This window comes from Bacillus sp. FSL K6-0069, from assembly GCF_038007785.1.
Taxonomy (GTDB): domain Bacteria; phylum Bacillota; class Bacilli; order Bacillales; family Bacillaceae_G; genus Bacillus_A; species Bacillus_A mobilis.
On sequence record NZ_JBBOXN010000001.1, the window covers coordinates 938,015 to 995,685 of the forward strand.

Consider the following 57,671-nt stretch of genomic DNA (forward strand, 5'->3'; position numbering starts at 1 on the left):
AGGATTGAATATGGATTGGACGGGGCCTATTCAAAAAATTACAGAAGATAGAGCTCGTGAAGTTGAAAGGTTAAATAAGGATTCTGAATCTGGTGAAGTAGATAAAAAAGATTCATTTTTAGGTATGACTGGCTTTGATCCAATGGTACCATTGGATGGAGTGGGGAATACATTTGGAACACTTACAGGTGCAGCTGCAGTAGGGAATACAGTTTATAAAGTAAGGAATGGTTATGAGGTAAAAAAAGAATTTGATAGAAAAAACAAACGAGTTCTTATAAGAGAGAGTTATGATTCTGTTAAAGATAATAAAAAAGTTAATGGGCGGCATAGAGATCATAAGATTTACTATGTAAATGATATCGAAAAGAAAATCGAAAATGGAACAGCTACTCCTAAGATAAAAGAAATAGAAGCTATGATAAAAAAAGGAAGCGCAGCCAAAATGGCCTTAAAGGATAAGCTTGGATGGGCTAGTGTAGCTATAGATTCATATACGGATACGAGTGAGAATATCAAAAATAATGCCTCGAATGATAAAATTGCAGGAGATATTATTGGTAATGTTGTAGTGGGAGGAGCAACAACTGTAGGGGCTGCGGTTCTGACTGTTGCAGTTCTTCCTGCTGCTGCGCCAGTTTTGGCAGTTGCAGCAGCAGGATTCGGTATTTCAGTAGGATTAACATACTTAACAGAAGGTGTAAAATGGGATGTTGATGTAGATGGTGATGGTGAAGATGATAGTATTAAGGATATGGTGAAAACTGGTGCGAAAAAAACTTGGTCAACAGTAGCAGGGTGGTTTAATTAACATGAAAAGAAATACAGATTTTAATAAAAAAGTTTTTGAATATTATATGGCTCTTTATGCTGTAAATGATATAAGGTCGACTATAATTACTCTTGTGATTGGGATAGCAGATATATTTGTGCTTTTACCTGCTTTTGCGAATCCTGTTCAACCGATATATATGTACATAATAGTTCCACCAGTTGCTTTTTTAAATGTATGGGCAATATGGATTGTTATAAATCCTAGGAAACGGCAATTACAATACACTCTATTTCGTGGGGTATTTGGCATCGTATGTTCAGTAGGATTATTAGTTATAACCCAAAAGTTTGCATATGGAATGTTAGGATTACAAACTCCTATCTATTTTATTTTTTCGGTTGGTTTGTATATTTTTGCTTTGAATTATTATTATAAAAATCATATAACAAAACTTCAGGAGCCAATCAAAAAATCAAAATCATCGAAAAAAAACTCTGGTTTTGGAGTAGTGGCTTTTATAGGATTGGGTCAACTCGTTGCTAATATCAGCCTTGGTTTTGCAACACAAAAGATGGTAGCAATTGTATTAATTTGTGTATACTCCATGCTTTCGTTTATTTTGTTTCATTTCATTATGGAACTCCATAGGTATTATTATTTAAGGAAGCATATAGAAGATGGAGGTAGAACACATGAAACCTTTTAAAGAGTCTGTATTGAATATTAAGTATATAATCGCGGTTCTCCTATAGTCAGTAAAGACTATGGAAAAGGGAGAAGTAAGATCATGAATATAGAATTACATTTAGATAAAGGAAGGATGGGGGATTATGCCATTTTCTAAAGAAAAGTTTTTACCAAATGGTTCTATTGTTCTATTAAAAGGTGGGACGAAGAAAATTGTGATTTATGGAAGAAAACAAAAACTTATGGTTAAAGAACCTGTGATGTATGACTATATTGGCTGTTTTTATCCAGAAGGATACATTAATCCTGAGTATACATTTGTATTTAATCATGAGGATATCGAAGAAATTATATTTGTAGGTTTTATAGATGAGGAAGAAGAGGCATTTGTAGGATTGCTTAATTGAATGTGATTTAGAAACAGGTGACCTTCAAATTCCGATAAAACTAGCAATCTCCACGCCGAACTTGGACAAATCATAAGCGGGGAAAAAACCGGACGCGAAAACGACGAAGAGATTACTATTTTCAAATCAGTTGGTTTGGCAGTAGTAGACATTATCGTTGCGAAGTATTTGTATGAAAAAGCGGTGGAGAGTGGAGTTGGGAATAGGATTGAGTTTTGAGAGACTGCCTTTTGGTGGTCTTTTTTTGTTTGGTTTGTCGGTCCATATATTTTGGCACATGAAAGTATATTGAGATTGTGGCGTTCTTTTTGTTTATAATGCCTGTATGCATCTCAAATGTGATGTATCATATATTCTGTTGAAATTAAACAAAAATGCAGGTGAGAAACTTTGGATTTAGTTCGAAAATTAACTCATATTTATGGCTTAGGACTTTGCTGTGGGTTGTGGAGTAAAGCTGAAGTAACACTAAAAGAAGCAGACTTCAAAAAATCTAGACCAACACATGATAGAATATGCAGTAAGGCATTATATGAACAAATAATGAAAGATCCTAAATTGGCTTCAAAATTCACAGAAGAAGAAATAGAATTATTTAAACATGGGGAGGTACCTGATGCATTTACATGGCATCACTACCAAGACACAGGACGAATGCAACTCGTAGATTATGAGTTGCGTAGAAAAACTGGTCATACTAGCGGATATAAAATTTGGGGCAAAGATAGTGATAAATAAGGGGACTATATATGAATAATGTTACTTGGATTGGGGTAAATAAAAAAGAAATTACAGATGAACATATTCAACAAGTAGAACAATATTTGGGTGTTAAATTTCCTATTGATTTTATTGAATGTGTGAAAAAATATGATGGTGGTTATCCACGCCCTAAAATATTTGATATACCTAATCAAGATGAAAATGTGTTTAGTAAACTTTTAACTTTTGATTTAGAAAGTAGAAATTCCATTATTCAAGTATATGAAGATATAAAAGATAGATTAGTAGATAAGGTATATCCTTTTGGCAAAGATTCGTTTGGAAATCACTTATGCTTTGATTATCGGAATAATTCTCAATCACCAACTATTGTATTTTGGGAACATGAGGAAGAAGAGATAGAAAAAGAAATTTATCCTGTTTGTTCATCTTTTACGGAATTGCTTAATAGCTTACGTGATTATGAAGACGAGGACGAATAATTAATTATGAGTAACATAAGTCTTTTTAATATTAAACCAAAGTTAAGAAGAAGTTTTTACTGTTTTTATAGTAATTAATATGTACTCTGATTCGTATACAGCATCTAAAAGATTACGTGAAGAACTTAAGGATGCAGGGATTGAACCACCCCCATATTCTAATGCAGCACATCACCTAACACCTTGGAACGATAGTAGGGCAGAAAAGGCACAAAAATTATTAAAGGAATTTGGGATAGACCATGATTCGGCGGCTAATGGAGTATTTTTACCTTATAAGGTTAATGAATACGTGACTACTGAAGTCTTACACATAGGAAGGCATAGTTCAGAGTACATACTTGAAGTAGAGAGAGTATTTAAGTCTTGTTAAGAAACGGGGCGGTACTCAAGAAGATGCTGTTGACGCCTTACATGATATAAGAGAACGTTTATTGAATGGTGAATTAAAATTAAATAAACCGAAGAAAGAGTAATCTTATAATAGAAAAATAACAAAGGAGAGTAAAAATGAAAATTTGGGAATTAAAGAGTTCATTTGATGACTATGAATCCTTTCAACTATTGAATTTAGAAGAAGATTCTAAAAAGTATTTTGAAGGAAAAATTGACTCGGCAGTAAAAGCATCTGATTCATGGGGGAAAATACGTATTAAATGTGTAGAAGAAGGAAATCAAAGTGATTTTCCTCATTTTTGGGGAGAAGTTGGTACACCAATGGTTAGTGGGAAAGCTAAAAAATTTTTAGAGTCTATACTTGGTGATAATGTAGAATTTCTTCCCCTAATTCATGATGTGACGGGAGAAGTGTATTATATAATTAACGTTTTAAATGCACTAGATGCTATTGACTATGAGAAAGCTATACTAAAAAAACTACGTTCTGGCTTAGTAATAGATTTCAAAAAATACGCATTCTTACCTAATATGGTTAAGAACCAAACAATATTTAAAGTTTACTTAAATGAAATATTACATATTCCTTCCGTTTTTGTATCAGATGAATTTAGAAATACAGTGTTAGAAAGTGATTTAAAAGGTTTTGAATTTATAGAGGTATGGGATTCAGAAGCAAACATGTAAAAGAAAGTCCTAAAATAATTGATAGGAGTTAGTGACATGGATGCAAAGGTTTTAGAAATTCTAAGAATGTTAAACAATTATGAGGGAAATGAAAAAGAAATTTTTGAACTGATTCAAGCTGAAGCGATGGTGAAATTTATATGTGGAAAAATATGATTTTGGAAATTGAAAAAATAGAGAAAAGTTTTAATGATAAACTGAATACACCAGCAACAGATAGTGAAGTTAAGAAATTAAGAGAACGCATGAAAGAGAGTTTTAATGTTGACCTACCGAGTGAATATGAGGAGTTTCTTAAAAGTGTAAATGGATTAGATTTTAACGGGCTAGTACTTTATGGAGTCGACTCTTATTTGTTAGATACAGAAAGGGACGAATCAATTTGCGGGCTTATAGAAACCAATGAGATTTGGTATGAAAATGAATTTCAAAAAGAGTATCTTTTCTTTGGCGATTCAAATATTGCGTGGTTTTGTAAGAGTTTATCAGACGGTACTTATTTAGAACTTGATAAACCATCAGGTACGGTAATGAACACATATAATGATTTTAATACAATGCTTGAGGAAGCGTTAAAAATAACCCTTCTTTAATAGGAGGTATTAAAAATTATGTTTAACTTTTTGAAAGAATATGTTGTAGTAGACAGAAGTGTCCGTTCTAAACAAAAACCGATTTTTTATCCTTTACGAAAAGAAGAGATAGCAGAAGCAGAAGATTTGTTGAAAATGAAGTTTCTAAAAGAACTAAAGCGTTTTCACGAGGAAATTGGCTATGGATTTTTAAAGACTAATAAGACTCTTATTAACAGATTTATGGACCCATTTTCTGTTGTAGATTTTCGTTTAAGACAAGATATTTATGAATATAATCCTAATTTGGACGATGTCGATGATGAAGAATCACTAGTATTTTTTGAAGTATCAGAGATTAGCTTTTTAACAATTAAATTTAAGCAGGAAAATGAATTAGGTCAATGTCCTATATATTATGGTTCAACGAAAATAGCGGATTCTTTAGAAGAATTTTTAATAAAAATGGAAGGAAATCCTGATTATTATATTTAATACATATCAATTCTCTTTTTTAGAGTGGTGCATTATTGGTTCGTCCTTTTAAGAAGTGTTTTCTAGCTTATGTGATTGCAAAGACAAGTAATAATTAATTATGAGTAACAAAAGTAAGACTTATGTGAATTACGCATAAGTCTTTTTAATATTAAACCAAAGTTAAGAAGAAGTTTTTACTGTTTTTATAGTAATTAAAATGTACTGTATGAAATGTAAGGCACCATTAGTATGACTTTCTTTATGAAACAATTAAGCTTTTGGCGCAGGCGGTCTTCCGTGGTCGTAAGCAGGTGCACCAGTATTACCATCAGCTATACCCCAAGGCTCCCCGTGTGTGTAAGATGAAGACCACCCTTCTCCATGTGTATATTCTGGAGAAGTACCAATATGCCCAGCACTAAATGCTAAATCAGGTCTTTGTGGTGCAGGTGTGTCACCTTTGTTTAATGCAGAAAATTCTAAGTTGTTACTTATACCAAAAGTCATAATTCCAGCTAACGTTAAACCTGCTATTGTTAATCTAAACTTTTTCATTACTTTAACGCCCCTTTAGCTAATAGTTTTTTCTTTGCTTCATTACTCATATAAAAATATTTACTAGCCTTCACATGATGTTCCTCTGCATAAAATTTATTCGCTAATCGTTCTGCATATTCTTCAATGCAATCCCATAACTCTTCTGTTTTAAAGTATGAAACTCCTGCTAATAAAACAGTTTCTAATTCTGTAGTGTTAGACGTGTTGTTCAATTTTTCTAAGATTTTAAAGCGATATTGATATTCTTTATTTGCTAATTCATTGCAAATGTTTAAGCCTTTTTCGATGAGTTGAGATGCTACTGCCGTTTCGCCTAATTTTAAATTTTCATCTGCTTGTAAATATAGGGCTTTAAAGTGATTTGGTATATTTTCTGTAACCTCTGATAAGTGACGAATTGCTAAAGAGGATAGATTTTGATTTGCATATAATAGTCCGATGTTATTTCTAACACGTAGTAACAATGTTCTTTCATTTTTACTTTTTAGAATATCTATGGCAGTGTTAAAACTTTCTTCGGCTTGTTCAAATTGCCTTAAATCTATACAAGCTAATCCAAAAACATTGTCACATAATGCTACATTAATTTTATAGCCTGTGTGTTTAGAGAAAATATCTTTAGCTATTCGTATGTAATCAATAGCTAAAAGCGGTTTATAGATTTGATAATAAAATGAAGCTAAACGGTAATTAAATTCAGCTTCTTCTACTTCATTCATTGCGTACATTAAAAGTTTTTTCGCCTTCTCAAAATATTCTTTTGCTTCATTATAGTCTGCAAGAATTGTGCTGTGAATAGCTTTGAAGAAGTGATAATAATAGGATAAAAAACTACTGTCAGGTATATCAAAGGAGTTAATTTCATTAAAGCTATCTTTTGTAATGTTAAGTCCATCGGTTAGTACTTTATATCTAAAATCTAATAATGAATAGTATAATAATAAATTTTTATCTTCTTTTATACTGGAAAGCTTATCTTCAACTTTTTGTTTTAAGTTTGTTGCTTGTACATTTTGATGTTGTAGTATAGCTTGATACCAGTCATTAAATAATTTTGAAATCTGTTCATTCTCCTTCACTGGAACACGCATATAATCCCTTCCTTTTCTGAATAGTCTTACATTAGATGATAGCAAGAATAGAATATAATGGAAATTGAATTTTGATATTTCTCAACATTTGTTTAACAATTTTATTTTAAAAGAAGAAATTCATTAATGCATTGTGTTTAGTAAATTCAAACATTCGGCACAGTGGGGATGAAGAACCCCCCCACTGATTAAAGTTTCACTTTAGCCAATGTATTAAAGAATGTGGGGTACTCAAAAATGAAAGTAACTACTCAGCCCATAGTTAAAAATGCAAGAAAATATAAAGGTAATTGCTAAGAAGCACTCCCCCTAAGTTTCAGATGAAATTAAATAATTGAATATTTATATTTAAATAATCGACTATTTATGCTTTAATATTTCTATGTACATAATTGGGATAATTAGGAATTTGTATTTGATATGTTTTAAGAAAGGGGAATGTTTTTTATATGGAAACTCCAGAAAATCAATTTAAACGTGCACTTAATCCTTGGTTCTCCATTTGGACAAAACCACGTGATACAATGAAAGAAATTTTTATAACCAAACCTAAGAATGTGTTTTTACTCATTTTATTAGGCTCATTCGTACAGACTTTAGATCGAGCATCTTCTAAAAATGTGGGGGATTCAATAAGTAGTCCAGTTTCAATAATCTCAATGGTTATATTTGGTACCTTCGTTGCTTTCTTAATTTATTATTTTTTGCTACCAGCGTTATTTAATTGGGTGGCAAAAAAACTTGGTGGACAAGGTACATTTGAAAAAACACGTTACGCAGTTGCCTATTCTTATATCCCTTACGTTTATTCTCTTATATTAGTTTGGGTGCCTTCATTTTTCTTGTTTGGGATAGAAAACTTTACGAGTGAGACACCGAAAATGGAGAGTAGCATAACTTTAACGATTTTGTTTCTTATTTTTGCCATAATTGATATAGTTATTGGAATTTGGACAATCATTATTTCCTTAAAATGTTTAGGAGAAGCACACCAATTTTCAGCATGGAAAGCATTATTAACAATAATAGTGTCCTTTATGATTATCATTCTTCCTTTAGTAATAATAGTATTTCTTATAGTAGGGGTTACAATCTTTTAATAATTGATTTGCTTCTTATTTATCCAAACGTTTTCTACTTGCTGTTAGTAATTGTTACAGGGTGAACAACCACATGATTCGGATGTTCCACTTGGCGAAGCGTATGACCTTTATGATCAAATTGATCGCCCGTTAAGGCCTGTTTTTCTTATTATCAGTGCTAACAGGAATTTGTAAAGGCAAACTTGAAAATCAAAATATTAAACCATTAAAATCTTAGGGTAGCTAAGTAGATTGTCTTTGTTTGTCCCTTATTTTCCAATTGGAGGCTTAATTATTACCAATTGGTTCTGTAGCTCTTATAGAAGAAATTAATCAACCTCTTATGATTTATGGAAGAAAGCAACAACAAGCTGATAATAAATTATGCGATTATGTTTCTTGTCCATATCCTCATGGTAATTTATCAAAAGAATATAATTTGTTTTTTAATCATAATCAAATAATTCATTTATTATTTAAGGGTTTCGAAACAGAGGATGAATTAGAATTAAGAAGTAAATTATCTGAGTTTTGGTGGAAATGGAGAAAATATAATATGGTTTTAGGAATTTCATATTCTGATATTTTTCGTATTATAATTATTGTTTTGGTTTTTTTCATTTTTTGGAGATTGAATACTTGGTATAATAAAAAATATAATGTTCCTAAGGTTTTTCAATGGTTTCCTAGAAGATGGGGAAAAAGAAAAGTTTCAGAGCATTTGTCTCAACTAGATAAAAAGTTAGAAGCTGAAGGTAAAGGTATCTGGGTTACAATCTATGCTATTGATTTGTACATTGTAACTATTCCTTGTACAGTAAAAAAATATAAATCTTAATACATATATGTTTATAAAAAAGACCTCTTATTTTAAAATAAAAGGTCTTTTTTATGATGATTGAAATAGTAATTTTAAGTGAATTAAATTTGAAATGTATCAAGAATATTATCTTTTTCTTCTTTATTAATTCCAATACATTTCAGGGGGATGTGTGGTGTGCTATGGTTAAGAATTTCTTGTAACATAGCAACATCTTTTGTTTGTTTATAGAACCAATAGCCAAAGGTTTTTCGCATGGTGTGAGTACCAATGGATTCTACATTGGCAAAATCTCCGGCTTTTTGCAATTGTCGATAAGCCTGGATCTTACTAATGGGTTGGACATCAATAATATGTGGTTTTTTATTCATAGATTTTCGACTTCTTTGTTTATAGGATTTTGAATGTATACTTTTGTTATGTGAATTGAGGATATTAAGGGAATTGGTGAAAAGTCAATGTTTAAGGGGAAATGAAAGTAAACTAATATTTAAAAAGTTTACTTCCAAATTAGAAATACACTTATTAGACACTCTAAGTAATAAATTTGTTCCACTTTAATGAGGAGGGAGAATTTGGGGCTTGTAAAATAACAATGGAACTACGTGTTTTTTCGTCATACAAAAACCTCTACATATATGAAGTGACCCCCGAAAACGGGACACCAATCAAAACACCTAAACCACTTGTTCCCTAAATTCTTTAGGGGATAGGTGGTTTAATTTTTCTTGAATTCGCACACAATTGTAGTAATGAATGTATTCTAGCACAATCTTTCGCACAGTTGTGTTGGATACTTTTGTTATCTCTTGTGAATAGAAAGCTTCACTTTTCAAATGACCAAAGAAGCTTTCCATGACGGCATTATCATGGCAATTTCCTCTCCGGGACATGCTGGTGATAATGCCGTTTTCTTTGGCATACGCTTGAAATTCTTTTGCTGTATAAATACTTCCTTGATCCGAGTGAAGAAGGACATCTTTTACTCTTCGCCCTCTCATTGCTTGTTTCAATGTCTTCATCGCTAATGTCAGTGTTTGTGATTCGCTGATGACACAACTAATAATTTCACGATTAAAGGCATCCATGATCGTTGATAAATACAAGGTACGCTCTCCAAATAAGAGATACGTCACATCTGTAAACCACTTTTCATTTGGTCTGGATGCATCGAATTCACGCTCCAATCGATGAGGGGCTACCATTGGTTCCGTACCATTGATATATTTCTTTTTCTTTCGACGTACTTTTGAAAGAATGTGATTTTGTCTCATGATTCGTAATACTTTTTTATGATTAACACACAGTCCCATTTTTTGAAGAGTAGCGGTCACTCTTCGATATCCATACCGAAATTTATGCCTAAGACAGACGTCCTTTACTTTCTCTTCTATATCATCTTTCCGATCTTCCGTTCGTTGTAACCAGCGATAAAATGTGGAACGGGGTAATTCTAATACGTTACACAATTCTTTTATCGTTATTTTTGTTTTTACATTTTTCCATAAAGTAACTACAGTTTCTGGTTTCAGCCCCTTTCGATTTCCAGATACTTTCCCCATACAAGTAATTTTGTTTTTAGATGCTTATTTTCTAGACGTAGTTGTTCTAATTCACTGAGCTCTTTTGGTCCTTTTCCATAAGAATATTGTTTTCCTACAGGTTGTTGAAAACGATACGTTTGATCTGTACGATACCATTTCATCCATGTCTTAATTTGGGAAACATTTTTAATTCCGAGTTTCTCCATAATTGTACGATTTGAATAACCATCTTTCTTCATTTCAATTACTTTCCACTTTGTTTCTTCTGGGTAATGAACTCTTGTCGTCATACGAAAAAAACACCTCCATTGAATTTGCATACTTAGTATGCGAATTCAGGAGGTGTTTTTTTCATGTACCACTATTCGGGTTCACTTCAATATAAGTAGAGGTTTTTAAATTATATATGAATGAATTATGCTTTTTTAGATAAAGCAAATCGAGTTCAGGTAAACGAAGAACATAGAATACATAATTTTAACTAGACTTATTATTAGCCAGTTTATCCCCACCACCAAGCTCCGCCTCAATCTGCGAAGTCTTCGATGACTCATCCATACGCCAATACGTAATGAAGCTGATCGCGATACATCCAGCTACGTAGAAGTAGAATAGTGATTCCATACCGATACTTTTTAGCCACAATGCGATGAACTCGGCTGTTCCACCGAATATCGCAACGGTTAGTGCATATGGTAAGCCTACGCCAAGTGCGCGAATTTCAGTTGGGAATAGTTCGGCTTTTACAATGGCGTTAATCGATGTGTAACCGGTAACGATAATAAGGCCGACCATCATAAGTAAGAATGCTACGATTGGTTCTGTCGTTTTTTCCATAAAGAAGAAGATCGGTGCTGTTAGTAATGTTCCGAGAATACCGAATGCCATTAATAGTGGGCGGCGTCCAATTTTATCGGATAGTAGCCCCGCAATTGGTTGAAGTACGACGAAAATAAGTAGTGCGGCAAAGTTAATCCAGCTTACAACTTCTTTCGGCAGACCGACTGTGTTTACCATGAACTTTTGTAAATATGTTGTGTACGTATAGAATGCAACAGTGCCTCCTAGTGTTAGGCCGACTACTGTTAATACTGCTTTCGGATGTTTCATAAGAGCGCGAACGGTTCCTGCATTTTCGCGTTTTTGTGATTTTATGTTTGAGAATTGCTCCGATTCATCCATTGTACGGCGAAGCCATAATACAGCTACTGCGCCCATCGCTCCAATAATGAACGGAATGCGCCAGCCCCAAGCTTTCATATCTGGTTCGCTTAGTAATTGCTGAAGAACAATTTGAACGCCTAAAGCGACCATTTGTCCAGCAACGAGCGTTACATATTGGAAGCTTGAATAAAAGCCTCGGCGTCCACTACTAGCCATTTCAGATAAATACGTTGCGGATGTTCCGTACTCTCCGCCAAGTGATAAGCCTTGTAGTAAACGGGCAAGAACTAAAATAATTGGCGCCATAATACCGATGCTTTCGTAACTAGGTGTACAGGCGATAATTAAAGAACCACCGGCCATAACCGTAATCGAAAGCGTTAATGCTGCCCGGCGTCCGTGCCGATCCGCATAGCGTCCCATTAATAAACTTCCGATAGGGCGCATTAAAAACCCAACTGCGAAAATAGCTGCTGTGTTCAATAATTGGCTTGTTGGATCTCCTTTAGGAAAGAACTCTGCTGAGAAGTAAACAGCGAAGGCAGAGTAAACGTACCAGTCGTACCATTCAATTAAATTGCCGACTGAACCTTTGAAAATATTGCCGGCGACTCGGTTAGATTTTGCTTGAGCCATAATGATTCCTCCTCTTGCTTATAAATAGAATGATAATTATGAAAGCGTTTTATCTTAGTTGAATTGTACTGTCTACGGAATAAAATCTCAATATTATGACAATTTTATTCTTTTTGTACTTTATGTACATGGAGAGTTTTAATAGTTGCTTCATTATTCGTTTTGTCATAATAATAGAAAAAGGAGATTGATAGTTTTGAATATTTTATCAAAGGATATGAAGTATGAAGAAATCACGCAAAGTGTCATTACAAACGAAAATAGTAAGCTTAATTATCGCGTTAATTTTATTTGTTGTTCTCCTATTAGCAGGAATATTTGTTTACATTCAGTCCGTTGATACGAAGCGCCAAGTGGAGCAGTTAGCACTGCAAACAGCTAAATCTCTTTCTTTTATGCCAGCTATAAAAGATGCCTTCCAAAATAATGAGCATAAAAGTACGATTCAATCCATTGCGGAACAAGTTCGTGAGCAAGCTGGTGCAGATTATGTCATTATAGAAGATCGCTTTGGGGTGATGTATTCCCATTCTAATTCGGAGTTAATTGGCACAAAGAGTAACAATCCATATAACTATGAAGCACTCACTTTTGGCGGCTATTATACGCTCGAAGGAAATGGGGAAAGTGGTCCGGCTTTAATGGCAAAGGCACCCATTATTGTTCATAACGGAGACTACGATCAAGTCGTAGGTGTTGTGACGGTAGAGTTTTTAATAAAAGGTATCGAATCTAACATACTGAGCAGAACGAAAGAAATTATACTCTTTTCCTTAGCTGTATTACTAGTTGGAATTATTGGCGGCATTCTTTTAGCACGTAGCATTCGTAAAGATACACTCGGTTTAGAGCCGAATGAAATCGCAGCGCTATACCGGGAACGAAGCGCGATACTACTATCTATAAAAGAAGGGATTATCGCCATTGATCAAAACGGTTTTATTACGATGATGAACACGTCGGCAGAAGAGATGCTACATGTAAATGATGATTATATGCAGCAACACATTTCAAAAGTTTTACCGGAATTTAATATGGAGAGTGTGTTAGAAAACGATCAAGAAATCGCGTTTCAAGATAAGGTGTTTATTTTAAATAGGACACCAATACTCGAAAATAATAGTACGGTAGGAGTTGTATGTAGTTTTAGAGATAAAACAGAACTGCAAAACTTAGTGAACACAATATCTGAGGTGAGAAAGTATTCAGAGGACTTACGTGCTCAAACGCATGAATTTACAAATAAGCTCTTCGTCTTATCTGGCTTATTGCAGTTAGGGCATTACAAAGAAGCAATTGAATTTATCCAGCAAGAATCTAATATTCATCAAAGTCAAAACCATATTTTATTCCATCAAATTCATGATGCGAAAGTACAGGCTATTTTATTAGGAAAACTCGCAACAGCATCGGAGAAGAAAATTGATTTTCATATTGAAGGAGATAGTGCGCTTCATCCGTTACCAGACCATATAAAAGTATCGCACCTTATTACGATCCTTGGAAATATAATCGACAATGCGTTTGATGCGGTGAGTGAGCAAGAGGAAAAGAATGTTTCCTTCTTCGTTACGGATATTGGACACGATATTGTGTTTGAAGTAATAGATAGTGGAGCAGGAATACCGGCAGAAAAAATCACGACTATTTTTCAAAAAGGATTTTCAACGAAAGGAAACAATCGTGGTTACGGACTAGCAAACGTAAAAGAAATGGTAGATCTACTAGAGGGAACAATTGAAATTCAAAACGAGAAAAATGGGGGAGCTATTTTTACAATTTACCTTCCGAAAACATTGAGAGAAAGTACATGACAAACAGGGGGATGGACATATGTTGAAGGTTGCAATTGCAGAAGATGATTTCCGCGTCGCGCAAATTCAGGAAGAGTTTTTATCAAAAATAAAGGACGTAAAAGTGATTGGAAAAGCATTGAACGCGAAAGAAACGATGGAACTACTACAAAGGGAAGAAACCGATTTACTTCTATTAGATAACTATTTACCAGACGGAATCGGAACAGACTTATTGCCCAAAATTCATGCTGACTTTCCAGACGTTGACGTCATTATGGTTACTGCGGCAAATGAAAACCATATGCTAGAGAAAGCAATTCGAAACGGCGTAAGCAACTACCTTATAAAACCGGTCACGTTAGAAAAATTCGTTCACACAATTGAAGACTATAAAAGAAAGAAGCAATTATTACATAGTAACAATGAAGTGAATCAAGCACTCATCGATAACTTCTTCGGTACTTCGCAAACACAAGACATAAAAAACTTACCGACAGGTGTAGATCCGTTAACGCTGCAAAAAGTGAAAGGGATTATAAAAGGATTCGAAGAGGGAATTACAATAGAAGAAATGGGAGAACAAATGGGTGCCTCCAGAACAACCGCAAGAAGATACTTAGAATACTTAGTAGCGACAAATGAATGCACAGTAGAGTACACATACGGCATTATCGGACGACCAGAACGAAAATATCGAATAGGACGAGGACTATGAAAAAACGATTATTACTATGTATATGGATCATGACAGGGGTAATAGCTGGTTGTTCCTCAGAAAAACCTCAAACGAATACAGTAAACATCGACAAAGTAGAAATCGTTGCGCCAAACGTTCCAGGAGCAGGATGGGACTTAACAGCGCGAGCAATGCAAAAAACGCTGACAGAAGAAAAAATCTTCACAAAACCAATCACAGTCACAAACAAAGTAGGTGGCAGCGGTGACGTCGGATGGAAATATACGAAACAAAAAGGCGGTCACGTACTGGCGATTAACTCAAGCTTACTCATAACGAACAACCTACTAGGCCACAGTAAACTAACATATAAAGACTTCACACCTCTCGCAACACTCGCATCGGACTGGGAAGTCGTTGTCGTATCAAAAGAATCAAACATAGAAAATGCAAGCGAACTCATGAAACAACTAAAACAAAACAAGAATAACTTCAAAATCGGAGTTGCCCCAGGCCTAGGAAACGACGATCACCTATCCTTCGTACAAGTAAGCAAAGCATTCGGCATAAATCCAGCCGAACTACAATTCTTCGTCTACGAAAACAAAGAAAAAATTATAAACGCCCTAACGAACAAACAAATAGGCGCCGCAACCATGACCCTATCCGAAGCCGAAAAACAATACAAAGCCGGCAAAATAAAAATACTAGCCGTATCGGCACCAAAACGCCTAGACCGACTACCAGAAATCCCAACATGGAAAGAACAAGGAATCAACGTCATCTTCCAACACTGGAAAGGAATTATGGGCCCGAAAGATATGACGGAGGAAGAGGTTGCTTATTGGGATGATGTGATTAAAAGGATGGTGGAGAGTGATAGTTGGAAGGGGATTTTGAGGGAGAGGGGTTGGGAGAGTTTTTATAAGGGGAGTGGGGAGAGTCGGATATTCCTTGAGCAGAGTAGTCAGGAGTATAGGGGTTTGGTAGGGAATAATAGAAATTAGAAAATCATACGGTATGGCGTATGATTTTTCTTTTACACATAGTTTGGTAAAATAGTAGTAATTGTAATTAATTGTAACGGTGGGGATGAAAATGTTAGAGCAACTCATAATTGAATTGGCTAAATTAACGGAGCAGGTTGAAGATATAAATGGTGATAAAACTTATTTGGTTATAAATAAAGATGATGAAAGATTATACGTTGAAGCTAAATTTTCACGTGAGCAATATGAAGAGGAAGCATCACCTTATTTTAAAGTGAGCTTTGAATTTCTTAAGGATGCTTGGAGAAAATTTATCGCTATGCGTACAGTAAAGAGTGAAGATTTTGGACAAGCGGGTGAATGTAATACTTTCTTGGTAGCTTTCCTTTCACAGCTTCCATTTGTGAATGTAACGGAATCAGGGGCTATTACATTTAAAGAGTTCCAAACTGATAATCTACCAAGCGAAAAATACGATAAAGTCATGCTCTTTTTAGAAGAGATCATGAATGGTACATATAATCCAAGTACGTTACGTGAACAAACGGATGAAAATTTATACAGAGTGAAATCTAATGCGCGCCAAGATTTAAGATTGTTGGGCTTTTTGAATGAATCTCATGAAATGAATCAGTTGCTATTAAGCGAATGTGTTCAATCGGAAGATAAGAAAAACTACATGGCACAGTTAGTTTTAAAACAAGAATATTTCCGTCATGCTTTATTTGTTCTTGGATTGTTAGAGAAGTATTCAAAGGATGAAAAGAAAGCAGCTCTAGTTGATTTGGGAATGACAATTGTCCGGAATTCATTAGGGGATAATTTGATGGTTGAATCGGTAGCGAGGCGGCGTACGAATAATTTACTAGATTGGCTTGAACAAGTGGGACTAGTTAATGATGAATGGATTTCTGTTGAACAATATGTAAAAGATGATGAGGAAAAGGGCGGTAGTATGAACAGTAATTTACGTGAAGGATTTTTAAGGGTAATGGACGGTTATCTCGATGCAAAAAAGGGGAGTGCAAAAGGGCATAAATTGGCTGAATTGGTTCGAAAGGACATAACGACAGAAATTAAGTGTTTACCTTTTATGAATGACAGTAAGTACATCGTTACTGGCTCGGTTGGACAAGGGAATTGGGCATCTATTCCGTGGATTGCTATTATGAATAAGGATATTACCAAATCGACTCAGAGGGGATACTATATCGTTTATTTATTTAGTGAAGATATGAAAAGATTGTATCTAACTATAGGACAAGGGGTAAAAGATACGCCTAACGAAGAAATGGAGAAGATTAAGCAAGAAGTTCGTCAACATATATACATGTCTAAAAAGGTGAAGAAAGACGATAATATTTTCCTTGGTACAAGTTCAAGAGCGATGGATTATGCAAATTCAACAGCTGCCTACATTGTATACGATGTGAACAAAATGCCAGTTGAGGTTGAGTTAGTAGAAGATTTAAAAGAAATGCTTCACTACTATGAGGGATTCATTAACTATAAAGAGAAAGGTATTAAGTATGAAGCAAGTTCTGAGAGGAAAGAAGTTCATTTAGATCAGCAATCCATTATTGATCATGTGTCTTCCTATATTCAAAGTAAGGGCTTCTTTTATGAGAAAAAGGATCTTATTAACTTTTTCCTTTCATTAAAGACGAAGCCGTTTGTAATTTTATCAGGTATTTCAGGTACAGGGAAAACGAAAATTGTGCAGTGGTTTGCGGAGAGTTTAGGGGCAACAGAAGAGAATGGACAATTTACGCTTATTCCAGTTCGACCTGATTGGAGTGACAGTTCTGATTTGCTTGGTTATGTGAACCTTCAAGGGGAATTTCAAGAAAGACCGTTAATTAAGGTGCTTGAAGCCGCAGATGCAAATCCAAATAGACCTTATTTTGTAGTATTGGACGAGATGAACTTAGCTCGAGTGGAATACTATTTTAGTGATTTCTTAAGTGTAATTGAGAGCCGTAAATGGAAAGATGGAAAAATTGTTACGTCACCGGTACTTCCAGAATCAATTACGAATAAGCATATTACGATTCCATCAAATGTATATATTATCGGAACTGTAAATATGGACGAAACGACACATCCGTTAAGTAAGAAAGTATTAGATCGTGCGAATACAATTGAGTTTAATACTGTTAACTTAGATTATTTTAATTTCTTAATGGATGTAGAAGAGAAGGAAGCTGAAATTGCTTCAAATCGCTCTTTAGAAACCGAGTATCTTCATCTAAAAGAGTGTTTTAAAGAAAACGAAGATCTTGTGAGAAATATATCGAGCGTTTTAATAGAAATAAATAAAACACTGGAATCAGTTGGAGCTCAAGTTGGGTATCGTATACGAGATGAAATTTGTTTCTATATGGCATACAACGAACAAGGAAAGTTATTATCGTTTGATGAAGCACTTGATTATCAAATATATCAAAAGATTTTACCGCGTCTTGCAGGGAGCGATGGACGAACAGAAGAGGTATTAAAACAGTTGTATGTATTATGTGCAAATGAAGAATATGATAGTAGCAATAATGACGCTTCATATGCTAAGTATCCTCGTTCAGCTAACAAGCTGTCTCATATGTTAAGGAGGTTCGAGTATGATGGTTTCACCTCTTTCTGGATCTAATAATGAGATAGAGCTAGTTAAGATTGAAACAGAGGACCTATCGTTGACGATTAAAGGAAATCCTTATCATGAAAAATACGAGAGTTTAAAAGAATATCACGCTATGAATGCAGATGAAATGATGTATTTTCGTGTAGATGGGAAGACGGAATCCGTTTCTGTATTTGATGCGAGATTGCAGATGCTAGATGAATGGAACGAACATCCGCCAATCTTTTTTGAAAATAGAAGTTATCAGCTTGTTGTTGTTCCGAAAAAGAACCAACAGCTCTCTTTTTATCATGAACATCCGGGTTTTCGAAAACAAGTTAGTTCTATTCAAATGGGATCACTTCATGTGTTAATGGGGAATCTTTCATTTCCAAATGAAGTAGGAAATACAACGTTTGAAATTAAAAACGAGCAAGATACTTTATTAACTGTTACATTTGAAGTTTTCCCGGCAAAGCTTGATTATAAGGATGATTATAGAGCCTTATTGGATGAAGTAAATGATGAAATTTATAATTTAGCGTTTCATTTACTAAAGAGAACTTACTTAGGGGCATCTGCAATTTACGCTACAAACCCATCGAAGAGTGAGTTTTATCGTATTTTAAATGATTCCTTTGAGCGATTTATGAAGTCGATCTCTCATATAAAAAGACAACCGCATCATACGCTTATGACTAGGCATCAACTTGTACGAGGAGAAAAAATTCGTAAACTGGATTCCGTCGGAATGAACTATTTGCGAAAGAGACCACACTTGCTGCAAGGAGAAAAAAGTATACCGACTAAAGGGATTACAGCTTATAAGGAAGTTTCTTATGATACGCTGGAAAATCGATTTGTTAAATGGATGATTCAAAGAGTCGTACATAAAATAGATGATTTATTTAAGGCATTAGAGCCGAAGTCTAGATATACACGTGGTGTAACTGATGAAAATTTGCTAGAGCGTGTAAAAAATATGAAATCTCGAATGAAAAATGAATTGAACGATCCATTTTGGAGAGAGATCGGAAAATTGGATCGCTCAGTCTTTTCACTCGTTATTCAAATGGCAGCAGGCTATAGAGATGCGTATCAAATTTTCTTAATGCTATCGCGTGGTTTAACATTACGAGGACAAATTTTCAAAATGTCAGTAAAAGATGTTGCAAGGTTATATGAATACTGGACGTATTTAAAACTTGGACAAATTTTATCTAAAAAATATATACCGCTCCATCAAGACGTTATTCAAGTTAAACAAGATGGTTTATACGTAACGCTTGATGAAAGTAAAACTGCAAAAAGAGCGTTTAAGCATCCAGTTACTGATGAAGTAATAGAGCTTTATTTCCAGAAAAGAAACGGTAGACTACCAACAGTTACACAAAAACCAGATACGATGCTCGCTATTGAGAAAAAGGGAAAGAACTATCAATATCAATACATTTTTGATGCAAAATACCGAATTGATTTTGCTGAAAGATCTCATTATAAAAGGAAGTATGGCACCCCTGGTCCAATGGAAGAAGACATTAATACAATGCATCGTTACAGAGACGCACTAGTAGTGGAACAAGAAGGGCCATTTGAACGAACAGCTTACGGAGCATACGTATTATTCCCGTGGAACCAAGAGGAAGTGTACGAGAACCATCCATTTTATAAAAGTATCGAAAAAGTAAATATCGGTGGCTTTCCATTCTTACCAAACGCAACAAGACTAGTCGAACAATTTCTAGACCATCTCATTGAAAAAAGCCCAGAAGAAATTATAAGAGAAGGCATCCTTCCAAGAGGCACAAAAGAAGAATGGCACTCCTCGCTAGAAGAAAAAGTATTAGTGGGCAGCGTGAAAACTGAAGTCGACTATGAAACATATAGAAAAGAAGGCTTATACCAGTTACCAGTTACACAGTTAAAACCAGGATGGCAAGAAGCAAAGTACATAGCATTATATGCACCGAAAAAATGGCATGGAGAAAAAGGTGGAATTCAATACGTCGCCAAAATAAAGCATATTCAAATGCAACAAAACGATGATTATGTACATTTCGAACTAGAGCCATGGAAAAAACTAGACCACCTCATCCGCCCAGTAGGATATGGCATTCAAACATACACAATAACCACTATGTCGTTATTAAAAGAAGTACAAGAACTCCCAGAACTATTTATGAAGTCAAAAGAAGAACGAAGCCTTTGGAAAACATTACGTCGCTTTACAAAGCAAGTTAGGATTGAGCTAGATCATCGCAATTTAGATGAGGCTTCTTCTATTAAGAGTTATTATGTGCAGGATGTTCAGATTTGGGTTGATTATGAGAGTGGGATTGTTATGGTGGGGAGAGAAGGGCTAGTTAAAGAGGTTGCTTTGGAGTTGGTTGTTGGGAGGGGATCGGTGTTGTTTAGGGAGGTTTTAGGGGTGTTAAATGTTGGGGAATAGGGATTAGATACAAAAGGGGATTAAGCCATGGATAAGGGCTGAGTTTATTTTTACATGGAGCAAATGAGTTTAGGTGAAGTGGAGAAATTTTTAAATATAATAGATAAATATTAGTTAGATAAAGTGTATTGTTAGCCATGGGAAGAAGAGCATAGAGAGCGTATGTTCTTCTTTTTATTTGTAAATAAAGTAGGTATGATGACCTCCACCCTGTCAAGGTAAAGATCTGATTTTATCTATATGGGTATTAATCCGTTTTTCTATACATTCCCCTTGCACCTCCCCCAACGTCACCCCCTAACCTAAAGGAGACAAATCAAAAAGGGGGATCAAAACACTCATGAAAAACACCACAAAAGAAAAACAAAACACCATCATCATGCTATTACTCTCAGCCATAATAGGAATCTTTTCACCACTACTTATGTACATCACACTGGCACGTAAAAATGAAGTGTACAAATATCATTGCCGAAAGGCGTTCAACTTTCATTTGTTAATCTTTCTTCTATTTAATATTAGTTCGCGTATTAGTGATGTTTTGTTTTGGATTGTGTTTGCCTTCGAGGTCGTTCAAGTGATCATTGTTGCGTGGAAAGTAATACGCGATGAGCCATATCTTTATTTCATTCGAATTCCGTTATTTAAAGAAGATAAGTACGCAGTGGAAGGAGAATAGGTGATGAAACAAGAAGTGGAGATAAGGGGAAAGCAAATTTTTATTATGATTGCCGTGTTGTTTATTGCGATTTATATTGTTTTACGAAAAAGAAAGTATGAGTGCTTTTATGATGGTATTAGCGAGTATGAAACTCGTTATAGAAGTAATGTCCCTTTTTTGTTACTTGTTGTAGGCTTATTTCAATATTGTAGGCAGAATGAGATGAGTTTTTCTCATATGCTTCAGTATGTGAAAGAGAAGTTAGCGGAGTAGGTGATGATATGACGTGGATGATTAGTGAGTTTGCAAGTGTTGGGGATGTTACGGTGCGGACGCTTCGTTATTATGACAAGATTAATTTATTAAAGCCGAGCGATTATACGGAGGGCGGACATCGGTTATATACGAAAGATGATTTGTATGTGCTGCAGCAAATTCAATCGTTTAAGCATCTCGGTTTTTCGCTTGGGGAAATTCAAAATATTATATTGCAGCGTGATATAGAGACAGAAGAATTTTTAAGACAAATGCATTTTCAAAGGGAATTGCTTTTGGCGGAGCAAGAAAGAATTGCGAAGGTGCTTTCGCATATGGATGAGATGATGAAGAAGTTTCAAAAGGAAGAACGAGTGGATATCGCTTTGTTTTCTTCATTTCTGCAAACTTTTATATGGGAGAAAGAAAATAAAGAATGGTTAGAGGAACACTTTTCAAATGAGTGTGTTCAAGCGTTTTATAGTAATAAGGAATTAAAAGAAAAGTTTGATCGACGGTTTATGGATGTGATAGGGAAGTTGAAAAAGTATCAGGTAGAAGAGAAGGATCCGAGTCATCATGATGTTCAAGTTACCTTGAAGGAATTTTTCAATGTAATAGAAGAGATAACGAATTATCTTGATACACCTCAAAGTGATATAGAGGATATAATTAATCAATCGAACTTCACACTATCCGAATTTCCAACACTCTTCACAACCAAAGAAGAAAACTATATAAAAGAAGCAATCCAGCAGTTTAACCCCTAGTTAAACTGCTTTTCCATTATAATAGAAGAAAAACCAAACGGAGGAAACCCACATGCCAACCTACAACAAACTAATTCGAAACAAAATCCCACAAATAATAAAAGCTAACGGAAAAACACCCACAACAAGAATCCTAAACGAAGATGAATACATAGAGGAACTCTGCAAGAAAACACAAGAAGAACTAACAGAATACCTAGAAGCAGACACAAAAGAACATAAACTCGAAGAACTATCCGACCTACTAGAACTCATAAACGCCCTAGCCGAACACGAAGGCACAACACTAGAAGAAATCAACAATATCCGTAAAAAGAAAGCAGAAGAACGAGGTGGCTTTTCAGATCGAGTCTTTCTAATCGAAGTAACCGATAACTAGCCCCTCCTAAGCCCCTTACAAGCCCCTACCAAGTAATAAATCACTAAGAAAAAACACAACAAAACAAAAACACCAACAAACACCGTAGTAGGAGTCGAAAAAAAATTTGAAATAACACGCCAAAAACCCGGCCCTCCTTCCTATATATAGTACAAAGAGGAAATTTTCATTTTTGAATTAGGACGGGAGGAATTGGGATGGCGGTGTATCGTACTGTGCAGGTGAATTTTTGGCAGGATGATTTTGTTTTGGATTTGACGCCGGAGGAGCGGTATTTTTATGTGTATTTGTTGACTTGTTCGAAGACGACGCAGTGTGGGATTTTTCCTTTTCCGAAGCGGTTAGCTGAGATGGAGACGGGTTATAATCGGGAGACTGTTGATAAGCTTGTGCAGCGCTTCATTGATTATGGGAAGATTCTTTATGATGCGGATACACGAGAGTTATTCGTTTTAAATTGGCTTCGTTATAATCCGGTGACGAATACGAATGTGGAGAAGTGCGTTCTTCGTGAGCTGAAGGGTGTGAAGAATAAGGAGTTTGTACATATGTTTCTTCAGAAGTGTGTAGAGGAGGAGCTGAATGTTCCGATGCTGTTAGCGCATTTCGGTATGCCGAGTGATTTGGCTGTGGATGATGTTGATCCAGTTTGTGAGGAGACAGAGGAAGAAGAGGTTATAGAGGAAGAGATGGGAAGTCGAGTGTTTTCTTTTTATGAGCAACATTTCGGTAGTTTGTCTCCGCATACGGTGGAGGAACTGAGTGCATGGATGGAAGATTTGTCAGAGGAGCTTGTGCTGAAGGCTCTTCAAATTGCGTTTGAGAATAATAAGCGGACGGTTGCTTATGTGAAGGGGATTTTGAGAGGGTGGCACGGGAAAGGATTTACGAAAGTATCTGAAGTTGATGCAGATACGGCGAGCTTTAGGAAGAAGGATTCGTCTGTTAGTACGGGGGAGACGGAGGAGTTTTTGGCGAGGTGTGAGGAGTGGGAGAAGAATGCGCCGTCTGAGGAAGAGTTGCAGCGCTTTTTAGCGGAGCGCGGGTGGCGTCCATGAGTATTCAAAATGTGGAGGCGGAAAAGACGGTGTTAGGTTCTCTATTAATTGATGGAGAGCTTATTAAGGAGTGCCGTTTGACGGAGCAGTATTTTTCTCTGTCAGTGCACAAGTCTATATTTCAGTTAATGCGAAAAATGGAAGAAGAGGGGCAACCGATTGATCTTGTGACGTTCATTTCTAGGGTAGATCCGAAGTTTTTAGAGGGGATCGGAGGAATGGAGTATTTTATAGGGTTAATGGATGGTGTGCCTACAACTGCCAACTTCTCTTATTATGAGGGGCTTGTTCGAGGTGCCTGGAAAATGTATCAGGCGGGTGTTCTCGGGCACAAGATGGGAGAGCGCCTTATTGCGGAGAAGAGTGAGAAAATTATTGGTGAGACGATTACGGCACTTTGTGAGTTAGAGGAAAAGGACTGTGTATGTGAGTTTGATTTGAAGGATGCGCTAGTTGATTTATATGAAGAGCTTCATCAAGATGCGAAAGAGATTACGGGTATTGAGACTGGTTATACATCGCTAAATAAAATGACGTGCGGATTGCAGGAAGGTGATTTTGTCGTTCTTGGTGCGCGTCCTTCTATGGGGAAGACTGCGTTTGCGCTAAATGTTGGACTGCATGCGGCAAAATCTGGAGCGGCGGTTGGATTGTTTTCATTAGAGATGAGTAGTAAGCAATTGTTAAAAAGGATGGCGTCTTGCGTAGGCGAGGTTTCAGGAGGTAGGCTGAAAAATCCGAAGCATCGTTTTGCGATGGAAGACTGGGAAAAGGTGAGTAAGGCGTTTGCGGAAATCGGGGAATTACCATTTGAAATTTACGATAACGCAGGCATTACGGTACAAGATATTTGGATGCAAACTCGTAAGTTAAAGAGGAAGCACGGTGATAAGAAGGTTTTAGTTATTGTAGATTACTTGCAGCTTATTACGGGCGATCCGAAGCATAAGGGCAATCGATTTCAAGAGATTAGTGAAATTTCGCGTAAGCTTAAGGTTTTAGCACGTGAATTAAATGTTTGTGTAGTCGCGTTATCGCAGTTGTCTCGTTCGGTAGAAGCACGGCAAGATAAGCGTCCTCTTTTATCTGATTTAAGAGAGACAGGACAAATTGAGCAGGATGCGGATGTCATTATGCTTATGTATCGCGAGGATTATTATGATAAGGAAACGGTGCAGAAAGAGATGACGGAGATTCATGTGGCGAAGCACCGGAATGGGCCTATTGGTAGTTTTAAGTTGAGGTTTTTAAAAGAGTTTGGGCGGTTTGTGGAGGGGGTAAAGTAGTAAAAGGGCAAGGAAAATAGTATCTGCATGTGAATCAAAGTTGTAACGCTAATTTCATAAGTTATATAATAAAGAAAATGGTAACTAATAGTTAAGGGGGATTAGCTATTGGCAGGGAATGATATTTCTTATCATAATAAAGATATTCTTATGAAGTTTTTAAGTGAATGTTATAGGGATAAAGGGCTTGAAGCATATGGATTAAAAGGCTTTCCAAAAATAAAAGAGCTGTTATTAAATGAATTCTCGAGAGTTCGTGCAGATCAAAGGCGCTCAGATACTTTATTTGAAATGGAAGATGGTTCAATTTTAATGTTAGAGTATGAAAGTAATACCCGTTTCCTTGAAAACCATTTGAAGTATATGGATTATGCAAATCAAATTATGTATCGTTATTATAATAAGAATAAAGAGTTACCGGATATTCGAATCGTGGTTATTTATACAAGTGAGGTAATGAATCCAATAGAAGAAATAGATGTATCTAGTATACGTTTAAATTCCAAAGCGGTTTTACTAAGCGAATATAATGGTGATGCTATCCTTCAAAAGGTTATTAAAAAAATGGAAGAAGGAAAATCTTTGACGGATGAAGAAACCATGAAATTAATACTTGTACCACTTATGCATAGTAGAGAAAAAAGACAAATTTTAATTGAGAAGACGATAGAAGTAGCAAAATGTATCTCCGATGAGCAAGAACAAATTCAAGTTATTGCTGGAATTCTTGTAGCTACAGATAAATTTATTGATGAAGACTACGCGAAAAAAGTAAAGGAGTGGTTACGGATGACAAAAGTGGGTCGTTTATATGAACAGGAGAAGCAAGAAGAAATTGATAAAGCACTTTCGGCAGCTGGAATGCTCTTTAAAGGAATGAGTATAGAGGAAGTGGCTAAGAAATTAGATGTAACAATTGAAAAGGTGAAAGAGTGGGAGAAGCGTTTATCTCATTAATCGCTGGATTAATGGGAATATTTAGCGAAGGGAAAATGGCAGTGTCTGTATAAATTTATATAAAAATAGCCGACTATTTACTCTATAATAGTCGGCTATTTTTATAAGGAGAAGTTGTTAGGTTTAATACGCAAATTTTTTGATTTGCTCTTGAATATACTTCTTATTTCCCCATAAAAAAGGATTTTCTCTCTGTAGTAATCCATTGTTCTAAATCGTCTTGGCTACGTCGGACAAGTCGGTTCACTAACACATCATGCCATACATAATCCTCAAGTAAGTATATATGAACCGGATCATCTGTATAAAAGGCAACGTTACGCTCTTCAAGTGATGGTCCATAAATCATCTCTTTAGAATCTATGGATAAAATAAACCAATGTTCTGTAGAACGGGTTTCTGTATAGGGTGTGATACGATGTGTTTCTAGATTTTTAATTGGATTTTCAACATGCAGGGTAATACCTTGTACTGTAACTTTATCAGCTACGGCAGATAGTTCCTCTGTTAATGCTTCATACATCTCATCCCACATTGAAATGACAATACGTTGTTCTGCTTTTTTTATTAATGTCTGACAATAGCTAATGATTGTTTTTTTGTCTTTTAAAGTAATTACTCGATTATCCGTTTTTTCCTCAGAAGTTTCTAGTTTTTTTAATGAGTCACTGATTCCTTCATAAGTAGACTGCCATTCTGATTGAGCCTTTTGTAAAAAGATTTCAACAGGTAGAGGTGAATAGCGAGTGGTGTCATTTATTTCTTCTTTCATGACAATTCCTTTTTCTACAAGGTTACCTAAAATCTCATAAATTCGCGCTCTTGGGACACCTGAATCTTTACTCACTTGGTAGGCTGTGACAGGCCCCTGTTTAACAAGAGATACATAAGATTTAGCTTCATATTCATTAAAACCCATTTTTTTAAGCTGTTGTACTATGTAGTCCACTTTTTCGTCCTCCGATGTTTACTTTTATCCCGCTTTAATGGGCAGTAAGACCCCCACCTCAAAATGTAGCGAAAGCAAAGAAGTTAGGTGGGGGTCGGGCTGCCCGTAAAAGTCCGATTGGTTCAACTAATAATCAGTGGGGGATGAAGAAAATCCCCACTGATTAAAGTTTCACTTTATATTTTAACGTTACAATAACTGTTTACATTTAGCAAATTATTAGTTACTATTCGAATAGTGACTAAAGGGGAGGTTAATAGTATGGACTTTTATTTAGACCCATCAGTATTCATTATTTTGATTGCTTTTGGATTTTTAGCTGCATTTATTGATTCAGTTGTAGGTGGTGGTGGACTGATCGCCTTACCCGCTTTATTATTTACAGGACTGAATCCAGCAAGTGCAGTAGCTACGAATAAACTAGCGTCGACAATGGGGTGTGCAACGAGTAATATTGTGTTTTATCGTTCTGGTAATCTTGATTTGAAATCGGCTTTTAAATTAGTTCCACTCACTTTCATAGGTTCCATAATAGGGGCATGGACCGTTCATTTAATGAACCCAGAAGTACTGAAGCCATTGATGCTGATTATGCTTGGTGCGGTTGCTATTTATACAATATTCAAAAAGGATTGGGGTAGTATTTCCACTCATAAGAAATTATCTGGTCGACACGTCATTATTTTTACTTTTTTTATTTTTGCTATCGGTTTTTATGATGGATTTTTAGGTCCTGGAACAGGTTCGTTTTTAATGTTTTCTCTTTTATTTATTGGATATGATTTTTTAAAAGCAGCAGGTAATGCGAAGCTTCTTAATTTAGGAAGTAATGTTGGTGCGTTGTTGATGTTTATGTGTGTAGGGCAAGTAAACTATGCGTATGGTTTTATAATGGGGATTGCTCAAATTGCTGGAGGGATTGTTGGCTCCAAATTTGCTATAAAAAAAGGAAGCGGGTATGTTCGTGCTCTTTTCATTACAGTAACTTGTTTATTGTTAGCGAAAAATATTTTTGATTATATTCAATAATCTCTAAAAATAACTTCCAATAAAAAAACTATCAGAAAAGACACTTATATATGAGTGTCTTTTCCTTATGAGGTACTTTAAAATCTTAGCTTGATAGCGATGTGGGGGTACCCTATTGCCATTAACCTATTTTATGGTTTTCATTTCTATTTACTTATATTTTCATTGTTACTGAACCCTACTTCATTAAAAGTTTGTTTATATCCAAGGTTGCCTCTTGTGAAAATAAGAATAAGCAAAGCAACAAAGCCCAATCCTATTCCTACAAATAAATCCGAATTCTTTAAAACAGGGTTGATGGAATGAGCTTGTACCAAGCTAAACGTATTTACACTCGCATGAACTAGCATGACAATAAATAAGTTACCGCGATGGGAGTTATAGACCCAAGTAAGAATGATTGAGATCGGCAAACACAGCAAAATAAAAATTGGCAAATGAATATATAGGATAGAAAGGTCAGAACCCGGTCCCCCCCTTTGTGCAACCGTTAAGAAATGTGGAAGATGCCAAAAAGCCCACAAAACACTAAGTAGTAATGTAGCTTTTAACGGTCCAAACTTCGATTGTAACCGAGGTAGAGCGAAACCGCGCCATCCGATTTCCTCAGGTAAAGGCCCACCGAGAAAGAAAATAGCTACAAGAGAGATGAGATAGGTTACAAAAAATTTAGAAGTAAGGTCATGGAAAGTAGGTATCCCTCCATTTAATATCACCATACCCAGAAACATTGCAGCAGGGATAACAATGAGAGTAAACAAGTACCACTTCAAACCGACCTTAATAGATATGATGCTTTTTCTAACTTTTTTCCATGACTCTTTGCCTTCAAGAGCTCGAATCATGATATATGCCGCTAACATAGGGCCTACAAATGCATTGGCAAAAAAGAAAATATCAAACACTTTTGTTTTAGGGAAAATACCCCATTGGGATAAGATAAATGGAATTAATACAACCCACGAGAATAAATATGCCATTACAAAAAATGAAGTTAACGGATAGGATTCCAAATACCCTCTCAGACTTGTTGATGAGTTTTTTGCTTTTGTTAAATGCTTCAGCATAGCCACCCCCTCAATTATAAAATACTGCGATATGTGCTAATTCTATATGTTTTCATAAAGAACCTTTTTAAGGTAATAAAGTTAAGATTTTTGTAAGAAAGGAGCGATACGTTACCAAAGAAATGTAGAAATTTCTATAACAGTTTCCTTCATTTCTTTGTCTACCTTGAGTGCACCTGGGGGAGAGCATCACATTGCTATCAAGTTAAAAAATCTGTTGTTCTCCAAAACGATAAAAAATAAACTTCGGTGCTATAAAAACACAAAATTTCCATTTAGGGGGTACTTTAAAATTTTAGCTTGATGGGCATGGGGTAGCCCATCAAAATAAGAATTCCGTACACTAAACAAATTCCGACATAAAATAAGCCGTTAAAAAGAACATTGTATCTCATAATAAATAATTCCTGCGGTTAAAAAGGATAAGTAGTGGTAGGCGTTCTGGAAATAAAGAAAAAGAGGTAACACCAAGTTACCTCCTTTTTTCTGTTTATCCCGCGTTAACGGACAGTAAAACTCCCACCTCAAAATTCAGTTGGAGCAAAGAAGTTAGGTGGGAGATCAACTGTCCGTAAACGTCCGATTGGTTCAACTAATAATCAGTGGGGGATGAACAAAACCCCCACTGATTAAAGTTTCATTTTATTGTTCAGTAACACTTAAATTTCTTTTAGATATTTCATTTTCCAACACTCCCAGCAAAATGCGATACATGCTTAGCGAAATAAGATAACCGTTCATCTATTTTCTCTAATTTCTTCGTTCGAAACAGTATGCTATTCTGTAACCGATTGTAATTCCGCAAGGGAATTATTTATATTTTCTACGTTTGTTTTTACAACAGAAGTATGTTCAAACACCTTTTTAATCTCTTGCTTTAACACACCGATTTTACGCTCAATTCTGTCATTTTCTATTCGATCTTTATGCCGCTTTATTGTATTCAGTTCCCTTTTCTGCAAATACCGCGAAACATGTTTTAGATGCTACCTTATTCAAAGATAGCATCTAAAACAATTAAGGTAAGAGGGTGAAAATAATACAAACGAATATTTTCGGGGTATGTTTATGTACTGTAGCGAAATAACTATTCCATATTTTTTTTATAATTAGGCCGCAATACACTCTTAAAATCCACCTCAGCAATCAACACACTTACTAATATAAGTGTCGCCCCTAAGTATCCTTTTCCAGTAAGCGTTTCACCTGTGAAAACGAAAGCGAAGCCTGCGGAAAAGACAGGTTCTAATGAGAAGATAAGTCCTGTATGTGTAGGCGTCGTGTATTGCTGGGCGATAACTTGCACGATGAATGCGACTGCGGTGCAAAAGATGCTTAAGGCTAAGATGATGAGCCATGAGTTGGTTGTGCTAGGCAGTTTTGGCGTTTCGATAATGAATGAAAAAATAAGACTGAATAGGCCGACGAACCCGAGTTGTATGACTCCAAGTGCAATGGAGTTTACATGTTTTGTTACGCTGCCAGTGATGATGACGTGAATCGCATAAAATAAGGCTGACAGTATGCAAAATATATCGCCGTTCCCGATCTTGAATTCGCTCGTTAATGTTAATAAGCCGATTCCTACTATCGTTAAAATGATTCCTACTATCACTTTCTTTTCCGGAATGTGTTTTAAAAATATAGCTGATAATATCGGAATGAAAATGACTGTGAGACATAGTAAGAATCCAGCATTAGAAACACTCGTATACTTTGTGCCGAAAGTCGCGAAAATGTAAACGATAAATAAGACAGAAGCGAGTATAAATGCATATTTTACAGTTTTAAAATCGACTTTGAATAAATGTTTGTAAAATATTAAACCTGATAAAAGAAAGGCAATAATAAATCGTAATGCGATTAAATTGTATTCTTCTATGCCTTCGAGTCCAACCTTCGTAAGTAAGATGGATGCACCCCAAAAGAATGTAACTAGTAGTAGTCCTAAATCCGCTTTTAATTGTAGTTTCATTTCTATGCCCTCGTTATGTATAAATTTTATAATCCCATACCCCTATCCCCATTTTTTATTTTAATATTAATTCTGAATATTTGTAACTTAAATTTATCGACGTTTTACTCCATCAAAAAAAGGCTGTTTATAAAACAGCCTTTTTTTGATGGGGAAGTTATTCCTCTTCAAACTGAAAAATATCCCGGTTAATAAGTTGATGGAAGTGCTTATCCATTTCAGCCGCAGAAACTTTTCTTTCATTTTTAAACCACCATGTACTTAATGCGGTGATTGCCCCTGAATAAAATTCAATGATTAAATCATTTGGCATCGTATGATTTTTGCAAAGTTGATGTAATGCTTCTATTTCTTGTTTTCTCGTTTCGTGACTTAAATATTGTGTCCGGTTAATAAATTGTTCATCAGACATTTGCGTCTCTAATATTTTACCAATTTCTTCATGGTGTAGGAATTGTTCCATTACTTGAAATGGTTTACTTAATCGATCTGAAACCGGTATTCCCGCAATCATCTTGCTGTATCGTTTAAATCCAAATGCTAATAAAGCATCTTTATCTTCAAAGTGTTTATAAAAGGTTGTTCGGTGTACCATCGCGCGGTCACATATTTGGTTAATCGTGATCGTACTATATTTCTGTTTTGATTGCGTCATTAATTCAAATAAGGAATCCCACAATAATTTATGTGTACGTCTAATACGTAAATCAATTTGTTTTTCATTATCATTCATCTACAATTCTCCTTTTTTGTAGATTAAATATACAGTGGCTGAAAATTGATTCTCCCTTTTTAATCTACATATGTATATTATATTACATGTGTTCCGGTGTATTTAAATTTTTTTAAGTAAGAAACAGGAGGAGAATCTGTAAATGAATATGACAACTAAGAGCCCTGCAAGTGGCAAAGTTGATACTTCTAATATGAAACATACCCCCATTTTAATTGCATTACTTTTAGGGGCAATGGTTGCGTTATTAAACGAAACGTTACTTGGTAATGCGTTAACGGTATTAATGCAAGAATTTGGCGTAACAGCTTCAACGATTCAATGGCTTTCTACAGCTTACATGTTAGTAGTTGGGGTTTTAGTCCCAATTACAGCGTTACTTCAGCAATGGCTCACAACGAGACAAATGTTTTTGATCGCTATGGTAACGTTTTTAGTCGGTACATTAATTGCGGGATTCGCACCGACATTTTCCATTTTATTAGTCGGCCGTATCGTCCAAGCTGTAGCGACGGGATTAATTACACCGTTATTAATGAATACGATTTTAATCATTTGTCCGCCTGAAAAACGTGGTGCCACAATGGGATTAATTGCACTTGTGATGATGGCAGCTCCAGCAATTGGCCCTACATTATCTGGAGTAATCGTTGATTCATTAAATTGGCGCTGGTTATTCTATGTTGTTATTCCTATCGTGATCATTTCCATTATGATTGGGATGAAGTACATTCAAAATGTTTCAGAGTTAACAAGGCCAAAAGTAGATTATCCATCTATCCTTTTATCGACATTAGGATTTGGCGGACTTGTGTATAGCTTTAGTGCATCGGGTGATTTAGGATGGTCTGATGCGAAAGTGTATGGCACTTTACTTGTTGGGCTTATCTCATTATGTATGTTTGTCGTTCGACAATTGAAAATTGAGAATCCAATCTTAGAATTACGAGCATTTAAAGTTCCGATGTTTACAATATCAGTTGGATTAATCGTCATTGTGATGATGTCGTTATTTTCAACGATGACTTTATTACCGATGTTCCTGCAAACGGTTTTACTCGTTACAGCCTTTAAATCAGGAATCATCATGCTTCCGGGAAGTGTTATTAGCGCCATAATGGGACCAATCGCAGGTAAACTATTTGATAAATTTAGTCCGAAAGTTATTATCGTTCCTGGTATTGTGTTAGTGGGGATTGCAATGTTCTTATTTAAAGGGATTACTCCTGATACATCAATGGTACAAATTATTGTCATGCATAGCGTATTAATGGTTGGACTTATGTTTGTCATGACAGTACAAACATACGGTTTAAATCAATTAACACCAGATTTATATCCGCACGGAACCGCACTGTTTAGTACGTTGCAACAAGTAGCTGGCGCAATTGGTACAGCTATCTTTATTTCGAAAATGTCTTCAGGAACAACTAGCTATATGGAAAGCTCCGCAAATCCACTGGACCCAGTAGAGAAGTTAAACGGTTTAACTTCAGGATTCCAAGGTGCATTTACATTAGGGTTAGTCTTTATCATTGTTGCATTTATCGTATCGCTGTTTTTAAAAGAAGAGAAAAAGGGAGTAAAGGCAGCGAGGGTTTTACAGAACGAGAATTAAGGTTTATATAAAAAAGACATCTTTTCTAGGAAAGGTGTCTTTTTACATGTCTTTTGTAACATCATACCGTAGCAACTGCCCCTGATCATAAAACCTCTCAAAAATAAGCCCCATTACATAAAAGAACACTAAACCAAAACTAACATGAATAAGTGTAAAGGTAGTGCCAAATGAAGAAAATTCATACACGAGAATTGGCAATTTCGCAGTTGTCCAAACGCCTAAGAAAAATACGATGTACCGAATGCTGGCGCCTTTTTGTAATAGGAGTGCTGCAATTGGGAAGGCAACGTAGAGAGGACCAGCTGCAATGCCGCCTAATAATAGAGAGAATAAGATTCCGTATATGCCGGATTTTTCGCCCATATATTTCATAAGCGTTTCTTTCTTCACCCATTGATCAAGCAATCCTACAAATATGAGGACAGGGGGAAGGAGAAACAACATATCTAAAATGCTATTCCCTGTTAGTTGTAATGCGCTCCATCCTAAAGATTGATTTATAAAAGTTAATACAAAGAGCCCCAGTAGTAAGATGAAAAAGAAGCGATATCTTTTTAGTTCTTTCATACCATCACCACCCAAATGATATAGGAGAATAGGAGGGACATGAGCAATGCAGATGCATTACGTGCGTAAGCAAAGCTCCGTCCGAATATCTTTTGTTCCATCGGTAAGGTTGTAATTCCTACTGACATGAGTGTAGACATAAGTGCCGCAACTTGAGGAAGGCCTGCGCCGTGTTGGACTAATGTATTGCCAAGAGGAAATACGACGAAGCTTGGAATAAGTGCAACGGATCCGAGTATCGCTGAATAAACAATGCCGAGAAATCCAGATTGCTCCCCAATAATAGAAGAGATGAAAGATGGCGTTAATATAGAAAGCGATAAGCCAACGAAAAGCATGATGGAAAGCATGGCGGGTAGAAGATTGCGAAACATTTTCCATGACTTCATTAGAGCATCTTTCGTTTTCGTCCGGTCCTTCATAAAAGAAAGCCCCGTAAGAATAATGGCTAAAGTGTACAGGATCACGCCGTTAATCATGATCAGATTCCTTTAATTCTTTATATTTGTCTATGAAGAAGGATAAGTTCTTCATTTTTTCTTCAATATCCATTTGGAAATCTGCCAATTGTTCCTTTCCAGCAGGCGTAATTTTGTACATCTTTCTCGGTTTGTCTTGATGATCTGTACTTACGTAAGATTCAATTGCACCTTCGTTTTCTAATTTCTTTAGCGTACGATATAAAATGGCACTATCGATTGGATTAACTGGAAGTTCTTCCTCGCACTTTTGCAATAATTGCCCGCCATAGTTATCACCTTCAGCTAAAAATAACAAAAGAAACGCACCTGTATGTCTTCCTGTATGTTTCATGGATATACCTCCTTGAATGAATTAGAATTAATGCTGTTAATGACAGTATACTGTTGTTAACAGTATATGGTGCATGAAGTGCTATGTCAATTTTAATGTTATATGTACTGAAAAAGGTGTAAGAAAATCTGTTACAAGCAAAGCGCAAATGAGAATGAAATAAAGGAAAGACAGGAGATTTAAAATGAAGCGTACAACAGAATTGGTACGGGTTTATTGGAGGTGCATTTATGGTCGCATCTCATGTAACGAGGGGAATAGCACTAATAATAAAAATGATAAGTACACAAGAAATAGAAATACTCCCTTATCTGGTGAAATTCTATCTAACTGTTTATTCTCAACGACTAGGGCTTCCAAATACATAAGAAGGTGATGGATTAATTCAATTCAAATAAATAAAAAGGCACCTTAGTATGCCTTTTTTATTACCACACTCTGATATGAAACTAATAATAAACTAATACATTTCTTCATTTCTTTCTTCATTGGCAAACATAGTTTTTCTAATATTAAATGTTATGATTGCAAGTATAGAAATAATAATAATATTAGTGAGCTGACTGAAAAACTCATTATTTAATAACTTCGGTAAATTTCCTATCAAGATAATACAGATTGTTGTATATACTAAAAATGTTCCAATCCAAGAAATAATGTAATTAATAAATGCGGCTATTCTAGGGAAGTTAATAACTAGATAATTTAAAATAATGTAATATAGAACACAAGAAACGATAAAAAATAGAATATCCCAAAAATAAACGGCGTACCCACTTGCTATTTTTACCGATATGAGTTTATGTAATGAATAAGCAGTGAATCCCCCTAAAAATAAAAAATCAACTAACACAGCTACGGTTTTACTAACCATTTTAGAAATCTTATAAAGGATAAATAATAAGATTAACAGTATAGGTAATATTAGTATCATTATTTTTTCACCTCCAATTTATTTATATAAAATAATTATAACAAATATAGAAAAATTAACCATATTAATAGAATGAATTTTTATAATTATCAATTATATTTAAGTGCCGTATTTAGGTGAAAAAATGCGAAGGGTTCATATTTATCTGTTCCACATTCTACAGAAGGTATGGGCTGTACATCCAGAAACACAAAAAAAAGACACTCTCAAGAGTGCCTCTTATTAGCAGCCGAATCCGCCGCCCCAACAGCTAGCTCCTACGATGATTAATAAAATAAATAGTACAACAAGTAAAGCGAATCCGCCGCCGAAACCGCAGCCTCCACCACAACTACCGCCATAGCCCATATTAACTCCTCCTTCCATAAAGACCATTAATTAATGGATTTAATGTACTTTATGTCTTTACGGATAAACTTGAGCAGGTCCTTTTGAAAAATAAAAAGTGCTTAGATTTAATGAGAATTGACGACCTTATTTTTGTCACGGGTATTAAGCTGATGACATATTCTATTTTATTCTGTGTATTGGGGGAAGGAGGATCTTTATGGCCAATTCTGAAATGATTTTACGATTACTTACGGATTTAAAGATTGAACAGCAAGCTTTAAAAGAACAGCTGGAAAAAATGCAAACAGCTGTGACTATTCTTGAAGAAAAATCAGTGATTGTGGAAGAAAAACCAGCGACTATTGAAGAAAAACCAATGAATATTGAAGAAAAATCAGCTGCTGCAAAGCAAAGAGCTCATTCTGGACGCCCAACATCTTTTCGTGCTTGGAGAGCATCTTCGCAAAAAAATTCATAAATGTATAAGAAAAGAAGACATCGATTACGATGTCTTCTTTTGCTTGTACAATCCAAATGAAGTTAAGAAGATATATCCATATTGCTTTAAAAATAAGAAGAAAATAACGATTGTCGACTCCTGTTTTAGTATAGCATGTAATAATAAATATTTTTATGTAATATTGCATATATATAGATTATATAATGTTTATTGTATATATTTTAGTTGTCTGTTATTTGTTTTAATTCATTTACTTATATTATTTTTTGAGTGCCCCAGTGATGGGGCCTTTTTTTATAATTGTGTTAAAGTAGAAACCTCTCAAGCATAAGAGAGGGGTTACATAACTAGGGAAATGGTTATTAGTGTTTAATGAGATGGAGTCCAGGATGTTGCTTCTGAATTTCTTCTAAATGAAGTACTACTTATTTTTAAACAGTTCCCCATAAATGATAAACCATGCCGATAACAAAAAATGCTAGTCCTACAAACAGAACGATTAAAGCAAGCATTCCGTTTTTATTATGTTCCATATAGTCAGCTCCTTTTTTAGTTATATACAAAAAGCCTTTAGTCGTAATTATGGCTAAAGGATCGGATTCTCATACTTTTTAGTTTACAAAGAAAAGACACCCATATAAGAGTGTCTTTTCCGATAGTTTGTTTAGTCTTAGCAGAAGCAAGAAGCTCCAACGATGATTAATAAAATGAATAACACAACTAATAATGCAAATCCTCCAGCAAAACCGCAGCCTCCGCCGCAACTACCACCAAATCCCATAATAGTTCCTCCTTTAATAAGAGGGGAAAAACAAAGGGTCACTCGTGTTTTTTTAACGGATTCCATTTACTTTATGTTTTGACGTATAAACGTGAGCAGGTCCTTTTGAAAATAAAAAAAGACACCTTAAGGTGCCTTTATATAATTAATATTCGCTAGCGTAAAATTCTTTTATTAGTTTTATTTCATTTGTATCCAGGTCAAACTTAAATATTTTAATTTGATTGGATTCGTCTTTATAAGCAAATGTATTATCACCAACTTGGGTCATATTGCTAATATTTTGGGTAGAACTGCTGCCATGGTCATTGATTTCTACAACTCTTTCACGATCCCAAAATGCAATGACAATGATTAAGATAATAAGGCATACACGTATGAACCGCAGTTCTCTTGCTACAGGATGCTCCATATGATCGTCTCCTTTTCATTTGATAAATTTTGTTTATAAAAGAGATGCTTTCTATGAGAATATAAATAAAAAAGACACTGTAAAGTGTCTTTTTTATCTAATTTATGCGCATTGCTTAATAAGACGCTAGTTCCTCAGTATGGATATGAGTAACTATGTAGGGTAATTTTATTATAACATTTTAACCATTACTGGGTCTATATGGAATTTTATCAATAATTATGTTTGATTATTCAGAATGATACATGTAGTGAAAAATAAATATTACCTATAGTAATTGTAAAATATAATGATGTATATAACTAGTCTTGTAATAAATTTTTCCTATATTTAAGATTGAAATAGAAATGAAAAAGCACAAAGAAGGAGCTGTAGCATATGGGCGCTTGGGGAACTGGATTATTTGATGATGACACGACTTGTGATGTGAAAGAGCAGTTTATTGAATATATAGAAGAAGGTAATAGTGCGGAAGAAGCAACTAAGCTCATTTTAGAAGAGTATGTAGATGAGTTTGATATGGAGGAAGAGTTAGAGGTAATTTCTTTAGTATACATTGGTCTTGCGGCAATACAATTGGAGAAGGGTTGTCTTCAAGAGGAAGTTCGCAGTAATGCGATTGCATTAATTGAGCGAGGGGCTGACCTTGAGCTTTGGGAAGAAGCAGATGTGGAAGATTATGAAGAGAGAAAGAAAGTTTTAGATGAATGTAAGCAACAGTTGATAAATAGATAGTATTGTTCTTTGTAAAAAAATATTCAATAATTTATCATTGCAACCGCTTACTCTTTGTGTATAATAAAGGTAAGTTAATAAGTAAAAGGATTGTTACTGTTCGGCAGGCAAAACCTAAATTGATCTAGAGGCTACGGGTGTAGTGTGGCTTTTGGAATCAGTTTAGGTTTTTTTTATACCTTTTGTGACTTTAAGAAGAAGAAGGCGGAACAATATGAGAATCCATAAAATCTTAAATAACAATGTTGTTTGTACGATGAAGGATAATGAGACAGAAGTTGTACTGATGGGCAGAGGTTTGGGATTTCAGAAAAAAGTAGGCGATGCGATTGATGAATCTAAGATAGAAAAGACCTTTGTGCTAGAAACAAAAGAATTATCAGAGAAACTTGCTAGGTTGCTAACTGAAATTCCTGTAGAAAATTTAGAGATTACAGAGAGAATTATTCAGTTTGCTAAGACAGTTTTGCCGGGGACTTTAAGTGATTATATTTATCTTACATTAACAGATCACTTAAGTTTCGCCTTAACTCGGCATAAAGAAGGAATGGATTTGAAAAATACTTTGCTTTGGGAGATTAAGAGATTTTATCAGAAAGAGTTTGAAATTGGTCTACAAGCTTTGAACATAATTGAAGAGGAGACTGGGCTTAGACTTTCTGAAGATGAAGCAGGGTCAATTGCCTTGCATTTCGTGAATGCGCAGCAAGGAGAGCCGGCGATGCAACAAACGGTAGCGATGACGAAAATCGTCCAAGATATTTTAAATGTTGTAAAGTACCACTATAAGATGAACTTAGATGAAAGTTCATTTAATTATAGCCGGTTTGTAACGCATTTACGATATTTTGCGCAGCGTTTAATGCAGAAGGAATTGAACTCGGCTGATGATGATTTTTTATACGAGCAAGTGAAAAGTAAGTATGAAGAGGCATATTGTTGTACAGAAAAAATTGAAGCATACTTACGACAAGCACATAATAGTCATCTTTCAAAAGATGAAAAGGTGTACTTGACGTTGCACATTCATCGTGTAACGAAACGCAATGAATTATGTAATTGAATAAACGGGATTGTTACTGTTTGGCAGGCAAAACCTAAATTGACTTGTAATGGAGTGATTCGTATGTATCACGTCGTTACGGTTAGTTTAGGTTTTTTCTTTTATAAAAATGATAAAAGGCATGATTGTAGGGAGGGAAAGTTACTATGAAGTATGAAAAAATAGCAAAAGACATACTGAAGAATGTTGGCGGGAGAGAAAATATAAGTAGCGTTGTACATTGTGTCACTCGTTTACGATTTCAGTTGAAAGATGAGGGGAAAGCAAATACAGAAGTACTGAAAAGTATGGAAGACATTGTGACTGTTATGAAAAGCGGCGGGCAATATCAAGTTGTAATTGGTAACCATGTATCCGACGTATATAAAGCAGTTATTGCTGTTGGAGGGTTTCAAGAAACAGAGGAAGAAAGTGCGGGTGAGAAGAAAAAGAGTAGTCTTATAGATATTCTTTCTAGCATTTTCACTCCTATTTTAGGAGTGTTAGCTGCAACTGGGATGATTAAAGGACTTAATGCATTATTTGTAGCGTTAGGCTGGTTAAGTACGAAGTCAGGAACGTATCAAATATTAAATGCAGTAGGCGATTCGTTATTTTATTTCTTCCCGATCTTCTTAGGATATACAGCAAGTAAGAAATTCGGGGGATCACCATTCATCGGTATGGCAATTGGAGGAGCTTTAGTCTATCCAGCTTTATCAGGTTTAAAAGCAAGTGAGCCATTATATACGTTATTTGCAGGAACAATGTTTGAATCACCAATTCATATTACGTTTTTAGGCATACCAGTTATTTTAATGAACTATGCATCATCTGTTATTCCAATTATTCTCGCTGCTTATTTTGGAGCGAAAGTAGAACATTCTTTAAAGAAAGTGATTCCAGATGTTGTGAAAACATTTTTATTACCATTCTTCACATTATTAATCGTTGTACCAGTTACATTTCTCGTTATTGGCCCAATTGCGACGTGGGCAGGACAATTTTTAGGACAGGCGACGCTTTGGGTTTATAATGCAAGCCCATTAGTAGCGGGTGCTTTACTCGGTGCTTTCTGGCAAGTGCTTGTTATATTTGGTCTTCATTGGGGCGTTGTTCCGATTGGCTATAACAATTTAGCAGTGCACGGTATTGATCCGATATTAGCGCTTATATTTGCTGCTTCATTTGCTCAAATTGGTGCTGTGCTTGGTGTTTGGGTGAAAACGAAAGATAAGAAATTAAAAACACTTAGTATTCCAGCTTTTATTTCAGGTATTTTCGGCGTTACAGAGCCAGCGATTTATGGTATTACACTTCCGCTAAAAAAGCCGTTTATTATGAGCTGTATCGCTGGAGGAATTGGCGGCGCAATACTTGGCGTATTTGGTACACAAGCTTATATGACAGGCGGACTTGGTATATTTACGCTTCCGACATTTATTAGTCCGAAAGATGGGATTACAGCTGGATTTTGGGGCGCAATTGTTTCAATGGTTGTTTCTTTAGTAGTAGGTTTTATTTTGACTTACTTATTTGGTTTTACAAAAAAGAAAGCATCTACAGAAACAGCTGAAACAATTGATAAAATTGCTGCATCAAACGATGATGAAGTAATCTTTAGTCCTTTCCATGGCGTCGTTATGCCGCTTCAAAATATTGACGATGCTGCATTTGCATCAGGTGCGCTAGGTGAAGGAGTTGCGATTGAGCCTTCAGAAGGAAAGTTGTTTTCACCAGTTTCAGGTACGATTTCTGCGCTGTTCCCGACGAATCATGCGGTAGGAATTACGGCGGATTCAGGTGCTGAAATTTTAATCCATATTGGAATGGATACTGTGAAATTAAACGGCGAATTTTTCTCTTCTCATATTGAACAAGGAGTAAGAGTAGAAAAAGGACAATTACTTATTGAGTTTCATATAGCTGAAATCCAAAAGGCGGGTTACATTGTGACAACACCAGTTGTTGTTACAAATTATCATAAATATAGCATCAAAAAAACGGAAATAGAAAAGATTCAAGCAGGAGATTCCTTACTAACGTTAGGAGTTAAATAGTAGTTACATTTCATACAGGTTCAAACGAAGAAAGGTATTCTTTAAAACTTACAATAGCTTTCCTCGTTCATTCTTATATAAAGGAGTTTTTCTATATGTCTAAAGTTAATTTTCCAAAAGGATTTTTATGGGGTGGAGCGACTGCAGCCAATCAAGTTGAAGGCGCATATGTAGAAGACGGAAAAGGATTAACGACGGTTGATCTATTACCAACTGGTGAGAACCGTTGGGATATTATGAAAGGAAATATTCATTCCTTTACACCGGTAGAAGGAGAGTTTTACCCATCACACGAAGCAATTGATTTTTACCATTGTTATAAAGAAGATGTTGCGTTGTTTGCAGAAATGGGATTTAAAGCGTTACGTGTATCGATTGCGTGGACGCGTATTTTCCCAAGTGGTGAAGATGAAAAGCCAAATGAAGCAGGATTACAGTTTTATGATAATTTGTTTGATGAACTGTTAAAGCATGGTATTGAACCAGTTGTTACGATGGCTCACTTCGATGTACCTGTTCATTTAGTAGAAAAGTATGGAAGCTGGAGAAGTAGAAAGCTTGTAAACTTCTTCGAGACGTACGCAAAAACGATCTTTAATAGATATAAAGATAAAGTGAAATATTGGATGACGTTTAATGAAATTAATATGCTTTTACATTTACCTTTCATGGGAGCAGGTCTAGCGTTTAAAGAAGGGGATAATAAAAAACAAATTCAGTATCAAGCAGCGCATCACCAACTTGTCGCAAGTGCATTAGCTGTAAAAGCGTGTCATGAAATCATTCCAGATGCGAAAATCGGTTGTATGCTTGCTGCGGGTGCAACGTATCCATATACATGTAATCCAGACGACGTTCTTCGTGCGATGGAACAAGACCGTGAATCATTCTTCTTCATTGATGTACAAGCAAGAGGAGCATATCCTGGATACGCAAAACGCTTCTTTAAGGATAATAATGTAACAATTGAAATGGAAAAAGAAGACGAGGAAATTTTAAAAGAGCATACGGTTGATTATATTGGCTTTAGCTACTATGCAAGCCGAGCAACAAGTACCGATCCAGAAGTGTTAAAAAGCATAACGAGCGGGAATGTATTCGGTTCTGTTGAAAACCCATACCTTGAAAAATCAGAGTGGGGATGGACAATTGATCCGAAAGGCTTCCGTATTACAGCGAACCAACTGTATGATCGTTACCAAAAACCTTTATTCGTCGTTGAAAACGGTCTCGGTGCAATCGATCAATTAAATGGTGAAGAAGAAGTGAATGATGAATACCGTATTGATTACCTAGAGAAGCATATGATCGAAATGTCCGAAGCAATTCAAGATGGAGTAGATATTATCGGATACACAAGCTGGGGCCCAATTGACCTTGTAAGTGCTTCTACTGGAGAAATGAAAAAACGTTACGGGTATATATACGTTGATAAAGATAATGAAGGAAAAGGTTCATTAAAAAGATCGAAGAAGAAAAGCTTCGATTGGTATAAAGAAGTAATTAAGACGAATGGTAAGAGTTTGGAGTCTTGAGTATGAAAAGGAGACATCTTGATTGATGTCTTCTTTTTTCATTGTGAATAAAGTACGGAGCGATATTTCCCTTTACACGAACATAAAGGTATAATATAGTTTAGTTAAGTGAACTAAACTATTGGAAAGCGAAATAACAGTATGGAGGAAGAACGCTATGACTAGATCATATAAAGAAGTAATTAATGAAATGAATCGAGCCTACACGGAACTCTACATTTTACTATTTCAAGATTTAAAGGATGAGTTCGGTCTTACTGGACAGCAAGAGAGCATGTTATTTCATATTAATTTAAATGAAAACACGACAGCAAATAACATTGCGAGTACTTTTAATGTAACGAAAAGTGCTGTGAGCCAAGTTTTATCGAAATTGGAAAAGCAGCAGATGATTTCGAAACAAGTTAATCCTAACAATAAACGGGAGTATTTCCTTACGATCGGTCCAAATGGTAGTAAATATATCGAAAGATTGTCTGAGTTAGATGATGTATTGATTGAGAAATATTTCTCGAAAATTGATATCGAAGCGTTGCAGCAAATGACGGATACGTTAACGAAAATAAATAAAGTGATATTAGAAGAAAAGCAGAAGGATCTTGAGTCTAATGAGTAAGAAGCAAGATGAAGCAATTAGCATAAAGGAGGAGAAGCGTGTGATGAGTTACATACCAAATATGATTACGATAGCAAATTTTGTGTGTGGGCTGTTGGCTATTCACGCTGTTTTCGTTCACGATATGCATGGTGCAGTTATGTTCATTATTACAGGTATGGTATTTGATCTGTTTGATGGCATGGTTGCTCGGAAACTAGATGCTGTTTCGGAAATGGGTGGAGAACTAGACTCATTTGCGGATTTAGTGACCTTCGGTGTGGCACCAGCTATTCTTGCATATAGTGTCGCTTTAAAAGATTTGCAGTCTATCGGGATGATATGTGCGCTTGCTTATAGTATTTGCGGAATGCTTCGGCTTGCGAGATTTAATACGCAGCAAAGCAAACTCCCAACATTCATCGGAATGCCCATTCCATTTGCGGCAATGTGCCTTCTCATTTTATGCCTCCTAAATAACCCAGTTTCCGTGGCATTTGGCACATGCGTACTCGCTTATTTAATGGTGAGCAAAATCAAATTCCCCCATTTTAAAAAAGATATATCGGAAAGCTTGAAATCCGAAAGATGGGATTAATAGGAAAGATAAGGAGCATAACATGATTCGTATGGCATTAAGATCATTTAACATACAAATATATTGTTTACTAGGCGTGATGTTATTGGGATGGTTGCTGACACCTTTTCCAGCCCAGTTTGTAGGGATAAGCATCGGCCTTTTAGTGAGTATGTACTGCGCCTGGATTTTAGGAAGGCGTATCGAAAAGTTCGGAAATAGCATCGTAAAAAAAGAAAAAGCACCAATGCTTGGCATGATGAATCGGTTTGCAGCCGCCATACTCGGCGCGATTATTATGTATGAAATTGAACACCGTGAGTACATGTGGACATTTGCAGCTGGAATTATGGGTGGGTATTTCTTGATTATTATTAATTTGGGGTATTACAGTATGAGGGATGAGAAGAAATAAAGTGCTGTGTAAATAACTAATTTGGATGATTTGAATGCAAAAACCTAAAAACTTTCCTTTATAGAGAGCTGTTTACTACAAAGAGACGACACCCATATAAGAGTGTCGTTTCCGATAGTTTTTTAGCAGAAGCAAGAAGCTCCAACAATGATCAATAAAATAAACAATACAACTAGTAAAGCAAAGCCGCCGCCACAACCACTACTACAACTACCACCAAATCCCATAATAGTTCCTCCTTTAATAAGAGGGGAAAACAAGGGGTCACTCATGTATTTTCATGGATTCAACTTACTTTATGTTTTTTACACAATAATGGAGCAGGTCCTTTTGAAAATAAAGAAAAGACACCCTAAGGTGCCTTCCTCCGACTTGAACCATCTTAATTTTAATAATATTGGACTCCCGTCCGAATATTATTTTACCATGTTAAGTTGTTTTGGGAAATGTTCCATATCGATAATTGCAATAAACGTTTTAGTTTTGGAATTATGTATCTGTCTAAACGTTGAAATTAATAAAGGAACGATATACTTGAGGGTTTTTAGGAGTGATTATAATCGTACCATTAAAAAGAACCCCATAAATGATAAACCATTCCACTAACAAAAAACACTAATCCTAAAAACAAAACAATTAAAGCAAGTACTCCATTTTGATTATGTTCCATAAAATTAGCTCCTTTTAAAATTATTTTTATATACAAAAAAGCCTTTAGTCGTAATTATGGCTAAAGGCTTTGAGCATTATACTTTTTAGTTAATAAAATCTTATAAGAAGAATGTATAATGTTTTTTATCCCGCTCTAATGGGCAGTAATACTCCCACCTCAAAATTCAGCGAAAGCAAAGAATTTAGGTGGGGGATCAACTGCCCATAAAAGTCCGATTGGTGAGGGCTGATTAAAGTTTCACTTTATCGAATTTGGAACTGAAAATGTACTAGCTTGATAATGAAGCCTGGCTATTAGAATTGAAAAATTTTAGTTTTATTATAATTAATAGAAATGAGAGTAGTGTGAATATAAATCCGCTCCAAATAAGCTGGTGAATACCTAAGTTTGAAATGAACCAGCCTCCAATAGTGGTTCCTAAAGTAATTCCGAGATTTGAGAACGACACGAATAGACTGTTACCAAATTCAGGTGCTTCTTTAGCTTCACTTATTAGCCATGTTTGACCAACAATTAATCCACCAGCATGTACGATTCCCCAAATGAATACTATAAAAATCATTGGAACAAGGTAGGAACCTAAATAATAAACCAATATGTAAACAATAGAATATAGAATAGGGAATGATATTACAGTGTTTATTATGCTTTTTTGCAGGAGACCACCAAATAAATGATTACCTAAAATCATAACTATACCAAATATGAATAGCATGATACTGATGAGAGATCCATTCATGGAAGTTACTTTTGCAAGGTACTCAGCAAAGTAGCTGTATACGGAAAACATGGCTGCAAAAAGGAATGTGACGGTTAAAATATTTAACCATAATCCTGGTTTGCCGAGTATACGAATTTGTTTGCCGAAAGACATTTTTTCTTTAACAGGCATAGAAGGAAGTAGGAGTAGTATTCCAATGAATGCAAGAGTGTTAACGAATGCTCCGAATAAGAAAGCCATTTCGAGTGAAAATTGGTCTGCAAGGTAAGAGGTTAGTGGTACACCTAAAGCAAAGCCAACGGTAATTCCCATGAAAACTTTTGTAACTGCTTGACCGCTCTTTTCCGGAGGGACAAGTTTAGCAGCTGTTACAAGAGCGATTGAAAAGAAGAGTGGATGAAGTGCAGCCGGTAAAATACGAAAAATAAGCATGATTTCAAATTGTGTTGTATAAGCGTAGATTAAATTTGAAATAACAAATATGAAAATTGCTGTTAATAAAATTATTTTGCGATTAACACTAGAGACGAGCAGAATTAAAAACGGACCAGAAATAGCAACAACTAGTGCAAATATACTTACTAAAAATCCAGCTTGTGTAGTTGAAATTCCGAACTTTTCAGTGATTTGTGGTAATACGCCGACAATACCCATCTCGGTAGTAATAATTCCGAATACACCTATTGCGAGTATCAGAATAAGTAAAGGATTTACTTTTTTCATTTATAAAACTCTCCATTCGTATCAGTATTTTGAAAATAAATTCATTAACAAAGAAGCATTATTATAAGCATGATTGGATGCCAATATTATCAGGAGTATGTAATTCGAAATACAATAACAGATATCTAAATAACTAGATATGATGTGTTAAAAAAATTTCTCCTTTCTATGTTTCTTGCTTTTATCCCGCTTTAATGGGCAGTAAGACCCCCACCTCCAAATTCAGCGAAAGCAAAGATGTTAGGTGGGGGATCAACTGCCCATAAAAGTCCGATTGGTTCAACTAATAATCAGTGGGGGATGAAGAAAACCCCCACTGATTAAAGTTTCACTTTATAGGCAGTGCAATTTATACAAAAGTCATCGGATACCTGTAAAAAAGCAGAATGTGTGAAAGCTAATAATCAAGTAGTATGCCGATTGATTATTAGCTTTCATTTTATAATTCGTTTTGTACGTATTCAGAAAACTCTCGTATTGTTTTTTCGTTTCGACGATAGTAGGTCCATTTTCCAATTCGGTCAGACTCTAGTAAGCCTGCTTTTTTCATAGTTAATAAATAACTAGAAATAACCGATTGAGCTAAGCCAGTTTTAAGCTGGATATCTCCTACACATACTCCAACTTGAAAGTTAAGGTCTTGTTCTAGATAAGGTTTTTCGTCGAAATGGTTTTCTGGATTTTTCAACCATGATAAAATTTGACATCTTGTTTCATTTGACAATGCTTTATAAATTAATAAAGGTTCCATAAGGATATTATATCTACTTTTATAGATTTGTAAATGGGTTTTAGTGATTTTAAGGGAAGAAGGTATAGTTGATCCCCTTGAATAGGAATAAGGTGCTCTTGATCTGTACCCTTTGTAAAGGACATTCTAAAAAAATCGGTAACCTAAAAAAAGATGATTTCTGTATGCAAACAGGAGTCATCTTCTTTACATTCTATTGATAGCAAGAGTGATTATAGTACGTCATATATTTCTTAATTTCATGTTGTAACTGAACAAACGATTCACATGATTTTATATATGCTTCATCGGTTAAAGTATTACGAGGATTACGTGCAAAAATGATAAGGTTGTTAAGTTTAAGCATGTTGTTGCCTAGCTATCAATGGCGGATTCCTAAGAAGAGTAATAATAAAACCCAACATAAATTTTAATAAAAATTTTATATTTACCCCACTTTTTATTTTAAAAGTTTCTCCTATCCTATAAACAACAAAGTCATAGATGAAAATGTAAAGTTAGGGGATTCTACATGGATACAGGAGTTTTGATGAGTTATTTGTATACTTATTTTTTTACTATTATGTTTTGTATTGTGTTTCAAATTGGATTTTATTTTAAAGCGAAAAACAATATATCTATTCTGCATTTTCTGTGGGTATATGTTTTTCTATTCTACCTTTCACTAGTGTATGGGGTGACGCAGATCGCGACTGTATGGGATATAAGTAGATATGAAACGTGGATTCGTGTAAGTCAAATTAACTTGACTCTATTTGATACGGCAGGTAGTACGACGTATCTTTTGAACATTGTACTGTTTATCCCATTAGGTTTTTTATTACCGACTATTTGGCCGCAGTTTAGAAAAATAAAAAACACCGTATGTGCGGGATTCTTTTTTTCATTGGCAATTGAGTTAAATCAATTATTAAATAATAGAATTACGGATATTGATGATTTATTTACGAATACCCTTGGGGCAATTATTGGGTATGTCTTATATAAAGTATTATATACAGCGTTATTTAAATTGATATTGAAAAGAGAGGAAAAAAAGCTTGATACGAACTCTCCTGTAGTCATAAAATACGAGGCTGTTTTTTGTCTAGTATGTTCATTTGTAGGTGCGATGTTCATTTACTATCCTTGAGACCTGTAAGCTACGATTTCGGTTATAAAAACAATGTGTCGAATAGATCATTAAAGAAGGTTTTTTAAATTTTCCCTAGAATGAACAGTAATGAATAATCTAATTCCTTAATGTAATAAGGAGGCAGTAAAATTTGAACAGGAAAATTTGGTTTGTAGTTACTTGTTTTGCTTTTTTAGTAGCTAGTTATATTGTTGTCCAATATTTTATTATGGATGGTTTTCAAACAGGGCTTGTAAAAGTGAAGCTTATGTTTGGATCTAAATTAAGTGCGTTCTGGTATATGATGCTATTTATACATATTACAACTAGTATAGTAGCATTAGTAATTGGTCCTTTTACATTATCCACTAGATTTAGAGAAAGGAATATCAACCGTCATCGAATAGCTGGGAGAATCTATATGGTTGGTATATTATTAGGAGGCGTTTCTGGATTATACCTATCCTTTTATGCTACGGGAGGATTGGTAGCGAAGCTAGGTTTCGGTTTGTTATCTGTATTTTGGCTAACATCAGCATATCAAGCGTTAAATAGAGTTAAGAATAAAAAAATTAAAGACCATCGGAATTGGATGATTAGAAATTATTCTTTAACCTTTGGAGCAGTTACATTAAGAATTTGGCTACCGTTGTTTATCGTTCTATTTGGAATAGAGCGTTTTGAACTTAGTTACGCTATTATTGCTTGGTTAGCGTGGGTACCTAATTTAATTGTTGCAGAATTATTCATAAGAAAAAGACTTAATAAAGGAAAGTACCAGGGAAATGAGGATTTACATTTTTGATGTGAATTTGCTGTAATATTGAGGGCAGAATTCTTCAGTAATTGAATCATTTAATAGCTGGATTTCGTTTGTAGATTCAAAAATTCACTAATTTTATTGAATAAATAGAAAATACTTTCTTTTTTCGTCTGTTTAATTTAATATCAATAAGGGCACCAAAAAATAGATAGAGGTGCTAAAATGTACGGTATTATTAATTATGAAGTGTTTTTACTAACAGGAATTTTATTGAATTTAATTCCTGGTGCAGACACCATGTATATTGTGGGAAGAAGTATTTCACAAGGTAGAAAAGCAGGTGTGTATTCTGTTTTGGGTATTATTACTGGTTCTTTAGTTCATACGTTGTTAGTTGCTTTTGGTTTATCTATTATACTTACAAAATCCATTGTGCTATTTAACACTATTAAGGTTATAGGTGTTATCTATCTTGTATATTTAGGGATTAAAATGATACTTGATAAGACAAATGTAGCTTTCCAGGCCTCATCCAATAAATTGAACATTAGAAAGATATATGTACAAGGACTTTTAACAAGTCTTACGAATCCAAAAGTCTCTTTATTCTTTATTGCGTTTCTTCCGCAATTTATAGATACAAAGGCCTCAGGTCCTATGCCTTTTATCATTTTAGGACTTACTTTTACAGTAACCGGACTATTATGGTGTTTATTTGTTGCTTATTTCTCTTCATATGTTACAAAAAAATTAAGAGGAAACCAAAAGGTAGGAATGATTCTAAATAAGATAACAGGACTGATTTTTATTGGCATGGGGCTAAAGTTGCTTCAAACAAAAGCTCCTCAATAAACCTGAATAACATAAAAATGCCCCCTTTCAAGAGATGTAATCGTAGGTTTAGGCTAATTTCTACATACTAAAAAGTCCCTTTAACTTTGAAGGGACTTTTTGCTTGTTATTTTGAGTTATTTAAAAATTTATTTCAAGAAACAACCTATACTTTAATTGTATTACCAACTAGCAGTTTCCGTACTTTCTTTCAACCACTTCACCCAATCAGAATCTTCTACCTTAAGCAAACTAAGCGAAACACCTTTCATATCTAAAGAAGTTAGCAATGTACCAACCTTTACGAATGTAATCTGTAATCCTTCCAGCTCACATAAACGGCGAATATCATTTGCGAAAATGTATTGCTCCATTAGTGGAGTTGCGCCTAGTCCGTTAATGAGGATGGCGAAGTTGTCACCTTTTCTCCAGCGATAAATGCTTTTAAGTTTGTTCATTAGTTCGATCGCTAATATTTCAGAAGAGGATAGTGCTTCTTTACGGTAGCCTTTTTCGCCGTGAATGCCGACGCCGTAAAAGACTTCATCGTCGTTTAATGAAAAGGAAGCTTTTCCTTTCACTGGATCGTTTGCAGGTGAAAGGGCGACTCCTAATGTGTGTAAGTTTTCGGTGATAGAACGGCCGAGTGTTGTTAGTTCGTCTAAAGAGTGACCTGCAAGAGCGGCCGCACCAAGTATTTTTTGAACAAAAACAGTACCAGCGACGCCGCGTCTTCTTTTATTAAAAGAAGCATCATCTTCAATTGAAACGTCGTCATTTACGATGATGTGGTCAATTTTTCTACCTTCTTCTTTTGCGATTTGTTTTGCAGCTAAAAAATTTGCTACGTCATCTTTAAAGTTTTTGATGATGAATAAAATACTTTTATCTTTTGGCATGAGACGGGTTGCTGCGACGATTTGTTCCACGGTTGGAGGAGTGAAGATGCTGCCGTTTACTGCCGCCGTCAGCATACCTTTTCCTACATAACCGATATCAGCAGGCTCATGTCCGCTACCACCGCCGCTTATAATGACAACGTTTTGCTTCAGTTTCTCGATATCTTTTACATAAATGATGTTATTTGTTTCGTCGTAATTTACTTTGTCGTTATGTTCAAAATAAAAGCCATGCATCATATCTTGAACGATATGTTGTACATCATTCATAATCTTTTTCATTGCTTTTGCCACCCTTTAATTACTTTGCTGATTGTTCCAGTAATAGTAGTAATTGATTGTTTATCATGTTTTTCATGAGAGAAGACATAATGGAAGGATCTACTTCGCATTTGCTTTCAATCCAATCTTTTATCGTTCCAACGAAGCCGTGACTATAAAAGGAGGCAATCGTATTTTTTGTCTCATCAAAAAGGCTGAATCCACAGCTCACAGATAATTCATCAATAATTTTCATATATAAGTTTTTCGTATGCTCAAATAAATAGTGATTAAACGAGTTTTGTTCAATGACTTTAAAAGCATTTCGGTAAAATTTTTGATTTTCATAAAAGTAATCAAATAATAAATCAAAAATATTTTCCCACGTTTCATAGTCGAGAAAGTCGATAATGTTCTCTTTCGTTTCTTCTTTATAAATCCAACTTAATAGTTCAAATTTATCTTTGAAATGATAATAAAAAGTTTGCCTACGCATTTGACAGTGTAACATAATATCGCTCACTGATATTTTATGAAACGACTCTGTTTCCATTAAATACTTCAATGAATTCGCGATTATCTTTTTAGAAATTATAGAAGAGGTCATCTCAATCATCCCTAGAATGTTAGTAATATGAAAATCCTACCCATAAATGAGAGCGGTGTCTTTAGACAGATTGTCCATTTTGTCCGTTTACTATAAAACGCTTTCATTTTAACATGGATAGTAAGAAGAAGATTTCAAATATATCACAATATATTAAAGGAATTGAGGGAGAATCACAATGAAAAAGATTATAAACAAACCAGAAACATTAGTAATGGAAATGTGCCACGGAATGGTGATGGCTCATCCAGAGCTTGAGCTTTTGAAAAAATATAAAGTGATTAAGAAGAAAGAAATGAATGAAAATAAAGTAACGTTAATTAGTGGTGGCGGTAGTGGTCATGAGCCAGCGCATGCAGGACTAGTTGGAAAAGGAATGTTAGATGCAGCAGTGTGCGGAGATGTGTTTGCTTCGCCTTCACAAATTCAGGTGTATCAAGCAATTAAAGAAACAGCGAGTAAAAAAGGTACGTTATTAATTATTAAAAATTACAGCGGCGATATTATGAATTTCAAAAACGGTGCACATTTAGCAACGGAAGATGGAATTGAAGTCGACTATGTAAAAGTAGACGATGATATTGCGGTAGAAGATAGTTTGTATACAGTAGGACGCCGCGGCGTTGCGGGTGTTATTTTGGTCCATAAAATTGCCGGTGCAGCAGCGGAAGCAGGTATGGATTTAGGAGCGGTGAAAGCTGTAGCGGAAAAAGCAGCGGCTAACGTGCGTACAATCGGTTTAGCGTTAACTTCTTGTACAGTTCCAGCGAGCGGATCACCTACTTTCACACTTGCGGAAGATGAAATGGAATACGGCGTAGGTATTCACGGCGAGCCAGGAATTAAACGTGAAAAAATGTTGTCAGCAGATGAACTAGCGAACCGTATGACAAATGATCTTGTAAAAGATTTAGGAGTAAAAGACGGCGAAGAAATTGCGCTTCTAGTTAACGGTTTTGGCGGAACACCACTGCAAGAACTTTACTTATTTAATAACGCAGTGACGCGAGAATTAGCTGCTAGAAACATTACAATTAATAGAGTGTTCGTTGGCAACTATATGACGAGTATCGATATGGCTGGTATGTCTTTAACAGTAATGAAATTAGATGACGAGCTAAAAACATTACTATCGAAAGAATGTAATACACCAGCGTTTAAAGTAGATGGGCCAGTTGAAAGTGTCGAGTACGTGAATGTGCTTGAAGAAACAGAAGAGAAGGAAGTTTCCTTTGAAATAGAAACAGCGGAAGAGCACGCTGTTATTAACAATAATGTCATTACATTAAACAACATGATTTATCTCGTTGATAAAATGAGCGACGTTATTATTAAAAATGAAGTACCGTTCTGTGAGCTAGACACGCACGCTGGTGACGGTGACTTCGGAATGAGTGTGGCAAAAGGATTTAAGCAATTAAAACGTGAGTGGCATTCTATCGTAGATCAAGAAAACGTAACGATCGGATCATTCCTTGACGGTTGTTCGATGATTATTATGGAACATTGCGGCGGCGCATCTGGTCCAATTTGGGGTGGAGCATTCCGCGCAGCTAGTAAAGCAGCAGGCGAGAAGCGTGAGTTAACAGTGAAAGAATTCGCTGAAGTGTTGCAAGCAGCACTGCAAGGCATACAATCTATCGGTGAAAGATCATTCGGTAGAGGCGCAGTAGTTGGTGATAAAACACTTGTTGACGCACTTGCTCCATGTGTAGACTCTTGGTTAGCTAGCGCTTCAAACGAAGAAGACATGAAAACTGCCTTTGAAAAAGGAGCAGAAGCAGCGGTTAAAGGAGCAGAGTATACGAAAGAAATCGTAGCTCGCATGGGCCGCGCCGGTACAGTTGGCGAAAGAAGTTTAGGCTATCCAGATGCAGGTGCACATGCACTTGGAGTTATCTTTACGGAGATTGCGGGTAGTTTGAAATAGGAATGAGAAGATCCCCTCTGCCTTGTGGTGGAGGGGATCTTTTTTATAGTTGAATGATATATATAACTTCTCTAGTTGTCTTTTGTAGAAAAATATGAATTTTGAAAGAGGGAAATTGAGCTCATATAGACATAAAATTCAAGTTGGTTAATTGTACTTTTAAAGTAGTTTGGTTATTTTCTACTTTTGTTATTGTTAAGAAATTTATAATTTTTGCAACAGAACCATATATCAAGCTTATATTACGGTATATTGTTCACGATACTGTTTAGGGGTCATGTTAGTATATTTTTTGAAAACCTTTGTAAAATAACTTTGGTCATTAAAGTTAAGCCAAGCACAAACATCTGATAATGGAGATGTAGTGAGTGTTAATAATTTTTTGGCTTCCTCTATTCGTTCCTTTTGAATATATTCACTTAAAGGAATCCCCATTTCTTTTTTAAATAATTTAGATAAATAAGTAGGAGTAATATCCAAATGATTAGCAAGTTCATTGAGAGATAACTCATCGTAAGCATTTTTACTAATATGATTTAAACATTTAATAATTGTATTTGAATACTTTTGCGCATTGTATTCTTTCACACGATCTGCAAAAGTACGTAAAGCATCTCCTGACAATCGCTTTACAGAGTCCACGTTATCTAGTTGTTCCATGGTTTGTATATACAAAAGATTAAGAGAAAAAGCAATATCTGATGGAAGGTTACCAGCTATCGCATATTGAGTAGCTAGGGTAATCGCAATAACTCCAAGGATTTTTTGGTTTCTGAGTGAATCCTCTGTTAAAACAAATCCACTATCTTCTTGTGGAAATGCATACATATATTGTAATAATTCTTTTTTATTTCCGTGTTTAATTGTTGAAAAATATTTATGTACAAATGCCATGACATGATTTTCAGGATTACTTTGTTTGCGTTTTAAAATATATAAATCAGGTTTTACAATTTTATATGGAACTTCCTCTAGTAATTTGTTTTTTTCTAAAACAATACCCTTATCTAACTTTTCATTGAAAATCATGTAATGTAATAACATTCCCATATCAATTAAAGTAGTTTTTGTAATTTTAGGTAGGTACTGAAAATAGGCTATTCCTTCTTGAATCTTATCATTTGAGTTAAACTCTTTCTGAAGTTTAATGGCTATATCACTCGATGTCTGTGGATATTTAGTGGGACCGATTATAATAGTTCCTTTTATATAATCATGATTTTCTATATGAATTAGGACGAAGTTTTCAAGGTAACTGTTACTCCTGAAAAGTGGTAAGTTGTAGGGATCATTTTCTTGATAAATCTCAATAAGATGTTCTTCTTTAGAAGAATAAAAAGGACTACAAACATCATTATGAGTAGAATGATATAAAATTTTTTTGTCTGTACATAAAATGTGAACAGGTACATTAAAAGTGTTATGTACGAGATCACACAAGTATTGTACGTCGATGGAATTATTCATTGTTTTCTCCTTTTAATTAGATTAAATGATGAACTTTCACATAATTACTGTATAGATTCATAAATTAATTTTGGTAAGGTGCAATTCAAGACAAAATAATACCATAAAAGAACTAAATATTACAATTCGCGACAAAATTTTACCATATTTTTTTATGGAAATCATATATTGTTTATTTAAGAATTAGTATTTACATATTGAGAGAGGAGGCAGATTAAAGATACTAATTATTAAATTTTTCTTGTCTAGAAATAAAAAAATACTTTAGTTTTAGTAACCAAGGAAAATTAATTTGTATTATATTTCTGAAGTGAAGAGGGGAGAGATGTTACATAATAATTTAATTACCCATCAAACGGTATGGATTTGAAAAAAATCTTAGGATTATTTCTAAACTTCATATTAGTTTTTAGCGGTATATTGGGTTCTGTTGCAAAACTTTGAATTATATGAAAATGATGGAGAAACGAGGGGGATTCTTGGCTTATACAACTATTATACAATACATCAATATGGGCCGGAGTTTGATAAAAGGAATTCGACTTCATTTCAAACAAACAAATAAACTCATGGAGAGTGAACGAAGCATATATATCAAGTCCAAGGACAATGGATGTATGTGTATCGTACCATTGATTCTGAAGGAAACACGATTGGTTTTTATTTGAATAAATCTAGAAATCATAAGGTTGCAAAGCGATTCTTCAAGAAATCCTTGCGGTCTTTTCATGTCTCAAAACCTCGTATCATCATGGTTGATAAGAACCCCGTTCATCCAATTGCGATCAAACAGTTGAAGAGAGAAAAAATTGATTTGCAGGACTAGTCTGTCCAAAATCAGGGTATTTGTATCAACTAACTGTTTGGATTAACTGCTTAACAGGTGATTCCTCTTAGTTTATCATCTTTTACACCAGAACCCTTTTAAGATGCAAAGACATTGAGAACTATGGGAGAGGTAAAGAAGACTTTCATGGATGAAAGTGTTGCTTTATCTAAGCAATAGAACGATTCAAAAAGAGAAGGTAGTATCTATTGTGAATTAGGCAATGAATATTAATAACATAGAGTAATAGAATAATTATTATACCGGTATAGGATGTATCTATATTAAAAATTCACAGGAGTGAACGTATGAATTCAAAAAGGATAATTTCAATTTTTTCGATTATAATGATTTTTATGTTTACTATAGGTCAGAGCTTACTGCCTATAGTAGCAAATGCACAAGAGTTAAATACAACGGGACTTGTGGATAATTTTACGATAGGTAAAACAAACTTACAGACCGGAGAATCAACAAATGTATCTGTAAACTTCAGTGAAAAAAATGGAGTTAGGTTGAATCCTGGAGACACACTTACATTAACACTACCTCCAGAATTAGAAGGATTTAAGGGAACGATTCAGTTAAGGGATTACGGTATTTGTAAAGTAAATCAAGGTACTGTAGTCTGCACATTTAATGATAAGGTCGCTGAATATAAAGATATTCAAGGTTATTTAAATTTTAATGTGACAGCTACTGGTGTAGGAACTGATCAAAAGAAAGAAATTGATACAAATCTTGGTACAAATGTAGATAAGCAACATATAACAATTACAGGCCCAAAAGGTGGCGGTAGTACAGGGGAGAAACCATTTTTTTATAAAGCTGGTGACATGCGCGGTAACGAGGGTGAAGTACGCTGGTTCTTGAATATAAATAACGATAAAAAAGAGTTAAGTCGTGATATTATCGTGACTGATAAATTACAAGAAGGTCAAATCTTTAATGAAAATAGTTTCTATATAACGGTTGATGATTATCTAGGTAAGCAAAGATTAACGCCGCAACAATTAGAAAGTAAAGGTTATGGAAAGGTTACCTTTAATGACGATAACTCATTTAAAATTGTGCTTAATCAGAGTCGAGCACGTCTTGCCGCTTTTATAGTTGAATATACATCTACTATAACGGAAGCAGGAATGTCTCAAGAGGACTTTAAGAATGATTATACGATCGATTATCAAATTTTACACAAAGACTCAGTGTTTGAATCGGGTACTGCCAAAACTCAAAATATGTCAGCTAGTGGTGGTATTAATGGCGTTCAAGTTCCAAAAGGAAAGCTAAGGATTTTTAAACATATCGAAGGAAATAAAGAAAAGGCAATCCAAAATGTTTCGTTTAAGTTGTATAAAGAATCAGGGGAACAAGTTGGTGGCGAATATAAAACAAATGAAAAAGGGTTAGTTCAAACTGAGCAATTACCACCAGGTAAATATTATGTTCAAGAGGTTTCAGCCCCAGACTATATTGACTTTGAT

General features: G+C 35.1%; 58 protein-coding genes and 7 pseudogenes (2 of these 65 running past the window's edge). 42 read left to right on the forward strand and 23 right to left on the reverse strand.

Annotated elements, in window-relative coordinates; all coding sequences use genetic code 11:
• The 11 genes and pseudogenes from MHB74_RS04750 to MHB74_RS04800 all read left to right on the forward strand — a co-directional run.
• Positions 1-811: the 3' portion of a T7SS effector LXG polymorphic toxin gene (locus tag MHB74_RS04750; protein ID WP_061680359.1), read on the forward strand. It extends 569 nt beyond the left edge of the window; 811 of the gene's 1,380 nt are visible here — the last part of the coding sequence; its start codon lies beyond the left edge, outside the window; the stop codon is at positions 809-811.
• A gap of 1 nt (position 812) precedes the next feature.
• Positions 813-1,481, forward strand: coding sequence for a hypothetical protein (locus MHB74_RS04755; protein ID WP_061680358.1), 669 nt, complete (start codon positions 813-815; stop codon positions 1,479-1,481).
• 124 nt (positions 1,482-1,605) lie between these two features.
• Positions 1,606-1,869 (forward strand): DUF4176 domain-containing protein, encoded by a 264-nt coding sequence (locus MHB74_RS04760; RefSeq protein ID WP_001116623.1) that lies wholly within the window; start codon positions 1,606-1,608, stop codon positions 1,867-1,869.
• Between the two features lie 10 nt (positions 1,870-1,879).
• Positions 1,880-2,088, forward strand: a pseudogene (locus MHB74_RS04765) (ornithine cyclodeaminase family protein); the annotation flags it as partial.
• Between the two features lie 171 nt (positions 2,089-2,259).
• A pseudogene (locus MHB74_RS04770) lies at positions 2,260-2,334 on the forward strand (protein kinase); the annotation flags it as partial.
• Positions 2,326-2,607, forward strand: a pseudogene (locus tag MHB74_RS04775) (HNH endonuclease); the annotation flags it as partial. The pseudogenes MHB74_RS04770 and MHB74_RS04775, both read left to right, overlap by 9 nt.
• Before the next feature lie 11 nt (positions 2,608-2,618).
• Complete coding sequence (locus MHB74_RS04780) at positions 2,619-3,074, forward strand: SMI1/KNR4 family protein (RefSeq protein WP_061680356.1); 456 nt, start codon at positions 2,619-2,621, stop codon at positions 3,072-3,074.
• Between the two features lie 79 nt (positions 3,075-3,153).
• On the forward strand, positions 3,154-3,447 hold the full coding sequence (locus tag MHB74_RS04785) for an AHH domain-containing protein (RefSeq protein WP_270401881.1): 294 nt from the start codon (positions 3,154-3,156) through the stop codon (positions 3,445-3,447).
• A 137-nt stretch (positions 3,448-3,584) separates the two neighbouring features.
• Complete coding sequence (locus MHB74_RS04790) at positions 3,585-4,157, forward strand: imm11 family protein (RefSeq protein ID WP_061680355.1); 573 nt, start codon at positions 3,585-3,587, stop codon at positions 4,155-4,157.
• Positions 4,158-4,297: 140 nt separating this feature from the next.
• Positions 4,298-4,750, forward strand: a complete 453-nt coding sequence (locus tag MHB74_RS04795; protein ID WP_061680354.1) for a YrhA family protein — start codon at positions 4,298-4,300, stop codon at positions 4,748-4,750.
• A gap of 18 nt (positions 4,751-4,768) precedes the next feature.
• Entirely contained in the window at positions 4,769-5,224 is a 456-nt protein-coding gene (locus tag MHB74_RS04800; RefSeq protein ID WP_061680353.1) for an SMI1/KNR4 family protein, read from the forward strand.
• Between the two features lie 252 nt (positions 5,225-5,476).
• Here the strand turns inward: MHB74_RS04800 and MHB74_RS04805 are convergent, their stop codons facing one another.
• Together MHB74_RS04805 and MHB74_RS04810 are read right to left on the reverse strand one after the other, a co-directional pair.
• Positions 5,477-5,761 carry a hypothetical protein gene (locus MHB74_RS04805; protein WP_061680352.1) on the reverse strand — a complete coding sequence of 95 codons (285 nt, stop codon included), beginning with the start codon at positions 5,759-5,761 and terminating at the stop codon, positions 5,477-5,479.
• Positions 5,761-6,855 carry a response regulator aspartate phosphatase gene (locus MHB74_RS04810; RefSeq protein ID WP_061680351.1) on the reverse strand — a complete coding sequence of 365 codons (1,095 nt, stop codon included), beginning with the start codon at positions 6,853-6,855 and terminating at the stop codon, positions 5,761-5,763. The genes MHB74_RS04805 and MHB74_RS04810 overlap by 1 nt, the downstream gene beginning before the upstream one ends.
• 449 nt (positions 6,856-7,304) lie before the next feature.
• Here MHB74_RS04810 and MHB74_RS04815 point away from each other — a divergent pair, with 449 nt between their 5' ends.
• From MHB74_RS04815 to MHB74_RS04825, 3 genes and pseudogenes are all read left to right on the forward strand, one after another.
• Positions 7,305-7,955: a Yip1 family protein gene (locus MHB74_RS04815; RefSeq protein WP_061680350.1), complete on the forward strand. Its 651-nt coding sequence runs from the start codon at positions 7,305-7,307 to the stop codon at positions 7,953-7,955.
• Between the two features lie 234 nt (positions 7,956-8,189).
• Positions 8,190-8,469, forward strand: a pseudogene (locus tag MHB74_RS04820) (DUF4176 domain-containing protein); the annotation flags it as partial.
• Between the two features lie 24 nt (positions 8,470-8,493).
• Entirely contained in the window at positions 8,494-8,775 is a 282-nt protein-coding gene (locus MHB74_RS04825) for a hypothetical protein (RefSeq protein ID WP_000242739.1), read from the forward strand.
• Positions 8,776-8,858: 83 nt separating this feature from the next.
• On the opposite strand, the pseudogene MHB74_RS04830 reads toward MHB74_RS04825, so the two are convergent.
• The 3 genes and pseudogenes from MHB74_RS04830 to MHB74_RS04840 all read right to left on the reverse strand — a co-directional run.
• Positions 8,859-9,098: pseudogene (locus MHB74_RS04830) on the reverse strand (tyrosine-type recombinase/integrase); the annotation flags it as partial.
• Positions 9,099-9,434: 336 nt separating this feature from the next.
• A protein-coding gene (locus MHB74_RS04835; protein WP_151360624.1) for an IS3 family transposase occupies positions 9,435-10,591 on the reverse strand; the annotation gives its coding sequence in 2 pieces (ribosomal slippage) (positions 9,435-10,339 and positions 10,339-10,591; 1,158 coding nt in all).
• A 187-nt stretch (positions 10,592-10,778) separates the two neighbouring features.
• Positions 10,779-12,101 carry an MFS transporter gene (locus MHB74_RS04840; RefSeq protein ID WP_061679445.1) on the reverse strand — a complete coding sequence of 441 codons (1,323 nt, stop codon included), beginning with the start codon at positions 12,099-12,101 and terminating at the stop codon, positions 10,779-10,781.
• A 224-nt stretch (positions 12,102-12,325) separates the two neighbouring features.
• Here MHB74_RS04840 and MHB74_RS04845 point away from each other — a divergent pair, with 224 nt between their 5' ends.
• From MHB74_RS04845 to MHB74_RS04900, 12 genes are all read left to right on the forward strand, one after another.
• The gene (locus MHB74_RS04845; protein WP_061679446.1) at positions 12,326-13,915 is read left to right on the forward strand and encodes an ATP-binding protein; all 1,590 of its coding nucleotides are present in this window, start codon (positions 12,326-12,328) and stop codon (positions 13,913-13,915) included.
• Positions 13,916-13,934: 19 nt separating this feature from the next.
• On the forward strand, positions 13,935-14,612 hold the full coding sequence (locus tag MHB74_RS04850; protein ID WP_061679447.1) for a response regulator: 678 nt from the start codon (positions 13,935-13,937) through the stop codon (positions 14,610-14,612).
• Positions 14,609-15,580, forward strand: coding sequence for a tripartite tricarboxylate transporter substrate binding protein (locus MHB74_RS04855; protein ID WP_061679448.1), 972 nt, complete (start codon positions 14,609-14,611; stop codon positions 15,578-15,580). The genes MHB74_RS04850 and MHB74_RS04855 overlap by 4 nt, the downstream gene beginning before the upstream one ends.
• A gap of 91 nt (positions 15,581-15,671) precedes the next feature.
• Positions 15,672-18,206, forward strand: coding sequence for an McrB family protein (locus MHB74_RS04860; RefSeq protein ID WP_061679449.1), 2,535 nt, complete (start codon positions 15,672-15,674; stop codon positions 18,204-18,206).
• Positions 18,181-20,625: a restriction endonuclease-like protein gene (locus tag MHB74_RS04865; RefSeq protein WP_061679475.1), complete on the forward strand. Its 2,445-nt coding sequence runs from the start codon at positions 18,181-18,183 to the stop codon at positions 20,623-20,625. The genes MHB74_RS04860 and MHB74_RS04865 overlap by 26 nt, the downstream gene beginning before the upstream one ends.
• 340 nt (positions 20,626-20,965) lie before the next feature.
• The gene (locus MHB74_RS04870; protein ID WP_061679450.1) at positions 20,966-21,304 is read left to right on the forward strand and encodes a DUF4870 domain-containing protein; all 339 of its coding nucleotides are present in this window, start codon (positions 20,966-20,968) and stop codon (positions 21,302-21,304) included.
• A 3-nt stretch (positions 21,305-21,307) separates the two neighbouring features.
• Complete coding sequence (locus MHB74_RS04875; protein ID WP_061679451.1) at positions 21,308-21,559, forward strand: hypothetical protein; 252 nt, start codon at positions 21,308-21,310, stop codon at positions 21,557-21,559.
• Positions 21,560-21,567: 8 nt separating this feature from the next.
• The gene (locus tag MHB74_RS04880) at positions 21,568-22,311 is read left to right on the forward strand and encodes a MerR family transcriptional regulator (RefSeq protein WP_061679452.1); all 744 of its coding nucleotides are present in this window, start codon (positions 21,568-21,570) and stop codon (positions 22,309-22,311) included.
• A 52-nt stretch (positions 22,312-22,363) separates the two neighbouring features.
• Positions 22,364-22,690 carry a nucleoside triphosphate pyrophosphohydrolase gene (locus MHB74_RS04885; RefSeq protein WP_061679453.1) on the forward strand — a complete coding sequence of 109 codons (327 nt, stop codon included), beginning with the start codon at positions 22,364-22,366 and terminating at the stop codon, positions 22,688-22,690.
• Between the two features lie 197 nt (positions 22,691-22,887).
• Complete coding sequence (locus MHB74_RS04890; RefSeq protein ID WP_061679454.1) at positions 22,888-23,748, forward strand: DnaD domain-containing protein; 861 nt, start codon at positions 22,888-22,890, stop codon at positions 23,746-23,748.
• Positions 23,745-25,034 carry a replicative DNA helicase gene (gene dnaB / locus MHB74_RS04895; RefSeq protein WP_061679455.1) on the forward strand — a complete coding sequence of 430 codons (1,290 nt, stop codon included), beginning with the start codon at positions 23,745-23,747 and terminating at the stop codon, positions 25,032-25,034. Before MHB74_RS04890 ends, dnaB begins: the two co-directional genes overlap by 4 nt.
• A 108-nt stretch (positions 25,035-25,142) precedes the next feature.
• Positions 25,143-25,991, forward strand: a complete 849-nt coding sequence (locus tag MHB74_RS04900) for a hypothetical protein (protein ID WP_000908107.1) — start codon at positions 25,143-25,145, stop codon at positions 25,989-25,991.
• 163 nt (positions 25,992-26,154) lie between these two features.
• Here the strand turns inward: MHB74_RS04900 and MHB74_RS04905 are convergent, their stop codons facing one another.
• Positions 26,155-26,940: a TrmB family transcriptional regulator gene (locus tag MHB74_RS04905; RefSeq protein ID WP_061679456.1), complete on the reverse strand. Its 786-nt coding sequence runs from the start codon at positions 26,938-26,940 to the stop codon at positions 26,155-26,157.
• 261 nt (positions 26,941-27,201) lie between these two features.
• Here MHB74_RS04905 and MHB74_RS04910 point away from each other — a divergent pair, with 261 nt between their 5' ends.
• Positions 27,202-27,969, forward strand: coding sequence for a TSUP family transporter (locus tag MHB74_RS04910; RefSeq protein WP_061679457.1), 768 nt, complete (start codon positions 27,202-27,204; stop codon positions 27,967-27,969).
• 146 nt (positions 27,970-28,115) lie between these two features.
• On the opposite strand, the gene MHB74_RS04915 is transcribed toward MHB74_RS04910, so the two are convergent.
• The 3 genes from MHB74_RS04915 to MHB74_RS04925 form a co-directional block, all read right to left on the reverse strand.
• Positions 28,116-29,036, reverse strand: a complete 921-nt coding sequence (locus tag MHB74_RS04915) for a CPBP family intramembrane glutamic endopeptidase (protein ID WP_061679458.1) — start codon at positions 29,034-29,036, stop codon at positions 28,116-28,118.
• A 1,087-nt stretch (positions 29,037-30,123) separates the two neighbouring features.
• Positions 30,124-31,011 carry a DMT family transporter gene (locus MHB74_RS04920; protein ID WP_061679460.1) on the reverse strand — a complete coding sequence of 296 codons (888 nt, stop codon included), beginning with the start codon at positions 31,009-31,011 and terminating at the stop codon, positions 30,124-30,126.
• A gap of 157 nt (positions 31,012-31,168) precedes the next feature.
• A complete protein-coding gene (locus MHB74_RS04925; protein ID WP_061679461.1) occupies positions 31,169-31,744 on the reverse strand; it encodes a TetR/AcrR family transcriptional regulator in 576 nt (191 codons plus the stop codon).
• Positions 31,745-31,886: 142 nt separating this feature from the next.
• Between MHB74_RS04925 and MHB74_RS04930 the strand changes: the two genes are divergently transcribed.
• The gene (locus tag MHB74_RS04930) at positions 31,887-33,362 is read left to right on the forward strand and encodes an MDR family MFS transporter (RefSeq protein WP_061679462.1); all 1,476 of its coding nucleotides are present in this window, start codon (positions 31,887-31,889) and stop codon (positions 33,360-33,362) included.
• 42 nt (positions 33,363-33,404) lie between these two features.
• Here MHB74_RS04930 and MHB74_RS04935 read toward each other — a convergent pair whose 3' ends face one another.
• The 5 genes from MHB74_RS04935 to MHB74_RS04955 form a co-directional block, all read right to left on the reverse strand.
• Entirely contained in the window at positions 33,405-33,932 is a 528-nt protein-coding gene (locus MHB74_RS04935; RefSeq protein ID WP_061679463.1) for a permease, read from the reverse strand.
• Positions 33,929-34,411 carry a hypothetical protein gene (locus MHB74_RS04940; RefSeq protein WP_061679464.1) on the reverse strand — a complete coding sequence of 161 codons (483 nt, stop codon included), beginning with the start codon at positions 34,409-34,411 and terminating at the stop codon, positions 33,929-33,931. Before MHB74_RS04940 ends, MHB74_RS04935 begins: the two co-directional genes overlap by 4 nt.
• The gene (locus MHB74_RS04945; protein WP_061679465.1) at positions 34,404-34,745 is read right to left on the reverse strand and encodes a PadR family transcriptional regulator; all 342 of its coding nucleotides are present in this window, start codon (positions 34,743-34,745) and stop codon (positions 34,404-34,406) included. Before MHB74_RS04945 ends, MHB74_RS04940 begins: the two co-directional genes overlap by 8 nt.
• A 460-nt stretch (positions 34,746-35,205) precedes the next feature.
• A complete protein-coding gene (locus MHB74_RS04950; protein WP_061679466.1) occupies positions 35,206-35,679 on the reverse strand; it encodes a hypothetical protein in 474 nt (157 codons plus the stop codon).
• 222 nt (positions 35,680-35,901) lie between these two features.
• Positions 35,902-36,027: a YjcZ family sporulation protein gene (locus tag MHB74_RS04955; RefSeq protein WP_000540377.1), complete on the reverse strand. Its 126-nt coding sequence runs from the start codon at positions 36,025-36,027 to the stop codon at positions 35,902-35,904.
• A 199-nt stretch (positions 36,028-36,226) separates the two neighbouring features.
• Here MHB74_RS04955 and MHB74_RS04960 point away from each other — a divergent pair, with 199 nt between their 5' ends.
• A complete protein-coding gene (locus MHB74_RS04960) occupies positions 36,227-36,487 on the forward strand; it encodes a hypothetical protein (RefSeq protein WP_061679467.1) in 261 nt (86 codons plus the stop codon).
• A 652-nt stretch (positions 36,488-37,139) separates the two neighbouring features.
• Here the strand turns inward: MHB74_RS04960 and MHB74_RS04965 are convergent.
• The gene (locus MHB74_RS04965) at positions 37,140-37,250 is read right to left on the reverse strand and encodes a YjcZ family sporulation protein (protein WP_000505681.1); all 111 of its coding nucleotides are present in this window, start codon (positions 37,248-37,250) and stop codon (positions 37,140-37,142) included.
• A 145-nt stretch (positions 37,251-37,395) separates the two neighbouring features.
• Positions 37,396-37,662 carry a YmzC family protein gene (locus MHB74_RS04970; protein ID WP_061679468.1) on the reverse strand — a complete coding sequence of 89 codons (267 nt, stop codon included), beginning with the start codon at positions 37,660-37,662 and terminating at the stop codon, positions 37,396-37,398.
• Between the two features lie 378 nt (positions 37,663-38,040).
• Between MHB74_RS04970 and MHB74_RS04975 the strand changes: the two genes are divergently transcribed.
• The 7 genes from MHB74_RS04975 to MHB74_RS05005 all read left to right on the forward strand — a co-directional run bounded on the left by MHB74_RS04975 (position 38,041) and on the right by MHB74_RS05005 (position 44,621).
• Positions 38,041-38,397: a DUF4259 domain-containing protein gene (locus tag MHB74_RS04975; protein ID WP_061679469.1), complete on the forward strand. Its 357-nt coding sequence runs from the start codon at positions 38,041-38,043 to the stop codon at positions 38,395-38,397.
• Positions 38,398-38,611: 214 nt separating this feature from the next.
• On the forward strand, positions 38,612-39,460 hold the full coding sequence (gene licT, locus MHB74_RS04980; protein ID WP_061679470.1) for a BglG family transcription antiterminator LicT: 849 nt from the start codon (positions 38,612-38,614) through the stop codon (positions 39,458-39,460).
• A gap of 146 nt (positions 39,461-39,606) precedes the next feature.
• Positions 39,607-41,499: a beta-glucoside-specific PTS transporter subunit IIABC gene (locus MHB74_RS04985; protein ID WP_061679471.1), complete on the forward strand. Its 1,893-nt coding sequence runs from the start codon at positions 39,607-39,609 to the stop codon at positions 41,497-41,499.
• A gap of 95 nt (positions 41,500-41,594) precedes the next feature.
• A complete protein-coding gene (locus MHB74_RS04990; RefSeq protein WP_061679472.1) occupies positions 41,595-43,034 on the forward strand; it encodes a 6-phospho-beta-glucosidase in 1,440 nt (479 codons plus the stop codon).
• 157 nt (positions 43,035-43,191) lie between these two features.
• Positions 43,192-43,650: a MarR family winged helix-turn-helix transcriptional regulator gene (locus MHB74_RS04995; RefSeq protein ID WP_061679473.1), complete on the forward strand. Its 459-nt coding sequence runs from the start codon at positions 43,192-43,194 to the stop codon at positions 43,648-43,650.
• The gene (gene pssA, locus MHB74_RS05000; protein ID WP_141658085.1) at positions 43,643-44,227 is read left to right on the forward strand and encodes a CDP-diacylglycerol--serine O-phosphatidyltransferase; all 585 of its coding nucleotides are present in this window, start codon (positions 43,643-43,645) and stop codon (positions 44,225-44,227) included. Before MHB74_RS04995 ends, pssA begins: the two co-directional genes overlap by 8 nt.
• Before the next feature lie 22 nt (positions 44,228-44,249).
• On the forward strand, positions 44,250-44,621 hold the full coding sequence (locus tag MHB74_RS05005) for an ATP synthase subunit I (protein WP_000620582.1): 372 nt from the start codon (positions 44,250-44,252) through the stop codon (positions 44,619-44,621).
• Positions 44,622-44,743: 122 nt separating this feature from the next.
• On the opposite strand, the gene MHB74_RS05010 is transcribed toward MHB74_RS05005, so the two are convergent.
• The 4 genes and pseudogenes from MHB74_RS05010 to MHB74_RS05025 all read right to left on the reverse strand — a co-directional run.
• Positions 44,744-44,848, reverse strand: a complete 105-nt coding sequence (locus MHB74_RS05010) for a YjcZ family sporulation protein (protein ID WP_000505689.1) — start codon at positions 44,846-44,848, stop codon at positions 44,744-44,746.
• Positions 44,849-45,562: 714 nt separating this feature from the next.
• Positions 45,563-46,738 (reverse strand): MFS transporter, encoded by a 1,176-nt coding sequence (locus MHB74_RS05015; protein ID WP_061679474.1) that lies wholly within the window; start codon positions 46,736-46,738, stop codon positions 45,563-45,565.
• Between the two features lie 439 nt (positions 46,739-47,177).
• The gene (locus MHB74_RS05020; protein WP_000433539.1) at positions 47,178-47,489 is read right to left on the reverse strand and encodes an ArsR/SmtB family transcription factor; all 312 of its coding nucleotides are present in this window, start codon (positions 47,487-47,489) and stop codon (positions 47,178-47,180) included.
• 193 nt (positions 47,490-47,682) lie between these two features.
• Positions 47,683-47,784, reverse strand: a pseudogene (locus tag MHB74_RS05025) (TetR family transcriptional regulator); the annotation flags it as partial.
• Positions 47,785-48,000: 216 nt separating this feature from the next.
• On the opposite strand from MHB74_RS05025, the gene MHB74_RS05030 reads away from it, so the two are divergent.
• The 3 genes from MHB74_RS05030 to MHB74_RS05040 all read left to right on the forward strand — a co-directional run bounded on the left by MHB74_RS05030 (position 48,001) and on the right by MHB74_RS05040 (position 50,218).
• Complete coding sequence (locus tag MHB74_RS05030; protein WP_061680367.1) at positions 48,001-48,621, forward strand: VanZ family protein; 621 nt, start codon at positions 48,001-48,003, stop codon at positions 48,619-48,621.
• A gap of 133 nt (positions 48,622-48,754) precedes the next feature.
• Complete coding sequence (locus tag MHB74_RS05035; RefSeq protein ID WP_061680366.1) at positions 48,755-49,408, forward strand: DUF2306 domain-containing protein; 654 nt, start codon at positions 48,755-48,757, stop codon at positions 49,406-49,408.
• Positions 49,409-49,588: 180 nt separating this feature from the next.
• Positions 49,589-50,218, forward strand: coding sequence for a LysE family translocator (locus MHB74_RS05040; protein WP_061680365.1), 630 nt, complete (start codon positions 49,589-49,591; stop codon positions 50,216-50,218).
• Between the two features lie 161 nt (positions 50,219-50,379).
• Here MHB74_RS05040 and dhaQ read toward each other — a convergent pair whose 3' ends face one another.
• Both dhaQ and dhaS read right to left on the reverse strand, forming a co-directional pair.
• On the reverse strand, positions 50,380-51,378 hold the full coding sequence (dhaQ, locus tag MHB74_RS05045) for a DhaKLM operon coactivator DhaQ (RefSeq protein WP_061680364.1): 999 nt from the start codon (positions 51,376-51,378) through the stop codon (positions 50,380-50,382).
• A gap of 19 nt (positions 51,379-51,397) precedes the next feature.
• Positions 51,398-51,964 carry a dihydroxyacetone kinase transcriptional activator DhaS gene (dhaS, locus tag MHB74_RS05050; protein ID WP_061680363.1) on the reverse strand — a complete coding sequence of 189 codons (567 nt, stop codon included), beginning with the start codon at positions 51,962-51,964 and terminating at the stop codon, positions 51,398-51,400.
• A gap of 178 nt (positions 51,965-52,142) precedes the next feature.
• Between dhaS and dhaK the strand changes: the two genes are divergently transcribed.
• The gene (gene dhaK / locus MHB74_RS05055; protein ID WP_068987175.1) at positions 52,143-53,894 is read left to right on the forward strand and encodes a dihydroxyacetone kinase subunit DhaK; all 1,752 of its coding nucleotides are present in this window, start codon (positions 52,143-52,145) and stop codon (positions 53,892-53,894) included.
• 237 nt (positions 53,895-54,131) lie between these two features.
• On the opposite strand, the gene MHB74_RS05060 is transcribed toward dhaK, so the two are convergent.
• Complete coding sequence (locus MHB74_RS05060; protein WP_061680362.1) at positions 54,132-55,361, reverse strand: helix-turn-helix domain-containing protein; 1,230 nt, start codon at positions 55,359-55,361, stop codon at positions 54,132-54,134.
• 452 nt (positions 55,362-55,813) lie between these two features.
• On the opposite strand from MHB74_RS05060, the pseudogene MHB74_RS05065 reads away from it, so the two are divergent.
• A pseudogene (locus MHB74_RS05065) lies at positions 55,814-56,169 on the forward strand (DDE-type integrase/transposase/recombinase); the annotation flags it as partial.
• A gap of 326 nt (positions 56,170-56,495) precedes the next feature.
• Positions 56,496-57,671 carry the start of a Cna B-type domain-containing protein gene (locus tag MHB74_RS05070; RefSeq protein WP_340843955.1) on the forward strand. It continues 2,985 nt past the right edge of the window, so the window shows 1,176 of its 4,161 coding nt (coding positions 1-1,176); the start codon lies at positions 56,496-56,498; its stop codon lies off the right edge, out of view.

Excerpts from the sequence above, each read along its gene's own strand:
- MHB74_RS04755 (WP_061680358.1), top strand. The coding sequence starts at position 813 with ATGAAAAGAAATACAGATTTTAATAAAAAAGTTTTTGAATATTATATG.
- MHB74_RS04760 (WP_001116623.1), top strand. The coding sequence starts at position 1,606 with ATGCCATTTTCTAAAGAAAAGTTTTTACCAAATGGTTCTATTGTTCTA.
- MHB74_RS04780 (WP_061680356.1), top strand. The coding sequence starts at position 2,619 with ATGAATAATGTTACTTGGATTGGGGTAAATAAAAAAGAAATTACAGAT.
- MHB74_RS04785 (WP_270401881.1), top strand. The coding sequence starts at position 3,154 with ATGTACTCTGATTCGTATACAGCATCTAAAAGATTACGTGAAGAACTT.
- MHB74_RS04790 (WP_061680355.1), top strand. The coding sequence starts at position 3,585 with ATGAAAATTTGGGAATTAAAGAGTTCATTTGATGACTATGAATCCTTT.
- MHB74_RS04795 (WP_061680354.1), top strand. The coding sequence starts at position 4,298 with ATGTGGAAAAATATGATTTTGGAAATTGAAAAAATAGAGAAAAGTTTT.
- MHB74_RS04800 (WP_061680353.1), top strand. The coding sequence starts at position 4,769 with ATGTTTAACTTTTTGAAAGAATATGTTGTAGTAGACAGAAGTGTCCGT.
- MHB74_RS04805 (WP_061680352.1), bottom strand. The coding sequence starts at position 5,761 with ATGAAAAAGTTTAGATTAACAATAGCAGGTTTAACGTTAGCTGGAATT.
- MHB74_RS04810 (WP_061680351.1), bottom strand. The coding sequence starts at position 6,855 with ATGCGTGTTCCAGTGAAGGAGAATGAACAGATTTCAAAATTATTTAAT.
- MHB74_RS04815 (WP_061680350.1), top strand. The coding sequence starts at position 7,305 with ATGGAAACTCCAGAAAATCAATTTAAACGTGCACTTAATCCTTGGTTC.
- MHB74_RS04825 (WP_000242739.1), top strand. The coding sequence starts at position 8,494 with ATGGTTTTAGGAATTTCATATTCTGATATTTTTCGTATTATAATTATT.
- MHB74_RS04840 (WP_061679445.1), bottom strand. The coding sequence starts at position 12,101 with ATGGCTCAAGCAAAATCTAACCGAGTCGCCGGCAATATTTTCAAAGGT.
- MHB74_RS04845 (WP_061679446.1), top strand. The coding sequence starts at position 12,326 with ATGAAGAAATCACGCAAAGTGTCATTACAAACGAAAATAGTAAGCTTA.
- MHB74_RS04850 (WP_061679447.1), top strand. The coding sequence starts at position 13,935 with ATGTTGAAGGTTGCAATTGCAGAAGATGATTTCCGCGTCGCGCAAATT.
- MHB74_RS04855 (WP_061679448.1), top strand. The coding sequence starts at position 14,609 with ATGAAAAAACGATTATTACTATGTATATGGATCATGACAGGGGTAATA.
- MHB74_RS04860 (WP_061679449.1), top strand. The coding sequence starts at position 15,672 with ATGTTAGAGCAACTCATAATTGAATTGGCTAAATTAACGGAGCAGGTT.
- MHB74_RS04865 (WP_061679475.1), top strand. The coding sequence starts at position 18,181 with ATGGTTTCACCTCTTTCTGGATCTAATAATGAGATAGAGCTAGTTAAG.
- MHB74_RS04870 (WP_061679450.1), top strand. The coding sequence starts at position 20,966 with ATGAAAAACACCACAAAAGAAAAACAAAACACCATCATCATGCTATTA.
- MHB74_RS04875 (WP_061679451.1), top strand. The coding sequence starts at position 21,308 with ATGAAACAAGAAGTGGAGATAAGGGGAAAGCAAATTTTTATTATGATT.
- MHB74_RS04880 (WP_061679452.1), top strand. The coding sequence starts at position 21,568 with ATGACGTGGATGATTAGTGAGTTTGCAAGTGTTGGGGATGTTACGGTG.
- MHB74_RS04885 (WP_061679453.1), top strand. The coding sequence starts at position 22,364 with ATGCCAACCTACAACAAACTAATTCGAAACAAAATCCCACAAATAATA.
- MHB74_RS04890 (WP_061679454.1), top strand. The coding sequence starts at position 22,888 with ATGGCGGTGTATCGTACTGTGCAGGTGAATTTTTGGCAGGATGATTTT.
- dnaB (WP_061679455.1), top strand. The coding sequence starts at position 23,745 with ATGAGTATTCAAAATGTGGAGGCGGAAAAGACGGTGTTAGGTTCTCTA.
- MHB74_RS04910 (WP_061679457.1), top strand. The coding sequence starts at position 27,202 with ATGGACTTTTATTTAGACCCATCAGTATTCATTATTTTGATTGCTTTT.
- MHB74_RS04915 (WP_061679458.1), bottom strand. The coding sequence starts at position 29,036 with ATGCTGAAGCATTTAACAAAAGCAAAAAACTCATCAACAAGTCTGAGA.
- MHB74_RS04920 (WP_061679460.1), bottom strand. The coding sequence starts at position 31,011 with ATGAAACTACAATTAAAAGCGGATTTAGGACTACTACTAGTTACATTC.
- MHB74_RS04925 (WP_061679461.1), bottom strand. The coding sequence starts at position 31,744 with ATGAATGATAATGAAAAACAAATTGATTTACGTATTAGACGTACACAT.
- MHB74_RS04930 (WP_061679462.1), top strand. The coding sequence starts at position 31,887 with ATGAATATGACAACTAAGAGCCCTGCAAGTGGCAAAGTTGATACTTCT.
- MHB74_RS04935 (WP_061679463.1), bottom strand. The coding sequence starts at position 33,932 with ATGAAAGAACTAAAAAGATATCGCTTCTTTTTCATCTTACTACTGGGG.
- MHB74_RS04940 (WP_061679464.1), bottom strand. The coding sequence starts at position 34,411 with ATGATTAACGGCGTGATCCTGTACACTTTAGCCATTATTCTTACGGGG.
- MHB74_RS04945 (WP_061679465.1), bottom strand. The coding sequence starts at position 34,745 with ATGAAACATACAGGAAGACATACAGGTGCGTTTCTTTTGTTATTTTTA.
- MHB74_RS04950 (WP_061679466.1), bottom strand. The coding sequence starts at position 35,679 with ATGATACTAATATTACCTATACTGTTAATCTTATTATTTATCCTTTAT.
- MHB74_RS04955 (WP_000540377.1), bottom strand. The coding sequence starts at position 36,027 with ATGGGCTATGGCGGTAGTTGTGGTGGAGGCTGCGGTTTCGGCGGCGGA.
- MHB74_RS04960 (WP_061679467.1), top strand. The coding sequence starts at position 36,227 with ATGGCCAATTCTGAAATGATTTTACGATTACTTACGGATTTAAAGATT.
- MHB74_RS04965 (WP_000505681.1), bottom strand. The coding sequence starts at position 37,250 with ATGGGATTTGGTGGTAGTTGCGGCGGAGGCTGCGGTTTTGCTGGAGGA.
- MHB74_RS04970 (WP_061679468.1), bottom strand. The coding sequence starts at position 37,662 with ATGGAGCATCCTGTAGCAAGAGAACTGCGGTTCATACGTGTATGCCTT.
- MHB74_RS04975 (WP_061679469.1), top strand. The coding sequence starts at position 38,041 with ATGGGCGCTTGGGGAACTGGATTATTTGATGATGACACGACTTGTGAT.
- licT (WP_061679470.1), top strand. The coding sequence starts at position 38,612 with ATGAGAATCCATAAAATCTTAAATAACAATGTTGTTTGTACGATGAAG.
- MHB74_RS04985 (WP_061679471.1), top strand. The coding sequence starts at position 39,607 with ATGAAGTATGAAAAAATAGCAAAAGACATACTGAAGAATGTTGGCGGG.
- MHB74_RS04990 (WP_061679472.1), top strand. The coding sequence starts at position 41,595 with ATGTCTAAAGTTAATTTTCCAAAAGGATTTTTATGGGGTGGAGCGACT.
- MHB74_RS04995 (WP_061679473.1), top strand. The coding sequence starts at position 43,192 with ATGACTAGATCATATAAAGAAGTAATTAATGAAATGAATCGAGCCTAC.
- pssA (WP_141658085.1), top strand. The coding sequence starts at position 43,643 with ATGAGTAAGAAGCAAGATGAAGCAATTAGCATAAAGGAGGAGAAGCGT.
- MHB74_RS05005 (WP_000620582.1), top strand. The coding sequence starts at position 44,250 with ATGATTCGTATGGCATTAAGATCATTTAACATACAAATATATTGTTTA.
- MHB74_RS05010 (WP_000505689.1), bottom strand. The coding sequence starts at position 44,848 with ATGGGATTTGGTGGTAGTTGTAGTAGTGGTTGTGGCGGCGGCTTTGCT.
- MHB74_RS05015 (WP_061679474.1), bottom strand. The coding sequence starts at position 46,738 with ATGAAAAAAGTAAATCCTTTACTTATTCTGATACTCGCAATAGGTGTA.
- MHB74_RS05020 (WP_000433539.1), bottom strand. The coding sequence starts at position 47,489 with ATGGAACCTTTATTAATTTATAAAGCATTGTCAAATGAAACAAGATGT.
- MHB74_RS05030 (WP_061680367.1), top strand. The coding sequence starts at position 48,001 with ATGGATACAGGAGTTTTGATGAGTTATTTGTATACTTATTTTTTTACT.
- MHB74_RS05040 (WP_061680365.1), top strand. The coding sequence starts at position 49,589 with ATGTACGGTATTATTAATTATGAAGTGTTTTTACTAACAGGAATTTTA.
- dhaQ (WP_061680364.1), bottom strand. The coding sequence starts at position 51,378 with ATGAAAAAGATTATGAATGATGTACAACATATCGTTCAAGATATGATG.
- dhaS (WP_061680363.1), bottom strand. The coding sequence starts at position 51,964 with ATGACCTCTTCTATAATTTCTAAAAAGATAATCGCGAATTCATTGAAG.
- dhaK (WP_068987175.1), top strand. The coding sequence starts at position 52,143 with ATGAAAAAGATTATAAACAAACCAGAAACATTAGTAATGGAAATGTGC.
- MHB74_RS05060 (WP_061680362.1), bottom strand. The coding sequence starts at position 55,361 with ATGAATAATTCCATCGACGTACAATACTTGTGTGATCTCGTACATAAC.